This window comes from Legionella yabuuchiae, from assembly GCF_900640115.1.
Taxonomy (GTDB): Bacteria; Pseudomonadota; Gammaproteobacteria; order Legionellales; family Legionellaceae; genus Legionella_A; species Legionella_A yabuuchiae.
Map to the genome: position 1 here is coordinate 1 of NZ_CAAAIW010000020.1, position 56,598 is coordinate 56,598.

The window sequence follows — 56,598 nt, forward strand, 5'->3', positions numbered from 1 at the left end:
AAGCCATAACTACTTTCTTCAAACAAATTGGGCGTAAAAAGAAATTATTGAGAGCTAGGCTCACTGATAAATTTCAAATTGTCAGTGAACCTAATTTCGGATTTTGAAGTGTAATGGCTATATACCCGTAATTTTTAAAAATACTAGTTTTTGGGCGATTCGATTTTTTTGGCAGAACTGTTTTTAAAGATGAAGTAATGGCGAGTTCTATTGCGAATCTTTAAAAACAGTTCTGACGGAAAAAGCGATAGAACAAATCTAGGGTCTGTTGACATTTCACTTGCCGCCTACGTGCCGCGGCTTGTCCGCGGCATCCAGTCAATCTAAATCATCGGCAAATTTCTTCATACAGATCACGCCATTCTGGATTAAGTTTCTCGATTAAATTTATTTTCCATTGTCTTGGCCAATTTTTGAAACGTTTTTCACGACGAGCTGCGTCAATATATAATTCGTGTATTTCGTAATAGACAAGCATATGTACGTTATACTTGGCAGTGAAGCCTGGAATAACTTTANTCTATTGCGAATCTTTAAAAACAGTTCTGACGGAAAAAGCGATAGAACAAATCTAGGGTCTGTTGACATTTCACTTGCCGCCTACGTGCCGCGGCTTGCCCGCGCCATCCAGTCAATCTAAATCATCGGCAAATTTCTTCATACAGATCACGCCATTCTGGATTAAGTTTCTCGATTAAATTTATTTTCCATTGTCTTGGCCAATTTTTGAAACGTTTTTCACGACGAGCTGCGTCAATATATAATTCGTGTATTTCGTAATAGACAAGCATATGTACGTTATACTTGGCAGTGAAGCCTGGAATAACTTTATTTTTGTGTTCCCACGTTCGTTTAATGATGTTTGACGTAGAACCTATGTAAAGAGTACCATTACGCTGACTTGCAAGAATATAAACATAAGATGGATGCATCATACATTCCCTGAATGTTGGACAAACATCCAGATAATATCGCAAGAAGTGCTACATAGGTAGCCATAAAAATGCACAGGCCATAGCAACAACAGAGGCATAATTCCGCTTTAATTTATCAAATCTTGTGGCAATTGCACGAAAATGCTTTATCCTGGCGAATAAATTTTCAACTAAATGCCTATATTTATAAAGACACCAATCCATATCTAAATTGCCAATCTTAGAATTATTCTTTCTTGGAATAACTGGAATGGATGATTTTTTACGAATAGTGTCTCTTATTTCTTCACTGTCATAGCCTTTATCAGCAATAATATGACCTGCGGCGGGCAGTTGTTCGATAAACTCTGGGGCAACTTTACAATCGTGTACTTCCCCACCCGTTATTTCAAAATCGATGGGTAAACCATGAGCATCAACAGCCATATGAATTTTTGTCGTATTGCCCCCTCTGGATTTTCCTATCGCTTTATTTTCTTCAGAAGCTGCACCAGAACTGTGTTGATGCACTTTTACGATGCTGCCATCAATAAACTCCCATTCAAGATCTGGTTCTTGAACAAGTGCTTTGAATATGCTCATCAATTTGCTTTTGATGACCATCGATTAAATTTTTGATAGATTGAGTTCCAGAATCCAAACTCTGTTGGTAGGTCGCGCCAAGGGCAGCCAACCCGCATGCGATATAACATTGCCTCTACTATCATACGAAGATTAGACTTGTCATAAATCCCATGCTGTAGCATGATCTCCCTAAGCTTCGACCAAAGCTCGTCATTGAGCATAAGTCTAAGCATTGCAAACTCGTTTTATACTTGGTGTCAGAACCGTTATATTATGAGTTTGCTTTCATTATTCAATGGATTAGATAGTGCGGCTTTTGATTTGACCATCTATTGGATGCCGCGGACAAGCCGCGGCACGTAGGCGGCAAGTGAAATGTCAACAGACCCTAGTATTTTGAAAGATTACGGGTATATATCAATCTACCAACTTACTTGTGCTGCATCCAGAATATTTTGCCTAGTGCAAATTTCTGAAACCGCTCCGTTATTACAAATGACCAGCCCTGTTTCATCTTTTTTTAATACCCCACCTTGCCACAAACAACACCCCATTATTTTATGTAAATCCATGACTGCATGGCGATCGCAATAACAGGTTGAATAATCCCCGTTTCGACAAACAAATCGCCCAGCGGATGAGTCGCAATAATGCACGCCACCCATGCCCTCACAACACTCAGGGCAGGGTTTATACGCTGGTTTTTCTGGAGGAGGGCAGGGATTCACACAAGGCTGATTACCAGTACAGGTATTACAACCGAAGCCAAGCGCGTAGACGTTGGTTAACAAGAGAGTCATTAGAAGGGTTAGAAGCAATCGTAATGCGTTCATTACTTAATCCGTTGTTTTTTATACTATTAGGATAGCATATAACCTCATTGAATCAATGACGCTAATAAACCCAGGGTAAACACATCTAAATTTTGAACACTAAAAAGTTTGTTTTTGTCTACGTGCCGTGCTTTATGCACGGCATCCAGTCGATCTTGAACAATGTACGAGGCTAGATTCCGCGCATAAAGCGCGGAACGTAGGCATTTTGATTTCATAGTATCCGTTTAGATGCGGTTGCCCTGCTAATAAACCTAAAGTGCGAGTATCAGAGTTCATTCTTCAACCAATGGTGTTTCTTTTAGCTCAAACTCAACGGCTTCAATTTTTTGGAAGCGTTGGGTAATTTTTTTGGCGGAGGTATTGACTTCGCTGACATCTTGATGCGCCATATCGATGTGTTTCGTTAATTTATCCATACGTTTTTCAAAACGCTGAAAATCTAGAGCGAGCGATTGTAAGTGCTTTTGGATAATGTGAACCTGTTTCCTGGTGGCATCGTCTTTTAATACAGCTCTGGCGGTGGTTAACACAGCCATTAAGGTACTTGGGGAAACCAACCATACTTTTAATCGCTGTGAAAGGGCAATGACTTCAGGGTAATTGGCATGGACTTCTGCAAAAATAGCCTCGGCTGGGATAAACATGATGGCGCTATCGGTGGTTTCGTTGGCAACGATGTATTTTTCAGCAATGTCTTTAATATGTTTTTGTAAATCTTGACGAAACTGCTGCTGTAGGGATTTTCGTTCTACAGAGCCGTTGTCTGTATTCATCAATTTTTGATACGTTTCTAAAGGAAATTTAGCATCAATTACAATATTTCCTGTGGGTTCTGGCAAAAATAGGATGCAATCGGCCCGCTTTTGATTGCTCAGAGTATATTGCATGCTGTAATGATGGCTTGGAATCATATTGGCAATCAGACTCGACAACTGTACTTCGCCAAAGGCGCCGCGAGAACGTTTATCCACTAATACATCTTGTAAACTCACCACGTGAGTTGATAATTCTGTAATTTTTTTTTGAGCCTCATCGATAATGGTTAGTCGTTTTACAATATCGGTGAACGTGGAGGACGTTTTTTCAAACCCTTCGGTTAGGCGGGTATTGACCTGCAAGGTCATGTTGTGAAGATGGCTTCGGACTTCTTCGGTTAGTGATTTTAAATTGGCGCTTAATGAATCCGCATGTTGCTTAAAACTGTGATTGATTTGCTCACGTACGTCTTTCATATGGCTTTGAACGGTTTCAGTGACTAACTTTTGGCTGGTGAGCTGACCTTCTGCGATTTTTTCATAAATTGAATGTTGGGCAGTCTGATTATGAAGTTGTAAATCGGTTTGGAGTTGTTGAAGTTTATTTTCTAATGTGAATTGAAGGCTATTATTCCGCTTCATCAATAGCGCCATTAAAATAATTTGTAGGGCAATGCCGATGCCAAAGACTATTGAAAGGTTGGTTAACGTTATAAATGCCATCTGATACTCTACCGATTTAATGAATTAGATAGTATAACGAATGATGAAGTTGATAGTGAATCCTAAACGTGTAAATATTCATTTAATTTTGAAGATTGAGTTTTTATAGTCATGAACAATTCCGACATAGCGAAGGAGATAGAACGTCTTCGCGAAAAAATTCGACACTACGATTATCAATATTATGTCTTGGATGAACCCAGCATACCCGATGCCGAGTATGATCGCTGTTTTAAACAATTGCAGGCGTTGGAAGAGAAATACCCACAATACAAAAGCAAGGACTCTCCAACAGAACGAGTAGGCGTGGCGCCGGTCTCTTCTCTGGAAGCCATCGCTCATCAACAGCCTATGCTTTCATTGTCGAATGTGTTTGATGAAGAGGAGTTAAAGGCGTTTATTAAACGGGTGGCTGATAAATTGAAGGTTAACCGTGATGACTTAGTCTTTACCTGTGAACCTAAGTTGGATGGACTCGCAGTTAATCTGACTTATGAACGGGGGGTCCTTGTTTCGGCAGCCACACGCGGTGATGGACGTGTGGGAGAAAATATTACAGGCAATATTAAAACCATCGCTGCCGTTCCCTTAAAGTTATTAGGCGATGATATCCCTTCGATGATTGAAGTCCGCGGTGAAGTGTATATGCCGATAGCGGGCTTTGAAGCTTTAAATGAAACGGCACGAAATGCTGGGGAAAAAACCTTTGCTAACCCGCGAAATGCTGCGGCTGGCAGCCTCCGGCAACTAAATCCATCGGTGACCGCCACAAGGCCGCTTGCCATTTATTGTTACGGTATAGGAGCCAATGAAGGCATTCTTCTCCCCGACAGCCACTTTGCCCAACTGAGTATGCTTAAGCATTTAGGATTTCGAGTGGCGCCAGAAATAGAAGTGCAACGAGGTCTAACAGGATGCCTTCGTTATTATGAAGCGATGCTTCAACGACGTGCTGAACTGCCTTATGAAATTGATGGGGTGGTCTATAAAGTGGATAGCACAGCCCAGCAAAATCAACTGGGCTATGTCGCCCGGGCGCCAAGGTTTGCTTGTGCCCATAAATTTCCAGCCAGTGAAGAAATGACAACGCTTCTCGAGGTTGATTTTCAGGTTGGACGAACGGGTGCATTAACGCCAGTAGCGCGCTTAAAGCCGGTGCGTGTGGCGGGCGTGACTGTGAGTAATGCTACCCTTCATAATATGGATGAAATTGAGCGCAAAGACATTCGTATTGGCGATGAAGTGATTGTACGTCGTGCGGGTGATGTTATCCCAGAAGTGGTTTCGGTTATTCTTGAAAAAAGACCATCGGAAACTAAAACCATCTCGCTACCCAAAGAATGCCCAGTATGCGGTGCGGATGTGATTCGTGAAGAAGGCGAAGCGGTCGCGCGTTGCACTGGCGGTTTATTTTGCAAGGCGCAACGTAAACGAATGATTTGGCATTTTGCTTCACGTAAAGCCATGGCCATTGATGGCTTGGGTGACGTGTTAATCGAGCAGCTTGTGGATAAAGAACGACTAGACGATGTGGCAGATTTATATACCCTAACGCAAGAAGAGTTGGCCGAATACCCACGCATGGGGCCTAAATCGGCTGCAAATCTGGTAGAGGCAATGGAACGCAGTAAAAAAACAACATTTCAGCGCTTCATCTATGCGTTGGGAATACGTGAAATCGGGGAAGCAAGTGCTGAAATATTAGCCAATCATTATAAAGACATTGAAGCGCTAAAAAACGCAAGCGTTGAAGATTTAATGGCATTGAAGGACATTGGTCCGGTCGCTGCCGATCATGTTGTTCATTTTTTTGCACAAGATCATAATCTTGAAGTGATTGATAAACTCATGAAATTTGGCGTGAGCTGGCCAACACCCGAGGTTAAACTAGCGGATGAAACGCATCCATTTTATGGGAAAACAGTCGTTTTAACAGGATCATTATCTAGGATGAGCCGAGATGAAGCCAAAGCCAAGCTGACCGCACGAGGAGCTAAGGTGACTGGGAGCGTTTCAGCGAACACTGATTATCTTATCGCTGGCGCTGATCCAGGGTCAAAATTTACCAAAGCGACAGAGTTGGACGTTACGATATTAAATGAAGATGAGTTTTTGGAGCGATTATCCTAGAAAAAGCAGTTAAGCCCTGCAGCAAGCAAGTTAAGAGTGCTGAAGACATTGGCTTGGGTAGCGAGGCTTTAACTTCTTTTTCTAAGATTATAAATCTAGAGGGGTTTTTCTTTGTTAAGGATTAAACATTGGATAGGGATTGTTGTCCTATTGCTCACGCCTTGTGCTAAAGCGAGTGATTGGGTGCTCAATAACCCATACCCAGAAAGCCAGCATGATCAAAAAATTTACTATACCTCATTTAGTGAACAACCCAAAACGTTAGATCCTGCTAAATCGTATTCTTCTAATGAATATCAATTTATCGGACAAATTTATGAACCGGTTTTACAATATGATTATCTTGCCAGGCCCTATAAATTAGTACCCTTAACCGCGGTGAAAATGCCTACCGTTCGTTATTTTGATGCTCAGGGAAATGAGCTCATCAATCCGGAAGGTAAGGTTATCGCAAAAACCGTTTACACCATTCAAATAAAGCCAGGAATTTATTATCAGCCGCATCCAGCCTTTGCCAGAAACGAGTCAGGAAAATTAATTTATAGAGATCTTTCAGAAGATTATCTTGATGAACATGATATTAATGATATCTCTGATTTTAAACATTCCGGTACAAGAGAACTTAAAGCAGAGGATTATATTTATGAAATTAAGCGATTAGCCAATCCAAGACTGAGTTCTTCCATTTATGGACTCATGAGTCAATATATTGAAGGGTTTCAGGATTTTGGTAAAACATTGCCTCCAGCATTGCTGCAAAAGCCATTTCTCGATTTACGCGAATATTCGCTCTCTGGTGTGCGTAAGATTGATGATTATAGCTATGAGATAACCATCAAAGGACTCTATCCACAGTTTATATTCTGGCTGGCGATGCCGTTTTTCGCGCCAATCCCATGGGAGGCGGAGTATTTTTATTCTCAGCCAGATATGGAAGACCGAAACTTAGGTTTAGGCTGGTATCCAGTTGGGTCCGGGCCGTTTATGTTAACGGAAAATAATCCAAACAGCGCCATGATTTTAGAAAAAAATCCGAATTATCATGAAGAATATTTTCCATTCGTTGGTAGTGAGCACGATATTGAACAGGGGTATCTTCATCATAAAGGAGAGCGACTACCTTTAATCAATAAAGCCATTTATACCTTAGAAAAAGAAAACATTCCTCGCTGGAATAAGTTTTTGCAGGGGTATTATGATTTATCAGGCGTAAGCGCGGATAGTTTTGACCAAGCAATCCATATATCACGGACGGGTAAGCCAACCCTAACAGCACAGATGGAACAAAAGGGGATGCGACTGACTCAGATGACTGACCCAAGTGTTTTTTATATTGGCTTTAACATGCTTGATCCAGTCGTTGGCGGAAACAGTGAGCGTGCGCGTAAGTTACGCCTAGCGATTTCCATCGCCATTAATTATCAAGAGTACATCGCCATTTTCTTAAATGGGCGAGGAACACCAGCTCAAGGTCCAATTCCGCCTGGAATCTTTGGACATCGAACAAGCAAATCAGGAATCAATCCTTATGTGTATACATGGGATCAAGGATTAAAGCGAAAACCTATTGAAGAGGCTAAGGCCTTAATGAAAGAAGCCGGTTATCCCAATGGTCGCGATCCTCAAACAGGCCTCCCTCTCATTTTAAATTACGATGTTCCTGCAGCAGGAGGTCCGGATGATAAAGCACAACTGAACTGGATGCGAAAACAGTTTGCAAAAATAGGCATTTCATTAAATATTCGTGCCACCCAGTACAATCGCTTTCAAGAAAAAATGCGGACTGGTAATGCGCAAATATTCACTTGGGGATGGAATGCCGACTATCCTGACCCTGAAAATTTTTTATTTTTGCTTTATGGGCCAAACAGCAAAGTCAACTACGGAGGAGCAAATGCGGCAAATTATCAAAATCCCGAATACGATCGTTTATTTGATTTAATGAAAAATCGGCCAAATGACGAGATAAGAATGGAGTTGATTGATAACATGCTGGAAATTGTACGAAGAGATGCTCCATGGGTCTTTGGAGTTAATACCAAAAGTTTAATTTTAAGCCAGCTTTGGACCGCACCTTTTAAACCCAACACCATATCCCAGAGCACCTTAAAATACATTGCTATTGACGTTCCCTTGCGCAATGAGTTAAGAAAAAAATGGAATCAGCCAGTGCTTTGGCCAATAGGTTTGTTTTTATGCATGATGGCGTTACTGTTATTGCCATTTTTCTTTGCCTATCGCCGCAAACAACAGCATCAAGCGCCCAGGGCCGAGCTATGACCACTTATTTATTTAGACGTATTTTATACATGATTCCCATATTACTTGGGATTAACATTTTAACCTTCGCGTTATTTTTTATGGTGAATTCTCCAGACGACATGGCCCGGATGCAATTAGGTGAAAAGCATGTGTCAGAAGCCGTTATCGAAAATTGGAAAGCGGTGCGGGGATATGATTTACCCTTGTTTTATAACGAAAAAAAATCAGGCCTTGAGTCGCTGACTCAAACGTTATTTTATCAAAAATCGTTTCGGCTGTTTTTGTTTGACTTTGGGATGTCTGATGCCGGTCGTGACATTAGTTATGATGTTTCACAACGTATGTGGCCAAGTCTTGCCATCGCAATACCGGTTTTTATTTTAGGGCTTTTCGTGAATATTGTGTTTGCCATGCTGATGGCTTTTTTTCGCTCCAGCTATCTAGATTTAAGCGGGGTAGTGTTTTGCATTATTTTAATGTCAATTTCCACCATGTTTTATATTATCGGCGGCCAATATTTATTTGGCAAAGTGCTACGTCTTGTGCCGATTTCAGGCTATGACGATGGGTTAAATAGCGTTAAATTTGTGGCGCTTCCGATTTTAGTGGCTGTGATTAGTGGTATTGGTGGGGGCAGTCGCTGGTATCGAACGTTATTTTTAGAAGAAATGCATCGGGATTACGTTAAAACGGCACGGGCGAAAGGGCTTTCTGAATTAAGCGTTTTGTTTCGTCATGTGTTAAAAAATACCATGCTGCCGATTTTAACAGGAATTGTGGTGATTATTCCTTCACTGTTTATGGGAAGCCTAGTTTTAGAATCGTTTTTTGGTATACCGGGATTGGGCAGTTACATTATTGATGCCATTCAGCAACAAGACTTCGCCATTGTGCGGGCTATGGTGTTTTTGGGTTCAATTTTATACATTATTGGACTGATATTAACGGATATATCGTATACCTTGGTTGATCCTAGAGTGAGATTACAATGACGCTGGATTTGTTATGGACTGATCAATGTTTTTTAGTGCTGATGCTGCTAGCGACGGTTTTAATTCTTCGCAGTTTAAAAAGAGAGCCGGTGAGACGTGCGTTCAAACAAATCTTAAGCAAACCGATTCCGGTGAGTGCTGGTATTGTTCTGTTATTGTTTCTACTCATAGGAGTATTAGATTCTATTCAATTTAAAACAACAAAGAGTAGTCGAACGGCATCGGTATTGGATAGGGTGCTCTCGCCCTTAGATACTGAGTATGAAAAAACCTATTCCGCACCATTGTCATTGCATCTTTACGGTAAGGAAACGATCTTTGAAGAAGGAAAAGCCAGGCAAGTCTACCCTAGATTACATTATCCGCCATCCTTTTTAGAACATTCGCAAGATGTACATCAACTTATGCTTAACATTGTATCGGGCTCTTTATTACTCGCTTTTTTAAGTGTGATGGTTGTATGGCTCATACTGCTTTTGTCTCGCGCAATACGACATCATCCTAAACCCATTTACTTTAGTTCGGCGTTACTAAGCGCGTTGATTACTTTATTCGTTTGCTTAACCATTGTGATTAGCACCTATTGGTTATCGCGCTATCTGCATGTTCTTGGCACGGGAAAAATTGGTCAAGATGTTTATTACTACGCTATAAAAAGTATTCGTACTGGGCTTGTGATAGGCACCTTAACGACCTTATTTATGATGCCCTTGGCCTTAATGTTAGGCATATCGGCTGGCTACTTTGGAGGGATTATCGATGACATCATTCAATACATCTATACCACATTAAGTTCCATTCCTGGCGTACTGTTAATCACTGCTTCGGTGTTATCGATGCAAACCTTTATTGCTAATCATCCTGAACAATTTACAACCCTTGCTCAAAGTGCGGATGCAAGGCTTTTAGCGTTGTGTTTTATTTTAGGCGTTACGAGTTGGACGAGCCTTTGCCGATTGCTGCGTGCAGAAGCGTTAAAGTTACGGGAAATCGATTATGTCTTAGCCGCTCAGGCTTTAGGAAGTAGCTCGCTTAAAATCTTGTTCAAACATCTTTTACCAAACGTGATGCATATTGTCGTTATCACCTTAGTGTTGGATTTTAGTTTTTTAGTGCTTGCTGAAGCCGTATTGTCTTATGTGGGAGTGGGGGTTTCACCTCTGACCATCAGTTGGGGGAATATGATTAACGCGGCTCGTTTGGAATTAGCCCGAGAACCCATTGTTTGGTGGCCTATGCTTGCTGCGTTTGTTTTTATGTTTATCTTGGTTCTCGCCAGTAATCTTTTTGCAGACGCTGTAAGAGACGCCTTTGATCCTAGACAATCCGGGATAGAATAATCCATAGAATAGGAATGTGAGTTGATTAAGGAATTCCTGCTTGCTTCGTGACATTGAGTTCGATAAAGTTCAATCATTATCTTGTAAGAGAACCTGCTGAATGCAAAGCCCTTTTGTACATCTTCGCGTCCATTCTGAATATTCTTTAATTGATGGGCTTGTTCGTATTAAGCCTTTAATGAAGATGTTGCCTGAACAAGGGATGAATGCGGTTGCCGTGACGGATTATTGCAATCTTTTTGCCGCGGTAAAAGTCTTTCAATCGGCTTTAAGTTCTGGGGTTAAGCCTATTATTGGCAGTGAAATCCCATATCTAGATCCCGATAAACCAGAATCTGTTTATTCGTTGGTGTTGCTCTGCCAAAATCAAACGGGTTACAAAAACCTGACGCGATTGGTCTCTAAAGCTTATCTTGAAGGTCAACATCAGGGGCAGCCTCGCATCCATCGTCAATGGATAAAAGACTATAGTGACGGCTTAATCGCTTTGTCCGGTGGGTGCTTGGGCGATATTGGGCGCGCACTTGCGACGGGCGATGAGAAGACCGCTAACGCCCTGGCGATAGAGTGGGCAAGTTTATTTCCTAATCGCTTTTATTTAGAAATCCAGCGAACGGATAGACCGGATGAAGCCGCTTATAATGAAAAACTGGTTCAATTGGCTGAATCTTTACAACTTCCCCTGGTTGCGACCAACGATGTTCGTTTCCTTCATGAAGAAGATTTTGAAGCGCATGAAGCACGAGTTTGTATTCATGATGGCTATACGCTGGCAGATCCGCGCCGAGTAAAACGCTACAGTCCGAAACAATATTTGCGTTCGGCAGAAGAAATGGTGACTTTGTTTGCGGATATCCCACAAGCGATTCAAAATACGGTTGAAATCAGCAAACGATGTAATTTAAAGCTTGAGCTAGGCAAAAACTATCTCCCTAATTTCCCCACGCCGAATGATTTGAGTGTTGAAAAATATTTATCTGAATTATCCAAACAAGGCTTAGACAAGCGCCTTAAGCAGCTTTTTCGCGGGAGAGAAGGCTTACTCACTACCGCAAGAAAAACGTATGAAGCACGACTTAACATAGAGCTAGATGTCATCAACAGCATGGGATTTCCAGGCTACTTCCTTATTGTGGCGGACTTTATTCAATGGGCAAAACATAATGACGTGCCGGTTGGCCCAGGTCGTGGTTCAGGGGCCGGGTCTTTAGTGGCTTATGCGCTTGAGATTACCGATCTAGATCCCCTTGAGTATGATTTGCTCTTTGAGCGATTTTTAAACCCAGAGCGCGTATCCATGCCGGATTTCGATATTGATTTTTGCATGGAAGGGCGCGACAGAGTCATTGATTATGTGGCTGATAAATACGGTCGCAAGAGCGTTTCTCAAATTATTACCTTTGGTTCAATGGCTGCCAAGGCCGTTGTCCGTGATGTGGGGCGTGTCCTTGGGCATCCTTATGGCTTTGTGGATAAATTAGCGAAGTTAATTCCTTTTGAGATTGGAATCACGTTAAGTAAAGCGCTGGAACAAGAAGAAGAGCTTAAAAGACGCTACGAGAATGAAGAGGAAGTCAAAGAATTAATTGATTTGGCGTTAAAACTGGAAGGCATCACCCGAAATGCAGGAAAGCATGCGGGTGGTGTGGTTATCGCTCCCTCTGAGCTAACTGATTTTACCGGCATCTATTGCGAAGAAGGCTCGACGCAATTGGTATCTCAATTTGATAAAGATGACGTTGAGGCCGCAGGATTAGTCAAGTTTGATTTTTTAGGATTAAGAACGTTAACCATCATTCATTGGGCGTTATTAACCATCAATAAAGAGCGTGCCAAGCAAGGATTAGATCCCATCAACATCAATGAAATACCGATGAATGATGATGCCTCTTTTAATTTATTAAAATCTTGCCAAACCACCGCGGTATTTCAGTTGGAATCTCGCGGCATGAAAGAATTAATCCATCGTTTACAACCCGATTGTTTCGAAGAAATTATCGCGTTAGTCGCTTTATTTCGCCCAGGACCACTGCAATCGGGCATGGTGGATGATTTTATCGATCGCAAACATGGCCGTGCAACAGTGGAATATCCGCACCCTGATTTGGAACCGATTTTAAAACCCACGTACGGTGTTATTTTATACCAAGAGCAAGTGATGCAAATTGCTCAGGTTTTAGCAAATTATACATTGGGTGCAGCCGATTTGCTGCGCCGTGCTATGGGAAAGAAAAAACCTGAAGAAATGGCCAAGCAACGTGAAATTTTCACAGAAGGCGCGAAAGCTCGTGGCGTGGACGTTGATAAAGCCAATTACATATTCGATTTAATGGAAAAATTTGCCGGCTACGGGTTTAACAAGTCTCACTCTGCAGCTTATGCCTTGGTGGCCTATCAAACGGCTTGGCTTAAAGCGCATTATCCCGCGGCATTTATGGCGGCCGTCTTGTCTTCTGATATGGACAACACCGATAAGGTTGTGAATTTCATACTGGAATGCAAGCAGATGAATATAAAAGTTTTGCCGCCTTCAATTAATCGCTCAGCTTATGAATTTACCGTACAGGATGAACACACCATCATTTATGGCTTAGGGGCTATTAAAGGTGTGGGTGAGGCGGCGATTCACGGGATTGTGCACGATAGGCAGGAGGAAGGTCCGTATGAAGGTCTGTTTAGCTTTTGTCAACGGCAGGATTTACGAAAAGTTAACCGCCGAGTATTAGAAGCGTTAATCAAAAGCGGAGCGATGGATGATTTTCAAGTCGAGCGGGCTGTGTTATTTGAATCGTTAGAAAAAGCGTTGCAAGCCGGTGCCAGATACCATCAAAACCAGTCTAGCGGACAAACGGATTTGTTTAATCTATTCGACGAAAACAAGAATACTGAGGATTACATTGTCTGTAAGGAATGGGATGATAAAAGGCGTTTGGAGGGTGAAAAGGAAACATTGGGATTTTATTTGTCCGGGCACCCTGCAGAAGGGTATCTTCAAGAGTTAGCGGGTATTGTTACTCCTGTAATTCATTTAGACCCATCCGCCGCAAAAAAAGCTTATGTTTGTGGAATGGTCAAAAGCATAAGAAAGATTTTGACGAAGCGCGGTAAGAAATTAGCCATTATAAGCCTTGAAGATTCTACTGGTGGTATCGATATCGTGGCTTTCTCGGAATTATTTGAAGAAAAACAAGCCACACTTCAAGCGGGAACGATCATGGTCATTGAAGGAGAAATCAGTCACGATGACTATTCGGGTGGGGTGAAAATGCTCGCTAACGCTCTCTTGCTCATCGATGAAGCAAGAGAACGATTTGCAAAATCCCTTGGATTAAAATTAACGCCACAAGATATAAAGCTCTTACCCACCTTGCAATCGGTTTTAAAAGAGAATAAAGGTAGCTGTGTGGTGCGAATAGACTATTCCAACTCAACAGCAGCAGGCATATTGAACTTAGGCACGGAATGGCGAATTAACCCAAGCGATGAATTGCTTACCATTCTTTGTGATTTATTAGATAAATCACGCGTTTACTTGAATTATTAACATCTCTTTTCCGATGCGCTACTATGGTAAGTACTGTGCGGCAATTTTTTGGAGTGTCATTATCTAAGGACAAGCAACGTTGCCAGATCCCTCGAGCTTGAAGGGAGGCGAAGCCATAATCCAAGATGATTGTGCTGAACAAAACTATATTTTTCGTTTTGAATAAAAGGACTGTTTATGAGCCTCATTCGTGGTGCCATTGTTGCGGGAGCCATTTTTTTTGCGCTTGCGACACAAGCCAATGCCAAAGAAACTAAAGATGATTACTATCGTAACTTTTGGAATCCTAAGTATCACGCCGAACTGTTAGATTATTGCTCCTTTGATAAAACACAGTGCGGAATAGAGATCGCTAATCGTTATTGCCAAATGATGGGGTACAAAAAAGCAACTCAAGAAATTATTGCTAATAATGTTGGTTTAACTCATTTTTTAGGTGCAAAAGGTGGGTGCAAAGGATGGGAGTGCGATGGATTTAAGTTAATTCGTTGTGAAGGAACGCTTTCAGATGATCCTCCGAAATTGTATTCCTATCGTTATCGGCGCTTTGTTTATCCGCGTTTTGACCATTATCGCATTGATTGGTGTTATGAAACAGACACAAAGTGTGGACGACGTGCTGCTTATTCTTATTGTCGTCGTTTAGGGTATTTGGATGTAAAAGAATTTAAAAAAGAAGCGCATGTAGCGGCAACAAAAGCCTTAGGGAACCAAAAACTTTGCTTTGGTCAACACTGCTCCGGCTTTAAGTACATTACGTGTTACCGCTAAAGAATGTTTTACCTAACATACATCCGTGATCGTTCAAAATGCGTGATTTATGCTTTTTCTTTTTCACCCTGCCGCATTTTGAACGATCACGGATATAAACAACTGGTTACCTTAGTCCAGTGGCTCAATATTTGACACCAAACTTGGCCCGGTTTATTCGGGTCCATTTGGCATCTCAGGACACGCCTAAACTAGCCTTCCAAGTTGGTAGAGCCTTCTAGAATCATATCGCATCTCAGTTACATTCTAATGCCCATCAATCCAGGAGAAGATAACGCATTAACCCTAGCTGCCCCAAATATAATGCCAATCCAAAGCCAAAATTTCACAACAAGCCTAGATCCCAGTAGATGCATCACTTGAAATCGAATATTTGGGTAGCGTTTGGGTAGCGCACGGCCTTGTTGCCAAAAATGGTGTATCAAAAATGGTGTATAATGAACATTAACAGCACACCTGTTGCGAGAAAAGACCATGCGGATTTTATTGACCGAACCCACGTCGTCTAGATACCTTTACATCACCCCAGAAAATCAAGTGCATCTGCTGGTCCCTTTCATTGCAGGCCAGGATATCAGTACAGACAATACTTGTAAGTCAAATGTGGAGTTAAAAGCGTTTTTTGAAGATGGCGCGGCCTTCAAGGAGCTAGACGCTTATAAAAGCGCACTTGAATTTGACCTGTCATTGCTGGAAGAAGGAAACCCTCTGCGTCAAGCGAAAGAAGAACGCTTGGCTCAAATCAACATCTACCTAGAAGCCGTAACAGCGATGAGAGATAGCTATGGGGGCTCTGTCCGACACTTTCTCGCCAACCCCTCGAACTTATACAGCATTCAATTGCGACCACGTATACAAGACCCATACTCCGCGGTGGTGAATCCGGTATTTAATGTCAATCGGGGCAATGATGAGGCAGGGAGTCCATTATCTTCTTTATATAACAGCATGCATCGTATTTTCCCTGAAGTGACGATAGCACGCCCCGACCCACGCGCGCAGTTAATTAACTCGGTGTTGAACGCCTTACCAGAGGGTGGTGCATTTCAAGACATACAAACGGTTTTAAAAGAGCAGTGCCAAACACTCTTTGGGATTGACATTGATGTTCAGAACTATTTTAACCGCACCCATGATGGGAGTGTCAAACAAGAAATCAATCAAGCGCACATCGATGCGTTAATGGGATTTGGTGAAGATGCTANCAGGGGTCACCATTTTACCTTGGCACTTTTGCTAACCAAGAAGAGAAAGCCGAGCGCTTGTCCATCCTGACGCAATTTTACTTAGGTGTTATGAATGTGTATTGCCAAGCCCAAGGCATCAGTAATCAAAATTTTGGGGTGATTCTGGATGACTCTCCAGAGTTAAGCCAAGCGTTGGTCGAAACGATGTCGCAAGCCTTAAGTGCGGGCGATGATGTGGAAAGTGCACTTTGTGCTTTTTGCAATGTTCATGCAAGTGAATTTGGATTATCTCGTTCTTTAAGTGCAAACGATAAAGAGGCCATTCAACAAAAATTTGAAACAGCCTTTCGTACGGTCACAGCCACCAAAGAAAATCCACACATGGATGATTTCATGATATTAGACACCAAAGCCCATGGAGAAAACGCTAAATTTGTATCCCATCAAGGTTTAATTTGCACGGATTTTGCGAACATCGTGGACCCCACATGCCCGCATCAAAAATACTTTGAGCAAATTCGCAAAGATGCGGCCACTCGTCCTGAAATCATCACAGCCAAAAATGAACCCGTAATGACGGTTGATATTGAACCAGAAGCGCTGCTGGATAAACTGAGCGACGTCCAATGGGAACGTCTCCCCAAAGAAATCCAGGAAGCGTGTCGTGCATCACCCGCCTTCCAAAACAGGCAATTCTTGGAGGATGTGGCGAAAGGCAAACAAAAGGAAGCGGATGCTATGTTGCAAGCATCATCCGACAAACAGAGCACTCTCAGAACCCCTGGCAAGTTTACCGATTACTCAGGCCGAACCTTTCATTGCACAGCGTTCGAATATGCCTACTGGGCTAAAGACACCCATATGTGCCGTATGTTAGAAACTCATATGGATGAGGAAACCAAAGCCCACTTGTTAGTCCGTATAGATGCCATTGAGGAGGTAGGGCTACCTTATCAACAAAATAGTACGGAACATCGCAGCGCTCATTTTGATTTAACCCCACTTAAAACGGCATTACAAGCACACGTTGATGGCTATGATGCTTGGGAGGGTGCAAGGAACTGGGCCGCAATGGAGGCATCCTGGAAGAATGTGGGTCTTGCACAGCGCGATGTACCTGCGCATGTGGCGCAAGAATATTGCCGGGGGGGCCGATCATTTGATCCATGCCCGTCCTTTAATGAGCCCACATTACCGCGTTGTTTAACTTTTTTTAACCGAGATACTTTTCGTCACGAGTCCTGGTTTCCTTTTGCATCTTCTAATTCTGGTCTTGGTTTTGATTTTGGATTAGCGCGCGGCGCGTCGTGGGAAGCGGAAGCAAGGCGTAGGATACCGCGCGCGTGGGTTAGTGATAATCCGTGGGGGTGGAACGCTCGGTTGGTGTTGGCATGGTCAACTGATTTGGCGGCCATTACCCGCCTAGATGAAGTGAGAACAGCCGAACTCACTTCGCTACGTGAGAACCTAAGTCAGCCTGGTAGATCCACAGGGATGTCTTTGTAATATCGTATAACAATTCAACCGCATAGCCTGATATGTTACGATTTCAACAAGCGTTTAAAATCCACCCCAAAAAATTCTTCGTATCTTAAGCCTTGAGCCGACCTCACTCACTACGCACACCACAGGCGCAAGTAACGTTTGATTCTTTGATGCGAGACCTCAGAGTCAACTATTTGTTTAACTTGCTCACGGGGCTTATGGATTTAATGCCTGTTATTATAGTGCAGCGAGGCAGGCATTTCCATGCAAAAGAGGTGCCCGAAATTGCCTCAAAAATGGGTACTGCGCCACCAAAAAGCTACATTATTATGGTGTAAAGTTACATGCCATCACCAGCAGACAAAAAGGCTTTTTACCTTTTCCAGTGGTTTAGATCTGATAGATGCGGGCATAATTGATCGGAAAACATTTGATCAGATTCTTCCGGCGTTACCTTACTCGGGTTTAGCCGCTTAGAAAGCCCTTCGAGACGTGTGCTACGCACGCTCCTCAGGGCGAACAGTCCTGGGAAAAATGGCTAAACTCGAGACCTTAATGGAAATTACTCCGACTTGCTTTCTTTTTTTGTTTCCGGCTGTACGTCTGGGGTTGATTTTGATTCAACTTCAGTTTTTTCAGGGGTAGGTTCAACAGGTGCTGGCTTAACTTCAGGTTCAGGTTTTGGCTTTGCCTGAGGTGTTTCAGATGTGGATTCTTTCGCCTTCGGTGGTTCTTTTGAAGCAGGCTGTTCTGGCTTTGTTTCTTGTTCTTTGGCTTCCGTTTCTCGTTTTTCTTTATAGTCTTGAATAATTTCAGACACACTGGTCTTTAAATCTTTAAACAATTTGCCAGTCATGGATCCCAGTTCTTTTAGATCAGGCAATTTAGATTTAAAATCACTCATGTTTTGCTCCACCCTAAAATTGATATATTAGTATTAAGTATATACCCAATCAACTTCAAAATGCGACTTTTATGCTATCCATTTTTTTGCACTTGCGTTGTTGTTTAAAAACTCGTTTATTGCTTATTCCTTCTCAAGCCATCGACTACCCCGGTCGTTTCTATCAACGTTTTAAGCCATTTCAGGTGGCCTTGCTCTCTCATGATGTCACCTACCTTATTCTCCTAATTCACATCCCTTTCTGCATGCTTTACCGTGTCTGCAAAAAATCCTGCGGAACTTGGTCGACAAAATCCTCATCCCTTTCTGCATGCCTTATCGAGTTTGCAAAAAATCCTGCGGAACTTAGGCGCGAGGAAGCCTCTTTGGTGAGCAATTCATGAATACCAAAGTGGTCAAAATTCAGGATATGGGCATCTTCTTCTTTTTTCAATTGAAAAGCAGCTCTTATTTGCTGAATAAATGCGGGCTCTTTCGTAAATTGCGGACCATATTTTTGAGCCAGTGCGTCGATAAAGGCTTGTTGTTTTTCGGGGGTAATGTCTAGCGTTTTTAAGACGGGTAGTACGCTTTTATCCAGTTCAGTCACCCATTGACTCCAGGCTTCTTGAAGCGCCTTTCTATTTTCATCACAAATGGCTTTTTCAAAATGATGATAGACAAGCTCACGAAGCTCTCCATCAAGGACTTCCTTCGTTAACATCTTAAACAGAGGATGGCCTTGAACCGATTGAAACAGTCGTCGTTTCACACCAGAGAAACAACTGGGTTTATCCCCTTGCAAGTCGTCGTATTCTTCGGTAATTGGGTTTCCCTCTGCATCAAGAAGAGGATTTCCACGAGCGTCGGTTTTAATGCGGGATTTATCCCAATTATGAGCGCGTCCAATGTAGGCAAGTTCACGGATGAAATGCTCCAATCGAGTGTCTAGAGTATACCCATCGATTGGGCTTGTTTCTTTATCCGCAGCCCCCACATAAAGCAACGCGATAAGCGGTTGATATTCTTCAAACGTAGACCACCGTTCAGAACGGTCGTTTGAGATATAGACATAGCCCGCCCTCTCATCCATCCAATGATTGGGTTTAGATAGATAACGCAACGCCGTGTGGTCTTTATGTTGGTAATACGCTGTCAAGGCACGTTCTTTTTCAACGCTGTTGAGGTTGAGTTGTAGGAAGTCTTTCCAGTTCAGCGGTAAACAAAGCTCAGAGCCATTGTCGCGGTTTATTTTTGCAGGATTGGTTTCGTAACGCCTCTCGAGTGTTTGTCGTAAATCCTGCATCATATGCGGCACCCCGGCTTCTTTGACCGAAGGCTCATAGCGCTCTAATGCCGCTTGCAGTCTTTGTTGTTCTCCAGTGGTCAAAGCATGCATGGACGATTCGCGGTCTCGTGCCAAGGCCGCTAAATCCAGGCCGCCTCGCATTTCGTCTCGATAGTAGTTGTTTTCTTCAGCTAATGCACGAACGGCAGAAATGGTGAGCAACAACTCAGCCGCACTTTGATTGTCGGTACTAAGTGCTAAACGTAAGAGTTCATTGTGTTCTTGAGGTGTGACTGCTGTGTGGACTAAGGCTTTGACAGACGGGATTTCCAACAGAAAGAGAATGTCATCGCGCAGCAGAGGAAGATTTCGGCGAATCAGATTGCGCAGCATATAAAAATAAAGCTTAGCTTCTTCTGGATTAGTGATATCAAACACAGCATCTGGGTTGGCTTGTTCCACCTGCGCTTTTTGGGCGCGAAGTGTTGTGAGTGTGGTGCTCACGAAAGGATGAATATATTTTTCGCCATACTCTCGGTCATGCAGTTCGGCGTAAGCAAACTGGGCAGGAAAGGTCAGTAGACGATTGACTACCGGCAGGTGGCCGTTTTCTGCGGCCTTGTCGAATGCGTGATAGTTAGCGGCAATCATGAATCGCACCTTATTTGGAGCCAACTTCATCAAACCCTCCATGGCCGGAAGGTTACCGTTTGCTACAGCATGGTAAAATGGGCCATAATTACCAGCGGCAATCATGCTTTGCTTCTTTTCTTCTGGCACCAACTCTACCAAACGCTCCATGACCGGCAGTTGACATTTTTCTGCAGCCTCGTGAAATGCGCCATCGTTATAAGCGGCAATCATGGTTTGCACCTTATCTGGAGCCAACTTAATCAAAAGCTCCATGGCAGGCAGTTGACCGTTTCTTGCAGCCGCGCGAAACGCAACATACTCATCGGCGGCAATCATGGTTTGCACCTTATCTGGAGCCAACTTAATCAAATAATCCATGAGCAGCAGGTGACCGTTTGCTGCAGCCGAGCCAAATGCCGCATAGTCATTGACGGCAATCATGGTTTGCTTCTGTTCTTCTGGCACCAATTCCACCAAAAGCTTAATGACCGGCAGGTGACCGTTTGCTGCAGCCGCGCGAAACGCACTATAGTTACCAGCGGCAATTATGGTTTGCTTCTTTTCTTCTGGCACCAACTCCATCAAACGCTCTATGAGCGACAGGTGACCGTTTAATGCAGCATAGTGAAATGCGCGATAGTTATTGGCGGCAATCATGGTTTGCACCTTATCTGGAGCCAATTGCATCAAACGCTCCATGACCGGCAGGTGACCGCAGTCTGCAGCCTGGCGAAATGCGGCATAGTCATCGGCGGCAATCATGGCTTGCACGTTATCTGGAGCCAACTGCATCAAATGCTCCATGATCGGCAAGTGACCGCAGTCTGCAGCCTGGCGGAATGCGGCATAATCATTAGCAGCAATCATACGGTCTAATTCGCCGACCTGATTGAATTCCTTAACCAAAGATTCAAAAAAATCAACATTCCCCCAAGCGACAGCTATTTTAAACAGGCGTTCATCATCTATCCTGAATGACCGGCTGATTTCCCGCAGTGAATCGCAGCTAAGCTCAGGATGGCTTAATGCCAGCGCAAGCCAAGCGCATTCTTGTTCCTGGTTAAGCTCAAACTCCGGAGCCGTTGCCAATATTTGGGCAGTTAGGTCTTCTTTACTCGCTTGCATCAGGATGGCAATTGAGTCGGGGAGTTCTTCATTGAATAGAAAGTAATCTTTCCAAAGCGACGGGGGAATGAGTTTTGCCTGTGGATGTTGCATTCTTTCGGCGTGTGATTTGAATTTCATAGCATTCTCGGGTTTTTGCAAGCCCAATTATAGCACATTTTGAGATTTTTTTATCTTCTCCGACATTCTCCTTTTCTTGCTATGGTTTACCTTCAAGGCCTGGATGAGGATTATCAACGAAATCCTCTTCACAGCTTATAGGCCCTGCTGCAAAAATTTCCGCTGAGCTTGGGCGCGGGGAAGCCACCTTGGTGAGCAATTTATGGACACCAAAGTGGTCAAAATTCAGGATATGGGCGTCACAGTAAAATTTTGCTCACCTAGAGTGTTTTACTTGCAATGGGGGCAACATCCTTTGAAACATCGGTTGTTTCTTACTTCTTCGTTCATGACGTTCCACAATTGTTCTATCGGGTTGAGACTGGAGCTATCAGGCGATAGAAAGTGTAGTTTTATACCCAAAATATTTAACCCCAAGGGTGCAAAATACTCATCGCAGGTTTTAGGATTTTTGCGGCTAAGCTTTGCTTTCCATGCATTTTAACCGAATAAACATTAAATGATTCAAGCTTATCAAGAATGTATTCATCACTGGTTTTTAGCACATCTACCAGGCGGAGTTCGAACGCATCTTGGGCAAGCCAGTGCTCTCCGGTAGCCACTTTTTCCATATCAAGCTGTTGACGATTAGCCAGCACATAATCACGGAACGACTGATGAATGACTTCTAATTCCTGCTGAAATTTTTTACGGCCCTTGTCAGTATTTTCAGCAAAAAGAGTTAATGTGCGCTTATATTCACCAGCAGTCATCAATTCAATATCAATATCATTTTTTTTGAGCCAGCGATAAAAATTTGGAATTTGCGCAACCACCCCAATTGAACCAATTATGGCAAAAGGAGCGGCAACAATGCGATTCGCAACACAGGCCATTAAATACCCACCGCTCGCAGCAACTTTATCAATGCAAACGGTAAGTGGGATGTTGCGATCGCGAATCCGGTGTAATTGCGAAGCAGCAAGCCCATAGCCATTTACCGCACCACCAGGGCTTTCCAAGCGAACAATGACTTCATCACCCTGTTGAGCAATGGATAAAACCGCTGAAATCTCATCACGAAATTGATCCACTTGGGAAGCTTTAATGTCGCCTGAAAAATCAAGGACATAAAGTGCTGGCTGTGTTTTCTTCTCTTTCTTGTTTTTTGATTTATTTTTTTTAGGCTTTTCCTGAAGAACTTCTCGGCGCATGGTGTCGCTAATGTCTCGCCAGTGCTGATTTAGAGACTTAATTTCCAATTTAGGTCGAGGTTTACGTCCCATAGATAAAATACCCGCAATCAACAATAATATTGCGATCACCACGGTGAACAGCTCTAATGCAAATAAGCCGTATTGAGCAAGAAATTCCATCATTAGCCTTTGTCTGTTTAAAACCACCATTATCGCCAGCAATATATCGCCATGCAAGTCTTACGAAAAAATGATAAACTCGCTACACCGTTAAAAGGTACTCTCTGACTCTAATCATGCTTGAAGTGCATAACCTTGATTTTGATTATCCTGACAAATCCGTTTTGAAGAACATTCAACTCTCTACTGGCGCCGGTACTTTATTGCATTTGCGCGGTGAAAATGGCAGTGGAAAATCAACTTTATTAAAAATACTCGCAGGGTTATTAGTCCCGGATCATGGTCAAGTTCTTTTTTATGGTAAAAATATTTATGAAGATAGGCCCACTTACCAACAACAGTTATGTTATGTAGGGCATAAACCTGGAATTAGTCCATGGCTTACGGTCGCCGAACATTGTCGCTTTGATTTGTATTGCTCTTCTTTAGATAAGCCGCTTATTGATGAAGTGATTGCTAATGTTGGCTTACAGGGTATGGAAAATAGACTATGTGGTTTACTATCCGCAGGCCAACGTCGTCGGGTTGGGCTTTTAAAACTCCATTGTTCCGAACACCCGTTATGGTTGTTGGACGAACCATTGGTATCTCTTGATCAAACGGCAATTGCCATGCTGACCGATTGCATGGCGCGCCACCTGAACAGGGGCGGGGCCATTATTATGACTTCACATCAAGCGATTACTCTATCCGACATTCCTTACGAAGAGTATATCTTGCAATGACGCTATCCACCTTATTTTTCCGCCAGTTTAAACGTGAGTCACTTATCTTAAGTAGACAACTACGCCATGTGGTCAATTCCAGCATGATTTTTCTAATGATTTTAATTTTTTTCCCTTTAACAATGCCGCCTAATGCGGGATTGTTACGACAAATTGCACCGGGGTTAGTTTGGATTGCACTACTGATGGTGATGCTCATTTCGGCCGATAGGTTGTTTCAACAAGAGTATGAAGACGGTGTTATTGAGCAGTGGTTAATTTCAGGACAACCAGTTAGTGTGCTGGTATTCGCTAAAACGTTGGTGAACTGGCTTTTTATTCTTGTGCCCATCCTCGCATTAACGCCGCTACTTTCGCTCTTATTTAGATTAAATGCATACGAAACGATAACCTTGATGCTTAGCTTATTCTTTGGTTCACCGGCAATATTATTTCTTTGTGCGTTGGCTGCTGTGTTTAGCGGTGGGTTAAAGCAAAAAGGCATCCTTATGGCGCTTATCTTACTGCCCTTAACGATTCCTGTGATGATTTTTGGTAGCGGTGCGGTGACGATTGCTATGCAAGGTATGCCCATAGCCGGTTATCTCGCTTTATTATTGGCAATGTCTTTGATGGCAGCGGGGTTTCTACCCTTTGCCATTGCCGCTATGATGCGAATTAGTTTAATTGACTAGTTAAACCTTAAGAAACAACGACTTCAAGGAGTGGCGTTCCCCGTCATTGCGAACCAGCAAAGCTGGTGCGGCAGTCCAGAGATCGCGGCAAGAATCCCTGGGTTGCTTCAGCCGCAAGTAGCTTCGCAAAGACGAGTTGTTTTTTTTATTGGATTAGGTAAAAACTTTTCATACATAGGCCCTGACATCCGAATAAATGCGTGTTAAAATTTTCGTCTTTTTGGGTTAAATTGCTTCCTATGTGGAAATTATTGTATCAGTTGGCTTCGCCAAAATTATTTTATAACTTGTCTGGTCGATTGATTCCTTGGTTTGCAAGCGGTGCGTTCCTATGTTTAAGTGTGGGACTCATTTGGGGATTAGCGTTTGCCCCGGCTGATTATCAGCAAGGGGATGCGTTTCGTATTATCTATATTCATGTTCCCAGCGCATTTTTGTCCATGGCGTTGTATGGCTGGATGGGATTTTTAGCGATATTGCTGTTAGTATGGCGCATTAAACTCGCCGGAATTATGTTGAAATCGATCGCCGAGATAGGCGCCTGCATGGCTTTTTTAGCCTTAGTTACGGGTAGTATCTGGGGGAAACCGATGTGGGGCACTTGGTGGGTATGGGATGCAAGACTCACTTCTGAATTAATTTTGCTCTTCATTTACGGTGCGATTCTTGCCACAGGACATGCGTTTCAAAATAAAGATCAAGGCGATAAGGTCGTTGCCATTTTAACGTTAGTCGGCTTGGTTGATTTACCCATTATTCACTATTCTGTTTATTGGTGGAATACACTGCATCAAGGGGCCACCTTAACCGTTTTTGCAAAGCCTAAAATTCATGTGAGTATGCTTTATCCCTTGTTATTGACGTTGCTTGGTTTTTTTCTCTATGCGGGTTTAATTATTTTCTCCAAAGCGCGCAATGAATTGTTATTTCGAGAGCGCCGTCAAAGCTGGGTTCAGGGCGTTGTGGAAGGAGGTAACGCATGAGCGCGCTAATGCAATGGTTTTCTATGGGGGGATATGGGGCTTATGTATGGCCTGCTTATGGACTTGCTGCAGCGGTGTTTCTTGGCAATCTCCTTCTTTGTAAGCGACAACAGATCTCCGTGCAGAAGGCGTTGAAGCAATGGTTTAAAGGGCGCCATAAATGAATGCAGTTAGGAGACGAAAGTTAATAGGGTTGTTGTTCATACTAATAACGCTGCTGCTCGTTAGCCTACTAGTATTGTATGCATTAAGGCAAAACATTAGCTTATTTTACTCTCCAACTCAAATCTCTGAAGGCCAAGCCCCACTTAATCAAGCGATTCGAGTCGGAGGAATGGTTGTGAAAAACAGCGTTAAGCGAAATCAGGACGACTTATCAGTTCGGTTTCAAGTCACGGATTTTAAACATACCTTAGAAATTGAATATACCGGTATTTTACCGGACTTATTTCGTGAAGGGCAGGGCATTGTGGCTGAAGGCATACTCGAGAATAACAAGCATTTTAAAGCCCTTGAAGTGCTGGCAAAACATGATGAAAATTACATGCCACCTGAGGTGAGAGATTCTCTAGCCAAACAATAGATCCCATCCTATATCCAAACAATAGATATAGAATTCGGGTTGTAAATAGAATTCGGAACGTTGTATAAAATATGATTGCAGAACTTGGTTTATTTTCTTTAATTCTTGCCTGTATGTTTGCCATACTCCTGGCCACAATCCCGGCTATAGGCGTTTGGAAAGAGAAGCTTGAATGGCAGAAAGCCGCAACAGTATATGTTTGCGGTCAGTTTTTATTTGTTGCCATTGCTTATCTTTGCTTAACGGTCTGTTTTTTGCAAAACGATTTCTCGGTAACGTATGTTCTTGCAAACTCCAGCGTTCTTCTTCCCTGGTTTTATAAATTGTGTGCGGTCTGGGGAGGGCATGAAGGCTCTATGCTCTTGTGGGTTGCTATTTTAAGCCTCTGGATGATGGCCGTTGCATTGTTTAGCACTAGCCTTGATTCAACGATGCGAGCACGAGTATTGGTAGTCCTTGGATGGTTAAGCATTGGTTTTATACTATTTTTGCTAATCGCTTCTAACCCCTTTACTCGACAATTTCAGTTACTCACCACGCAAGGGCGTGATCTCAATCCTTTGTTACAAGATTTAGGATTTTTATTTCATCCCCCTATGTTGTATATGGGGTATGTTGGATTTTCCGTAGCGTTTGCGTTTGCAATAGCAGCACTTTGGGCTGGACGCGTTGAGTCAAACTGGTCGAAATGGACCAGACCCTGGACGTTGGCAGCGTGGTGTTGCTTGACGACTGGCATTACATTGGGCAGTTGGTGGGCGTATCGAGAGCTAGGGTGGGGAGGCTGGTGGTTTTGGGATCCGGTCGAGAATGCATCGTTTATGCCTTGGTTAGTAGGTACAGCGTTATTGCACTCACTGGCTGTCAGCGAAAAGCGGAAACAGTTTAAAGCTTGGACTATTTTATTGGCGATTACCGCCTTTTCCTTAAGCCTCATCGGTACGTTCTTGGTGCGTTCTGGAGTATTAACGTCGGTGCACGCTTTTGCTGTGGATCCTCAACGTGGCTTGTATATTTTGTGTTTTTTACTGCTGGTTATTGGCGGTTCATTGCTGCTGTTCTCGTTTCGTGCTCAAACATTGCAAAGCGCTACAGAACCTTCCCCAGTCTCGCGAGAAAGTGCATTGCTGCTAAATAATGTGTTTCTGGCTGTCATCATGCTAACGGTGCTTATGGGAACGATCTATCCGTTATTAATTGATGGGTTAGGTCTGGGTAAGTTATCTGTGGGGGCGCCTTACTTCAATGCTGTGTTTATCCCACTGATGGTTCCGGTGCTAATCCTCATGGGGATTGGGATTCATTTACGCTGGCAGAAGGATAGCCTTTCTCGGGTCGCCAAAATCCTAAAAATCCCTCTCTTACTTAGTTTCGGATCATCTTTATTAATGATTTGGCTGACGAATTCTTCATTACAATTACCAGTGCTTTTAGGACTTATCTTAGCGACGTGGATCGTATTTAGCACCTTGAAGTCTTGTAGGTTGAAAATTCAGGAACGTGGCTTCACAGGCGTTAATCAATCCTACTGGGGGATGGTCGTTGCCCATATTGGAGTGGCGGTTACGGTGATTGGAATTGTAGTTTCAAATGGCTATGGAATTCAGGATGATGTAAAAATGTCGCCAGGGGAAAAAATCAAACTCTCAAAGTATACGATTCGATTCATCGATGAATCTTCCCTAACAGGCCCGAATTATCACGGCGCTCGGGCGCATTTTCAGGTGGAATCTCGTGGCCGTATTGCCAATGTTTATCCAGAAAAAAGAATTTATGACATTGCGAATATGCCAATGACGGATTCGGCCATTGATGTTACACCGTTTCGCGACATTTATATTGCGCTTGGTGAACCCTTAGATCATAACGCTTGGTCAGTTCGATTATATTTTAAGCCATTTGTTCGCTGGATTTGGGGAGGAGGCTTTTTAATATTAATAGGAGGGCTATTGGCTATGACTGACCGCAGGTATTATAAGTTGCGGCAGAAAAAGACAATGCAGCTAAAGGAGCTTAACGCATGAAGTTTCGAGTCATAAAGCTCCTGCCCTTTTTGTTGTTTGCACTCTTGGTGTTATTTTTCTGGCGCGGGTTGTCGCTTGATCCTCACCACCTGCCTTCCGTTAAAATTGATAGACCGGTCCCTCCTTTTTCATTACCTCAACTTGGTCATCCTGAGCGATCGTTTACTCCCGATGCGTTTAATCATGAAGTTGTATTATTAAATGTTTGGGCAAGTTGGTGTGATGCTTGTGCACAAGAGCAGGTCGTTTTGATGCAATTGGCGAGTGAAGGCGTGCCCATCTACGGTTTAAATTATAAAGATAATCGAATTGAAGCAGAGCATTGGCTCTCAGAATGGGGAAATCCATATAAAATAATCGGTGCGGATCAAGATGGTCGCACAGCGATTGACTTAGGCGTTTACGGAACTCCTGAGACCTTTCTCATTGATAAACAAGGATTGATTCGATATCGTCATACAGGTCCTATGACAACTGAAGTCTGGGAGCAGATATTTGTTCCACGCTGGAGGAGCTTGGAGAAATCGGCATGAATTATTTTCGATCGATCGTGGCAATAAGTATGAGCCTTTTTGTTTTTGTGGCCTTGGGAGCCTCCCTATATTCCTTTGATTCTCCAAAACAAGAAGCCCAGTTTAATCATCTTTTGCGAGAGTTGCGTTGTCTTGTTTGCCAAAATCAAGATTTATCCGATTCTAATGCTCCGTTAGCCAAGGATTTACGAAAAGAGGTTTATGAATTAGTGCAATCCGGGAAAGGTGATTATGAAATCACAAATTACCTTTCAGAGCGTTACGGAGATTTTATTTTATTTAAGCCCCCAGTGAAGGGGATTACGCTATTATTATGGTTTGGGCCAGTGCTATTTCTGGGTATTGGATTTGGAATTTTTTGGAAAACCTGTTTTAAACGACGAACTCATGAGTAATTGGTTATTTATCCTTATTGGCATAGTATTGTTAACCATCGCGTTCTGCATGGTTTTCTATCCATTGCGACTCAAAAAATCGTGGATTTTAGGGTCAATACCGGTGCTTATTCTGCTCATTACAAGCGCCTATTGGCAGTGGGGAGGCTGGGTTGATTGGCAAGCTTATTTGACGGAACAGAATAAGCAACAACAAGTTCAAGAGGTTCTCAAATCAATTAAAAGCCCACAAGAATTAATATTAAAACTTAAAGCCCGGGTGGACAATAATCCCAATGATCCCCGAGGGTGGTATTTATTAGGGCGATTATACACCACTCAAGAATCTTGGGTTGAAGCCAATCAAGCCTTCAAAAGAGCTTACGCGCTAAATCCAGACGATATTCCCATCACAATTAATTATGCCCAAAGCCAATGGCAAATGAACCATCACCAGTTCAACGAGCCGATTCGAGCATTATTTTCAGCAGTTTTAACAAAACAACCGAATCAGCCGGATGCGTTAGCCATGCTTGCTATGGATTCATTCATGAGCCATGATTATGAACAGGCAATCCACTATTGGCAGCGCTTATTAAGCCAAGCGCATCCCGATTCAGAAGATGCCCAAGCGATTCGCAAAGCAATCGTCAAAGCTCAAAACCTTAACCAGAAAACAAATGGAGATAAAGAATAATGGATAAAGTCTATCAAGTTATTGAATTAGTCGGAACATCCCAAAAAGGAATAGAAGACGCTATTAATGCCGCAATTTTGAAAGCGTCTAATGATTATGGCAAATTAAATTGGTTTGAAGTTGTTGAAACTCGTGGGTTTATTGAAGAGGATAAAACGAAGTATTATCAAGTAAAAGTCAAAATCGGCTATTAGGTTTAAATCTTTACCTATCAAACCATTGGTACAGACCTTTCTCGCGCCTACTTGCTGTGCTTTAAGCACAGCATCCATGCTAGGAAGGCAACGTTAGTTAGGATATTCTGGTCAACGTCATCATTTTGCTCTAAGGGACGTTGTTTTAGGGTTTTCTTGGGGTGTTGCTTAAACCTAGAAAAGGCAGTTAAGCCCTACTACGCAAAGCTAAGAGCTTAACTGCTTTTTCTAGCTTAAACAGTCGTTTCTTCAGATGCGGCGATAATTGTCTGAATAAACATCTCACCATACAACTCTAGCTTATATTTCCCGACCCCTGAGATCGTAATAAACTCATCCAACGTTTGAGGCTTACGATCGGCCATCTCATATAACGTTGCGTCACTAAAGATCATAAACGGGGGTTTGCCTTCTTCATTTGCGATTTTTCTTCTTAGTGTACTTAGTGCATTAAACAAAGGACTTTTGACGCGACTAAAATTCTCGCGTTCTTTCTTCTGTTTGGAGGGATTGGGCTTAGGCGGTACGCTCAATTGAATTTGTTCTTCGCCTTTAAGAAGGGGTATGGCTTTTTGGGTTAGGCGAAGCACATTAAAGTGATCCAAGTCCTGGTAACAGTAATCACGATGAATCAACTGCCAAAGCAAATGCTTCCAAAAGGAGGCTGGTTTATCTTGACCAATACCATAGGTGGATAAGCGCTGATGACCAAATTGTTTAATTTTTTCTGCACTGCTTCCACGTAGAACATCAATCACATGCAAGATGCCATAATTTTGCTTTAAGCGATAAATGCAGGAAAGCGCTTTTTGGGCATCAATGGTAGCATCCACCATTTCCGGGGGGTGATCACACACATCGCAATAGTTACATTCATTCGGATAAGTTTCATCGAAGTATCGAAGTAGAATTTGACGACGGCAGTGAGTGGCTTCAGCAAACGCCAGCATATGATTTAATTTATTGTTTTCTATGCGTTTCTGCGCTTCTTGGCTCAAAGCGGCAATATGTCCTCTTAAGCGGCCGCTATCGGCTGGATCATAGAGTAATAACGCCTGAGCAGGAAGCCCATCTCGGCCTGCTCTTCCCGTTTCTTGATAATAACTTTCAATGGTTTTGGGTAAATCAAAGTGCACTACATAACGTACATCAGGCTTATCAATGCCCATACCAAACGCAATGGTGGCTACCACAATATCGATGTGATCATGCCGAAACAAAGATTGGACTTCGCGCCGTTCCTGATAAGGAAGACCGGCATGATAAGCTCTGGCCCGATATCCCTTATCCTTTAATTTTGAAGCAAGGCTTTCTACTCGATCCCTCGTTCCACAATAAATAATGCCCGACTCATTTGGAAAGGTTTCTAGAAAATCGGTCATTTGCTTTATCGGGTTACTTTTCGGCAGCACGCGATAATGGATATTGGGGCGATTGAACGATGCAAGATACTCTTTGGGCTTATAATTCAATCGCTGAATGATGTCTTTTTGAGTTTGACGATCAGCGGTGGCCGTCAACGCAATAATTGGGACGTGAGGAAATTGCTGTTTTAGTACGCCCAATGCCGCATATTCTGGACGAAAATCATGACCCCATTGCGATATGCAATGGGCCTCATCAATAGCAAAAAGCGCAAGTTGACAATCTTCGAGACGTTCTAGAAACGAGACGCTAATGAGACGCTCAGGAGCAATATAAAGTAAATCAAGTTCTTGATTATGTAAGTCTTGGAGTACTTTTCGTGATTCGCTGCTGGATAATGAAGAATTATAATAAGCGGCTCTGATGCCTAACGATTTTAACGCAGCGACTTGATCCTCCATCAGTGCAATCAAAGGCGAAACAATAATGCCAACACCGTTTCGGACCAAGGACGGGATTTGATAACATAATGACTTACCTCCGCCAGTGGGCATGAGCACTAATAAATCGATGCCGGCACATAAGTCATTGACGATTTCTTCTTGTGGATGACGAAAGCGCTCAAAGCCGTAATATTGTTTTAATATTTGATTAGCGGACAGTTGGGGTTGCGCAAATGATTCCATGTGATTATTCTTTTTTCCTTTCACAGGCGCTAAAAATTGGCAATAATATCATTTTTCATTCGGTCATCCTATCAGGATAATCTAAAAAATTTTTAATAAGCTACACTTGAATGCATTCAGTTGACTAGAAGGAGCTAGAGTATGCAATTTCAACTAAACGAAGAGCACCACGCTTTTCGAACTATGGCTGCTGACTTTGCTTTGCATAAACTCGCCCCAAATGCAGAGCGTTGGGATGAAGAACACCACTTTCCAGTCGATGTGTTACGAGAAGCCGCAGAGCTGGGCATGGCTGGTATGGTCGTTCGAGAAGAGATCGGGGGGGCTGGCTTATCTCGACTGGATGCTGCGATTATTTTCGAGCAGTTAGCTTCTGGTTGTATTAGCACAAGCGCTTATCTCTCTATTCACAACATGGTCTCATCCCTGATTGATCGCTATGCTGATGATTCTTTGAGAAAGCAATGGGGACCGAAACTGAGCTCCATGGAGGTATTATCCAGTTATTGCCTGACTGAGCCAGAATCTGGCTCAGATGCGGCCTCTTTAAGGACGCGGGCAGTTCGAGATGGAGAGCATTATATTCTTAATGGCGCTAAAGCATTTATTTCGGGTGGTGGGGTGAGTGATGTGTATCTTTGCATGGTGCGCACAGGCGATGAATCGCATCATGGAATCAGCTGTCTTCTGGTTGAAAAGGATAGGCCCGGTATCAGTTTTGGCCAGCAAGAGAAGAAAATGGGTTGGAGAAGCCAGCCGACTTCGATGGTGTTTTTTGAGGATTGCCAAGTACCAGTAAGTAACCGTGTCGGAGATGAAGGCGCTGGGTTTAAAATTGCGCTAAATGCGCTTAATGGAGGACGGGTAAACATCGCAGCGTGTTCGCTAGGAGGCGCGCTAGCGTGCTTACGATTAACTCAACAATACATGAAAGAGAGGAAGCAATTTGGCCAGCCTTTAACTCAAATACAGGCTTTAAGATTCTACTTTGCGGATATGATGTCTGATTTTGAATCGGCTCGCTTAATGGTTTATCGTGCAGCAGAGGCTTTAGATAACGAAAATCCAAAAGCGCCTTTCTATTGTGCTATGGCAAAGCGCATCGCTACCGATGTCGCATTTAACATCGCAGATAAAGCAATGCAATTGCACGGTGGTTATGGTTATTTGCGCGACTATCAGATCGAACGTATATTCAGGGATTTAAGAGTGCATCAAATTCTTGAGGGAACGAATGAAATCATGCGCGAAATCATCGCTAAAACGGTTTTAGACGATGAGTATTTGTTTGAATAAAAAAGGAGTTAATAATGACTTATATTGATGAACAACTGGATGAAGATGGAATTTTAACATTAACGCTAAATCGTCCCGATAAATTAAATGCCTTGAGCACTGAAATTCTTCATAATTTGTGGGAAAGGTTTCGGTCTGCGCGTGAAGAAAATAAAGTCAAAGCCGTGCTATTAACTGGTACCGGCAAAGCCTTTTGTGCTGGAGCAGATATTAATCGTCTTGCTGAATGTAACGCGAAAACCGGCTATCAATTTGCCGAATGCGGCCAAGCTTGTTTTCGCGAGCTTGAAACCCTTGGAAAACCCTCTCTTGCTGCAATCAATGGGTTTGCATTTGGAGGTGGGTGTGAATTAGCCATGTCAGCAACCTTACGCATCGCGTCAAACAACGCTCAATTTGGGCAGCCAGAAGTGAAACTTGGTGTGATTCCAGGCTATGGCGGTACACAACGTCTAGCTCGTTTAGTGGGCAAAGGACGCGCGCTGGATTTATGTTTAACAGGACGCTTTATTAATGCTGAAACTGCATTGCATTGGGGCTTGGTAAGCCACGTCGTTTCACCTGAAAAACTGTTAGAAGAAAGCAAACAAGTATTAAAAGGGATTTTATCCATGGCTCCTTTAGCGATTGCAAGCACCATGGAAGTGATTGATCGCGGCTATGACATGGCGTTGAGTGATGCTTTGCATCTCGAAGCGGTTCATTTTGCAAAAGTATGCGCCAGTAAAGATAAAAATGAAGGCGTGAATGCCTTTCTTGAAAAGCGAACGCCTAACTTTACGGGAGAATAAGAATGACAGATGGGGTAGTTTTTTCCCGTGAACACCATATCGGTCTTATCACCTTAACTCGTCCAAAAGCGCTCAATGCGTTGACCTTAACTATGATTTTAGCCATGCAGGAACAGTTACTTGCTTGGCAAGACGATTCTGATATTCATGCGGTCGTCGTTCGCGCAGAGCCAGGCAAGGCTTTTTGTGCGGGGGGAGACGTTCGCTGGCTGTATGAAACAGGTAAACAGGATGATCCTGAACAGATGGCGTTTTTTTGGCATGAATATCGGTTAAATCATTTTATTCATCACTTCAAAAAGCCATATATTGCGTTAATGGATGGTATTACCATGGGGGGCGGTGTCGGTATCTCACTTCATGGCTCTCATCCAGTCGCCTCAACCTCATTTTCATTTGCTATGCCTGAAACTGGAATTGGTTTTTTTCCTGATATTGGAGCCAGTCATTTATTATCGCGTTGCCCGAATCAATTTGGAACTTATCTCGCTTTAACGGGCAATCGTTTAAATGCCGCTGAAGCTTACGAACTTGGTTTGGTTCGATATGTGGTACCCGCCGAGGCAATGAAAGACTTGCTCGATGATTTAATGAAACAGGATTTATCTCAAGATACACTAGCTAAGATTGAGTCTTGTTTAAATCGCTACACTAGACCGTATTCTAGCGACATGAGTACTCTTTGCGAGTACGTTAACTCTGCATTTAATTTTAACGAAGTCGAAGACATTGTGGACTATTTAAAAAGCAAACAAGAAGATTGGTATCATGAAACATTAGCGACCTTGCAAGCCAAAGCTCCCTTGAGTTTGAAAGTGACGTTAAGACAAATGAAAAAAGCGTCCATGATGAATTTGGCTCAGTGCTTAACAATGGATTTTAATCTCGTCAATCATTTTATGCGTGGAAATGACTTTTATGAAGGCGTTCGTGCATTGCTCGTGGATAAAGATAAACAACCAAAATGGCAACCCAGTCATCTTGAGGAAGTCACAGAGCAGATGGTTTCCTCCTATTTTGAGCCCGTAGAAACATCGTTGAGTTTTGAAAAGGATGAAACATATTCACCCTAACCGCCCTATCAACGATTTTTTCTCAAAGTTTGGGCGAAAAATGTAAATGAATTTATTTGAACCTCTATGGAGAATAATGTTGTGAGTGGACAAAAGCCTAAGAAAAAACGATCATTTTCAACGACTCATAAACTGGCAGCTATCATGGTTATTGTTTTGATTTCTATAGCATTAGCTTTTTTTAATTAAAAATTAAAGACAAATTCTATTTATCTCTGCATCGTCATACTTCTGTGTAAAGATAAATGCTTAGTAATTTAAATCTTACTTGGGCTAATCTTTCTTTTTAAAGTATAATTATACCCAAGATACTACAAAATCCGACTTTTATCCGAATATCGCCTAAAATATCGCATTTTACAGTATCTTGGGTAGTATGCCTTATTCAGAATAATTTGCTTTTTGCAAGCTCAGTCCTACAGGTTATCCATGTCTGATTTTTATCACGATTATTCAAAGCGACGTACATTCGCTATTATTTCACATCCTGATGCTGGTAAAACCACCGTCACTGAAAAGCTGTTGCTATTTGGAGGGGCGATTCAATTAGCTGGCACAGTTAAGGGCCGCAAAGCATCACGGCATGCGACCTCCGATTGGATGAAAATGGAGCAAGAGCGAGGGATTTCAGTTACAACCTCAGTAATGCAGTTTGTTCATAATCATCACGTTATGAACTTACTGGATACACCAGGGCACGAAGACTTTTCTGAAGATACTTATCGTACGTTAACGGCGGTAGATTCAGCGTTGATGGTAATCGATGTGGCGAAGGGGGTTGAAGATCGAACCGTTAAGTTAATGGAAGTGTGTCGTCTTCGTGATACGCCTATCATGACCTTTATTAATAAGCTTGACCGTGAAGGGCGAGAGCCAATCGAGCTGTTAGATGAAGTCGAAACCGTATTAGGGATTCAATGCGCACCAGTGACTTGGCCTGTAGGAATGGGTAAGCGTTTTAAAGGGATTTATCACCTGTATTCCGACACCGTATTTTTATATCAGCCAGGAAAAAATGCTGAAACTCAAGAAGCATTACAAGTAAAAGGCCTTGATAATCCAGAGCTTGATCACCTATTAGGTGACGTGGCTCAAGAGTTACGTGATGAAATTGAATTGGTTAAAGGGGCATCGCATGCGTTTGATGTAGAGGCTTATTTAAGCGGCAAACTGACTCCAGTGTATTTCGGCTCGGCGATTAATAATTTTGGAATTAAAGAATTACTTGATGATTTTGCAGAGTATGCACCAGGTCCGAAAAAGCGCGAAGCTCATGAACGTGATGTTCATCCTGAAGAAACTGAATTTAGCGGTTTTGTGTTTAAAATTCAGGCTAATATGGATCCTAAACATCGAGACCGCATTGCGTTCTTACGAATTTGTTCCGGTGAATATAAAAAAGGAATGAAATTAAAGCATCTTCGCCTCGGCAAGGATGTTCAAATAGCCAATGCTTTAACGTTTATGGCTGGAGATAGAAGTCATACGGAATTTGCGTTAGCTGGCGATATTATTGGTTTGCACAATCATGGCACTATTCGTATCGGTGATACGTTCACCCAAGGAGAATCCCTGAAGTTTACAGGAATTCCAAATTTCGCGCCTGAATTATATCGTTTAGTGCGATTAAGAGATCCTTTAAAAAGCAAAGCCTTACTTAAGGGCTTGATTGAATTGTCAGAAGAGGGCGCAACGCAGATATTTAGGCCATTAAATAGCAACCAATTGATCTTGGGAGCCGTAGGGATTTTACAATTTGATGTGGTCGCTCATCGCTTAAAAGATGAGTACAAAGTGGAATGCATTTATGAACCCGTTAATATTTCCTGCGCACGATGGGTTCACTCAGATGATGAGAAAGCCATGGTCGAGTTTCGTACTAAAGCCTATGATCATCTGGCCTTAGATGGGAGTGACACGTTAACGTATTTGGCGCCGACTAGGGTTAATTTAACGATGGCCGAAGAGCGTTTCCCCAAAATACAGTTTTCAGCGACTCGTGAACATTGATGAAACTGACCCGAACCAGTCGGGTCAGTTAGACTTTTTCAGGATCTAATTTTAGCCAAGAGATGAACCAGCCGGCATGCAGCGGGCTTTTACAACTTTTTCACCTAAATTAATAAGCTCAGCTTGGGCGCCGGAGTCTGCCAAAATTGTAAATACGTCCTTATCTTTGAAGTCCATAACAATTTTTTGATTTGGTGCTAATTTTTGGCCATTAATTGAAACTGATTTTTTATTGTTTAAGATACTGATTTTTGTTGAGTCTTCCTCAGTACTTACTGTACATTCAGCAGAAATTGACCACCAGGAAATATTTGTAATGAGCTCTGGCATATTGGGTTTTAATTCATAGTTAAAGCTCATGGCGGGGGTTAAATACGTTTCGTGAGCAGACAAGGCAGGATTGCTACTCAGTAACGAAGTCATTAATAGGGCTGTTAATCCTATTTTACGAATCATAATTATCTCCTTGTAGAAAATAGCACATAAAGATACTCTTTAATTAATCTTTAAGCAATAGAAATAATTCAAGAGCACCTCAAACCCGCAGACTCTAGTTGTAGCAGAGCTTGAAATTTTAGTATATACCTGTGATCTTTCAAAATGCGAGTTTTTGGGCGCCTTTATTTTTTGACCTGTCGCACTTTAAAAGGCGAGTCATGGCTCATTCTCTTAAAATGCGGCAGGGCGAAAAAAAAGTATAAATCACGCATTTTGAACGACCACGGGTATATCCATGTTTTTTAGTATCTTTGGATAAAACGAATATTTTTTTTTATCAGGCATAAGCAGGTTCTGTAGGAGAGCTGACTTCATCCCGTGAGTGACTAACGGTTTGGTTTTGCATGTATTGATTATAATCGGATTTCATTTCTGCAAATTTAACTTCTTCTTTATAAAATCCGTGCATGCTACGTCCGGTATACACAAGCGCCGCTGTTGAAGCTACCGCAACCGATGGTGCGATTGGTAAAAGAGCGATCGTTGCCGCAAGTAACAGTAAGCCCAGAAGCATATGAAATAAATAAGCGCTTTTTATTGCTCGAAAGACAAAGGAGTATTTAACTTTATCTGGGTTCAAGCACAAAGTGGCTACATTTAGAATTGTTTCAGCTTTTAGACGTTTTGCTAGTAAACATTCAAAATTGCTGTTTTGAAAGCCATTATTAAATTCCAAAGCGATTAACCGTAATCGTCGCAATTGATCTTTAAAGAGTAAACGCTCTTGTTGATGCCCACTTTTTTTTTCTAATTCATCAATTTTATTGATGATAGCCGCTTCCATTTGACGAACGCGATTTAAAAGAGTTTTTAAAATACGATGAATTTCTTTGATGGCATTAAAATTAGGGGTGAAAGACGGCTTAGAGTCCATTATTGCGATAGGAGTCGCCCAATATAGTTGATTTTTTTCCCATTCACTATAACAATAAAGTTTTCCAGTTCGCGCTGATCGATGGGTTAATAAGTCTCCTGTGCTTACCAGACGAATGGGAGCGAGAGAAAAGCGACTATAACGAGGAAAGGCTTGTTTGGCTCTTGTTGAGGCTAATATACCACGAACTTCGGAAGAAAAAACACCATTATCCTGCAATATATCTAAAGCACGGTCTTTGCATGTATAAGAATGACTAGTGTCAGGGCCATGTTTGGTGAGGTCCATAGTAACATGGAATTTCTTTAATCTTGGCGCTCTATTTTCTTCGGCGGCTTTTGCTCTTTCTAAAATATATCGGGTATAGGCATTTTTTTTCATACCTAATTTATCTAATTCCGTATCCAGTTCTTTAATCGCCTGTTCCTCATCCGCAATGCTTTGCTCGCAAGAGGTGATGGTGTTTTGAAATACTTCTTCAGACACCGCAAAGCTAATCCCCTTTAAACCATTCTCATCTAGATATCGCATTGATTCTTTCCGTAAAACACCATGTCCATCTTGAAGATCAATACTAAACCCAGCGATACGTTTCGCTGCGCGAATTAAAGGGTTTGTTGTTGAAGAGGGTAAGCTATAATGACCAAAACAGTTCACCACTTCTATAGGACCTTTTTCGAAGGCCTGTTTCGAAAAGATCAAGCAGGCATGTCCAAAAGGATTAGCTCCCGCCTCAGTGTCCATGACACAATAAGTGATGTAGAATGAATGGCCCATTTGATTTAAATCCCGAAAAAAGAGATCTGGTACGAAAAAAGCTTCGGCGATTTTGGATTATATTTTATATTTTGGTTAAGGTCTAAAAAATATTAACCTAGTTCATCCAACGCTTTAACGACATCTTCAAGCATGTCTTTTGCGTCACCAAACAACATGTAGGTGTTATCTTTATGAAACAGTGCATTCTCCACCCCAGCATATCCCGGTGAAAGGCTGCGTTTAATAAAGAGTACATTTTTAGCGTGCTCAACATCCAACACGGGCATGCCATAAATTGGTGAGTTTGGATCCGTTTTTGCCGCTGGATTCGTAATGTCATTAGCTCCAACCACCAACGCGACATCCGTCGTCTGAAAATCGCGATTAATCTCGCTTTGTTCAAAGACTCGATCGTAAGGAATATTTGCTTCCGCTAATAATACATTCATATGTCCAGGCATACGTCCAGCAACTGGGTGAATGGCAAATCGTACCCGCTTACCTTGTGACTCCAATTCATCCACCAGTTCTTTAACCGCATGTTGAGCATGGGCAACGGCCATGCCGTATCCAGGAACAATGATCACATCTTTGGCATTACTAAGTAAAAAAGCGGCATCCTCACCATTGGCTTGTTGCACTTTTCCGCGCTCGTTGTCGATATATTCATCTTCAGCGTTTGAGCTTTTGATTCCGCCAAAAATCACGTTTAAAATTGAGCGATTCATGCCAACGCACATGATATAACTTAAAATAGCACCACTGGCCCCAACCAAGGCACCGGTAATCACCAGCAAATGATTACTTAACGTAAATCCAATACCTGCCGCGGCCCAACCTGAGTATGAGTTAAGCATTGAGATCACCACAGGCATGTCTGCACCACCAATTGGAACAATGAGCAGTACACCGATTAAAAAAGAAAGTGCGGTCATCAATACCAATATATTGAATGGCTGGTAAAGCATAAAATAAACGAGCGAACCTACTATAGCTAAAGCCAATATTAAATTGACTAGCGCTTGTCCAATATAACGTAACGGCTTACCAGACATAATGCCTTGAAGTTTTAAAAACGCGATGACAGAACCTGAGAAGGTAATCGCACCAATGATTAATCCTAAACTCATTTCGAAGAGACTTGTTTTGGCAATATTTCCAGGCTCGCCAATCCCAAATGACTCTGGCGTGAGGTAAGCACAAAACGCAACCAAAACCGCAGCCATCCCAACTAATGAATGAAATCCAGCTACCAATTGTGGAATCGCTGTCATATTAATGGTTAAGGCAATGATTGTGCCGATGACACCTCCTGCTGCAATTAAGCTGATGAGCAATACATGATGATGAATGAAAGGCATTAATAACGTTGCCGTGACGGCAAGAATCATCCCAACAATACCAAGCCAATTGCCTCTTCTAGCGGTTGCTGGACTGGCTAACCCCTTCAACGCCAGAATAAAGCATAAAGCCGCAATCAAATATAAAAACGAGATGAGGGTCATCATTTTGGTATATTCCTTTATTTTTTATACATGTTCAGCATTCGATGAGTGACCACAAAGCCACCAAATATATTTACAGCGGTAATAAAAATTCCTAATCCACCAAGGATGGTAATATGACCGAACGCTTGGCTTCCAGCGGCAATCAATGCGCCAAGAATGATAATGCTTGAGATGGCATTCGTAACGGACATTAAAGGCGTATGCAACGCAGGCGTTACCTTCCACACCACGTAGTAACCCACAAAGCAGGCCAGAACAAAAATAGTAACGATGGCGATATAGGGATTGGATAACGTGTTGATGGATTGCATTATGCAGACTCCTTAGTATAGAGGAAGGGTTCAAATTGACCATCATGGCAGAGCATACCTTGTTGAATAATCTCATCTTGAGGATTAAACGTGAGTGTATCTTGTGATAAATCAACAAGTTTTAAAAAATTAGCGACGTTGTGCGCGTATAAATCACTTGCTGTTGCTGGAATTAAACCTGCCATATTGCTATAACCAATAATGGTAACTTGATTATGTTTTATGATCTGATCGCACTCGCTGAGCTCGCAATTTCCACCACGCACTGTGGCTAAATCAACAATAACCGAACCTGATTTCATCTGTTCGACAGTGTTTGATTTAAGCAATACAGGGGCTTTTTTGTTGGGAATAAGCGCCGTACAGATGATAATGTCAGCAAGACAAGCGTAGTTGCTAATCAATTCCGCTTGTTTTAAACGATAATCATCGCTGACTTCACCGGCATAGCCTGAAGCCGTTTCCGCATCATATTCTTCGCTCACTTCAATAAATTCAGCCCCTAGACTTTCGACTTGCTCTTTGGCTGCTCGGCGAACATCAAAGGCATATACGACCGCCCCCAAGCGTTTGGCCGTAGCAATAGCCTGAAGGCCTGCCACACCGGCCCCTAAAATTAAAACTTTAGCTGGATGAATCATTCCTGCCGCAGTCATCATCATCGGGATCGCACGATGGTAGTGAGCGACCCCTTCAATGACGGCGCGATATCCTGCTAAGTTCGCCTGTGAAGAGAGGGTGTCCATGCTTTGCGCTCGTGAGATACGAGGAATTAAATTCATTGAAAAAACACTGATTCGATGCTTAAGACACCATTTGACTATACTATTTTCAGAGTTTTTATCAATTTGGCTAATTAAAAGCGATTCGGGGGGGAGATCTTTGATATCATCCACCAGCGGCTCGTCCACGGTGGCTAGAATGTTCGTATAGGACAGAATCGTTTTTCGATCAGCCATAACCTCTGCGCCAGCTAACTTATAATCATTATCATTAAAACCAGCGCGCATTCCTGCATTGCTCTCAATTAAGACTTTTAAATCTAATTTTAAAAACTGCTTAACCGAAGCAGGGGAGATGGCCACCCGTGTTTCAGAACCACCTTCATTTAATGCAGTAATATACATCTGATAAAGTCCTTTTTATCAATAGAAATTTATATCCTAGGGTAAACATAGAGTTTTTGCCAGAGATATTAATTGTCAACAAGACCTAATCTCAGGTAAAGTCACGTTTCACACAGTCCAACGTCAAGAATATGGAAATTCTCTGCTTTTATGCCGGAATGGCCGCTGCGTATTTTAAAACGATCTATCCTTTCGCGTTATTGTTCGGTTTGGTTTACTTCAGACCAACGCTAAGATATGTGTCATGGTTTGCTGCAGCTTTTTTCATTGCCCAAATTCATCAATGGCAGCAGCGGGAAATCAATATGGGAGCCACTCCCATTATACAATCCGCAGTCCTTGAAGGAGCGATTGCGTCCATTCCAGTGCATAAAAATGGCAATATTCATTTTGAAGTCTCGGTCAAGCGTTTGAATCATCAAAACGCTAGAGCAAACGTTCTTCTAAGCTGTAATAGAAAGTGTCCTGAGGTTCATGCCGGAGAATATTGGCGGTTTCATGTTAAATTAAAGCGACCAAGAAATTTAGAAAATCCGGGTGGATTTGACTATGTTCGTTTTTTAAAAGCTCGACACATCGGATGGACTGGGGTATTACTCAACGGTCATCAACGGTTGAATCAGCATCAAGATTTCTATCCGCTTCTTCATTTACGAGAGCAACTTGCCGAGCTTCTCTACAAAATTGATCCAAATGAACAGTCCGCAGGAATCACCCAAGCCCTAGCGCTGGGAGTTACTCAGCACATCCAAAGCAGTGAATGGGATTTGTTCAGGCGAACGGGAACTATTCATTTAATGGTAATCTCAGGCGCGCATATAGGGCTTATGGCCGGAATCGGATATGGGCTGGTTAAATGGATTTGGTGTCGATGTTCTAGATTATGCTTACTCATGCCCGCTCAAAAAATTGCGAGTTTGGCTGCATTGCTTACGGCCTTTATCTATTCGCTTTTAGCGGGATTTGGAGTTCCTGCCCAAAGGGCTCTGATTGTTTGTTTTTTTATGTTGCTAAGAAATTTTTGCCGGCAAAAATTCAGTGTATGGCAGGCTTGGCGATACTCATTATTGACGGTATTGTTATTTGAGCCTCATTCTGTGTTGATGCCGGGATTTTATTTATCATTCCTCGCTGTTGCCATATTACTGCTTGCAAACCAACGGTTTCATGAAACAGGGATAAAAAAAGCCATTATTCTCCAAGTAGCGTGCATGATTGGGCTGATGCCATTTACACTTTATTTGTTTTCGTATGGATCAGTCAACGGCTTAGCCGCCAACTTATTAGCGGTGCCTTGGGTTGGATTTATTATTATTCCCTTAGCATTAGGATCTATGATTTTAGGTCAGTGGATAGCTTTGCCTTGGCTGACGTCGTTGCTTAAGCTCGCTATATCAATCCTAATGATTTATCTCAATTGGATAGACTCTTTTTCCTTCTTCAATTTTAAAGCCAGTCTTACTAATCTTATCTATCCGCTTGCCTTAATCATTGGTATTGCAACGTGCGTTTTTCTTCCGGCAAAAAAACTATTGCCATTAGCCTTGCTATTAGTTCTTTTTGCCATGTTTCCTAGGTATGAATCGGTTCGACGTGGGGAGGTAAAAATTAATGTTCTGGATGTCGGACAAGGCTTATCCGTACTCATTCGCACAGCAAATCATACTGTGCTTTATGATACTGGTGTTAAACTATTTCATGGCAGCGATATGGGAAAACTGGCTATTATTCCTTATCTTGAAACCCTTGGAATTCATCGACTTGATGCGGTCATCATTAGCCATACTGATCTAGATCATCGTGGAGGATTGCCTTCATTAGAAGAAAAATACCCGATTAAACGATTAATTGTGGATGATCCAGGGCATTACCATCGCGGAATTTCCTGTGAGGATTACCCCTCCTGGACTTGGGATGGCATCGTTTTTCGTTTTTTCCCTATATCCAAGCGCTTGAAAGGTAAGAATAATCATTCGTGTGTCTTGCAGGTAAAATCAAGTAGCGGCGCTGTTTTATTAACCGGGGATATTGAAAAACCAGCTGAAGATTACTTAGTAAATCATTACGGAGCAGAACTTCGCTCTTCGGTATTATTGATACCACATCACAGCAGCAAAACCTCATCCTCAGAACCTTTTTTACGCCAAGTTTCTCCAAAATATGCTGTCTCGTCCTATGGCTTTGACAATCGGTACCATTTCCCGCATCAACAAACTGTAGAGCGCTATAAACAATTAAATATTACAGTCTTTAACACTGTGGACTGCGGTAAGATAGGAATTCATTTGAGTCATCGAGGTTTATCCAAGCCTACCTGCTATCACACCTAAATTATCGAGGGAGCGCGGCCGCAATGTTTGGGTTGCTACAGCTGTAAGTGGCCTTGCAAAGACGAACAATTTTTCTTATTGTGGGAATAATATTCTTTTATGCGTAAGCGGTTAGTTTAACTGGTTATCTGTTTGTATCGTTCTAAAGCTAGTTCTCTAGCATTACTGTGATCGACCATCGGCTCTGGATAATCCTTAATTTTTTTATCAGATTTCCAAGGGGCATGGATGATTTTAGTAGAAACATCGCGAAGCTCAGGAATCCACTGTTTGATGTATTCTCCATTTGGATCAAACTTCTCGCTCTGTAAAACCGGATTGAAAATTCTAAAAAAAGGAGCAGCATCTGCTCCTGAGCCAGCCACCCATTGCCATCCGGCAGAATTGTTTGCTAAGTCCGCATCGAGCAAGGTGTGTAAAAACCAGTCGGCTCCTTTTCGCCAATCAATCAGCAAATCCTTAGTAAGAAAAGAAGCAACAATCATACGAGCACGATTATGCATATAACCTGTTTCCCAAAGTTCACGCATTGCGGCATCAACAATGGGGTATCCGGTTTGCCCAGTTTGCCAACGGTTTAACGCTTCTTCATCTTCTTCCCATGGAAAATCATCAAATTTCGATTGGACATTTTCTTTTGGAAGTTTGGGAAAATGGTAGAGCAAATAGTATGAAAATTCTCGCCAGCCCACTTCCGCTAAAAATTTATCCACTGCTTTGTCACTTATATCCGCACTATCTTCGGCGGCTACCATTGCGCGCCAAACTTGGCGAGGCCCCAGCTCTCCAAAATGAAGGTGGGGAGATAATCTTGACGTAGCCTGTTCAGCGAGCATATCGCGCTTATCAGCGTATTGAGCCAAAGATCTCTCTATAAAATTCTCTAATTGTTGCTGAGCCCCATCTTCACCGGGTATCCAAAAATCATGAAATTTATTAGCCCAATTGGGGCTTGAAGGCAATAAATTCCATTCTGATAAATCTTCGGACTCCAAGTCAGGTGAACTTGGATGTTTTGAAATGGTTGTGACTTTGGGAACTTGAATTTCCCTGAGACATTGCTTCCAAAAAGGTGTAAATACTTTGTAAAACGTGTTCTCTTGGGTTTTGATGTTCTCAGGTTCTATTAACAAACTAGAATTATAGGATTTAACGGATACTCCTTCGTCCTTAAAAAACGCTTTAATCATCGCATCACGTTGCAACTGTAAAGGTTCATAAACTGTATTCCAATATATTTGCGTCACATGATGGGCTTTTGTCATTTCCCGCAGAATGGCTAATGAATCGCCACGCTTTAAGCAGAGTTTTAATGAATGTTGCTCTAATTTTTGTTGGAACGAACTCAGCGATTGATGCAACCACCATGTTTGCGCTTCACCTAAAATCAAAGGCGAGTTTGGATCTTGAATATAGAGCAAAATCAAACAGTCTTGTTCCTCACAAGCGTGGGATAACGCCAGGTTATCCTCAAGTCGCAAATCGTTACGAAACCAAACAATTCCAGTCATGACTCATACTCAATGGATGATGAAAAAACATAAATCAAATGCCTAAAACGAGTCTATCCTATTGCCTCATAAATAAATGTTACCGAAGCCCTGATTCATTGCGTCATAAAGAATGTTACCGAACAGGGACTGTTTTTAACTTTAAATACCTTCTACAAATATCCTAGCGGGGTAAAGGGGCCGGCAATGAGGCCCCTTTGGTTTTATACCTTCACAGCCATCGCCGTCCACCGGCTGTTCCGTATGTTATTTATAGCATATTTTTCGAGCATTTTTTTTGATATAGCACGCTGAAAATTCTATCCACCTTTTTCCTTATAGTTGCTCTTAGCTCAAAAGGGTTCAGCGCATTATACTGTTTCGTTAGCGTCTTTTTGATATCTTCTGAAATATACTCAGATCCCATTAAACGTTGATAAGGAGTTGCAGGGATGTCATGTTTTTTGATGATTTTTGCGACCACACGCTGCTTATCTATGAGTTTGGTGCTTGGTATGAAATAGATATTCATAAGGGACAGCTCGTTTTTATACAGTTCATTCATTAAATCTACCAAGTAGGGGCTACTGAAACGTTCATAGCCGAATAGCTGGCGCACATGAGTCCAGTTTTTTTGCTCTACATGGGCATTATCATCACTGTGGTATGGTCGAGAACGAGTAAATTGTACCCGTGGCTCTCCTGTTTCGGTAGAAAAATAGCGCACCAAGTGCCAGTTTAAAAACTCAGAGCCGTAGTACATTATTGAACCCTAATATATCAAATGGTAGCGCCTGTTCAATGTCTTCAATTTGCGCTACAACACCTGTGGAGCCCTTATTCCAAACAGCCCTAAGTTCAAGTCCATGTGGAGCAAATATCCGTCATTGTAAGGCTCCAGACAAAGTTGCCTGCCAAGCTTGTGCCACAATGTGCAACGGTATCAGCCTCTAAGAAACCGGGTCTATCTTCATCCCACTGCTCAGTTTTTACAGGAATTTGCTTCTTAAGTAGCTTCCCAGGCTTTGTACCACTTCGACCTTTCCCTATTTTAACTCGTATATCCGCAAGAAGTCTGTCTATGGTTGAGGTGCTCATGGACAGCAACCCAGCATAAACCTTTGGATCCAACTCACCGTAGGAACTAGCATAGTGCGGTAACCATAGTGGTAGAGCTAGTTTCAGCCGTTTCCCGCATAACTGATCGGTGTCTAGCCAAATTTGTTTAAGTGGTTTTTGATAGACACTTAAAAGATATTTCTTTGGTCTTCCACGCTTTTCTTTTACTGCGCGCCTACGTGGTTTTGATGAATTTAAAACACGTATCGCGTGGTTTTTGTGGTACCCACTAGCTTCGCAAAACTCGTCTAATATACTGCTTTTTTCTTTGCGACTGGCTTTCTTGTACCGCTTCTTAACATTATCAAGATACAGCTCCATACAGAGTTTCCCCATAATAATGCCCCTGAATTGCTTCGGTAACATTATTTATGAGGCAATGAATCAAAAATTGCCGACTTTCGGTAACATTTTTTTTGAGGCAACTCGCTATAGCATGTCTATTTGATATTAGATTTTTATATGTTATAATTTATTGCTAGTTGTGTGATTTGTTCGCATATTATAATATTGCTTACATATTATAAATTATGTTCTATCCGGAGATTTTATGTTTAGATCGTATGACAAGGTAACTCAAGAAATTAAAGAAATGTATCATCCTGAATTAATTGAAATTATAGATAGTCATAAGGTTCCCCCGAGTATATATCTAAGGTCATCGGGATTTTGGGAGCGGATAGAGCCGGTGTTTTATGCTTTGTCTAATAATGGTTTGGCTATTTATAGTTGTGACGGAAATAAAGTAGGACCATATAAAGCGGCATTGCGATTAATGCAATCATGTACAAGATACATTGATAGATCTGGTGCTCCAACTGCACTCGGCCTAGCTATACATAAATATATCAATCGACGACTTGAAGAAATGAAAAGCGAAGATTTGTCTGAAAGCGAAGCTTCGCTACGTGGGGCGCTTTTAGGAATTCCCTCCGATTCTGTTAGTTCCTCTTCAATACAACCAAAATAGTCGAGGGTAGGCTTTTGTTTGGCGATTAGTAATCAATTCAGGGCGATCGCGCTTAATTAATTCCTAACATTTTCAATAGATATTTATTATCCCATCCTGCTTTAAGTCGTTTAGTTTTTACGCCAACTTTGGATGACTTCTCAGGGCAAGATCATCTAAATCATGGTGACGCCATGATTTAGATGATCTTGCCCTGCTATCGCCTCGAGAGTTTGACACAAATATAGTCATAATGTATGCTCTCTGCAACGAATACATTGGATCTTTAATATATGTCTCGAATGTTTTTGTTGTTGATTTGTATCGGTTCATTTATCGGCAACATCCAAGCGTCTACTCCAAATTTGGAAACGTGCTACCCTGATTCTTGTGTTGCAGTGGTTGATGCTGGAAGTACAGGAACTAGACTACACGTCTATTCATTTGAGCGCAATCAAAGTCAATTACCAATCAATATTAAAGAAGTCTGGTCTAAACAGATTAGACCAGGCTTTGCGACCTTAGAGCCTAGCCAAGATACTGTTAATGCTTATTTGAACATTTTATTTTCCGATGCTTTAGCCACGAATATCCCCGTTTATTTTTATGCTACAGCCGGCATGCGTTTGCTTTCCGGTCCTAAACAAGCCAGTTATTACAACGCGCTAAGACAATGGTTTAAACATCATTCCCAGTGGAAATTAATCGATTCAAAAACAATAAGTGGGCGAGAGGAAGGTTTATTTGGCTGGCTATCGGTTAATTATCAGCTCAAGGTACTCGATCAGGATAAACCAGAAAATTATGCTGGCGTGATGGACATGGGCGGGGCATCCGTTCAGATTGTGTTCCCAGTAAAGCATACGGAAAACATTAATCCAGAAGATATTGTTGAAGTGGATGTGTACGGAAAGAAAATTAAGCTCTACGCTCATAGTTTCTTAGGCCTAGGCCAAACTGTTTTCGCTTATCAATTCCTAGACGAAAGAAGCTGTTTTGCCAACAATTACCAACTTCCAAGTGGAGTAACCGGTCAAGGTGATAGCCAAACGTGTCAGGCGGGTGTTTCTAAGTTGATTAATCTCGTTCATGAAGTCAATGGAAAAGTTCAACCCGTTCTCGCTGAGAAACAATCCGAAAAATGGTATGTATTAGGCGGAATAAAATATCTCTTAGAAGACAAACCCTTCCATTTTGAAGAAGATCATTTCACCAGTGAACAATTACTGGAGCAAGGTAATAATGAGGTGTGTAATAAATCCTGGGAAGAATTAACAACCGAAAACCCAAATCACGAGACGCTCTACAATTACTGCTTACTGCCGTCTTATTATTACGCATTAATCGTTAATGGCTATGGACTTAACGCGGAACAACCCATATATATGCTTCCCGGGCAAAACAGCGCTGATTGGACCCTGGGCGTAGTCTTGCATCAACACTAAACATAAGTATATACTTCACCCACCGCTGCCGTTGTAGCTCAGTTGGTAGAGCAATTGATTCGTAATCAATAGGTCGGAGGTTCGACTCCTCTCAACGGCACCAGTAGAATCATGGGCTGTAGCGCTTTCTAATAAATTCTGACACTATATAAAAAAGGTTTGATGGGTACTTTAGTGGGTACTTTTTACAATTCCATGTTTTTGATTTTGTCTGATATTGATTGATACTTAATGATAAATGCAATGGATAAACAATATTGGCAGCAACGATGGCAATGTAATGAAATTGGATTTAACCAATCACAACCTAATCCTTTAATGCAGCGCTATTTTCCTAAGTTGGATCTCAAACCCGGTGATCGGGTTTTTGTGCCGTTATGTGGTAAAAGTATTGATATGCTCTGGCTTGCAGGACAAGGTTATAAGGTTATTGGCATTGAGCTTAGCTCTGTCGCTTGTAAAGCATTTTTTAAAGAAAACAAAATCCGGGCTAAAATCACACACTCTGATGATTTTGTTATTTACTCAAGTGATGTGATAACGCTTATCTCAGGCGATTTTTTTAAACTTGATCAATCTATGCTTGGCAAAATTGATGCGGTTTATGATAGAGCGGCTCTTATTGCTTTGCCGGCAGAATTTCGACGCTTGTATTCGGCGCATTTAGCGCAGTTACTTGAGACAGAAACAAAGTTATTGTTAATAACAACCTCTTACGATCAAGCAGAAATGCAAGGCCCTCCATTTTCAATAGACGAGCATGAGGTAAAAGCACTTTTTAGCCAGCACTTTAATATCGAACAGCTATACAGCAAACCGTTTAGTGAAATTCCCGCTCATTTGCATGCTAAAGGTTTATTACAGGCAACAGAGCAAGTTTATTCCTTAGTAAAAAAAAGCCCCAATGAAGGGGCTTAATAACATGCAAAGACATGAACACTTCCATCCACATGCACCGAACAATACTCGCGTTATAAGATGCAAGATACAAATCAAAATGGAATCACCCAACAAGTCCTATTTATTACCGATCTGGAAAAAATTATTGGCCGTAATCGACTAACATTAAGACGCTGGTGGCTGGAGGGTAAATTTCCTCTACCTGTAAAGTTGAATGGTACAACGCTGGTTTGGCATACAGTCATAATAAGTGGTTGGATTGATCAAAATATTAAATGATTAAAAAAATTGAGTAACCATTGTGTTTTAAAGGGCGATGCTTATACAGCGTGCCTCCGGCACGTTTATCACGCCAGACAAATTGGTAGATGGTTTCATGGCTTATCGCCTTGCCTTCAAGCTTTAATCGGCCTGAAATTTGATCGGGACTCCAGTCTTTAAGGAGATTTTTCCTGATGGTGTTCAGCATCTCTTCCGTTAGCTTTTTGGGTGCCTTGCTGGCGTCACTGCGGCGTGACTTTGCTTTCTCATCAGCTTGTTTAAAGCGATAACCACGCCCGCCTGTACTACGGGAGATTTCCCGACTAATTGTTGATTTATCGCGACCAACTGCCAAGGCAATTTTTCCCAGTGATTGCCCCATTGATTTTAGCGCATAAATCTGACACCTTATGTCTCGAGTCACGTGATGGTAACCTGTTGCCATGATAATCTCCTTTGGTTTGCACCTTCGAGACTATCAACTTCACGTGGCTCACTCTAGTTCATGTTCATTCTATAACCGCTGTTGCACTTCGCGGTTTAAAGGGCGAAAATAAAAAGCTACACTTTCATTTTAAACAGGATATATTCATGAAACGGAACTTCAAGTCACTCATACCGGCATTGTTGGCTTTGTCTGCAACAACTACGCATGCGATTCACCTACCTCCGGGGCAATTTAACCTCTCGTTGGGTGGTGCTTATGCCAATCAAGGGCAAGAGCAGCTCATCAACATTCGAAATACGTTTGGTAATGTTCATACCGTCAATCAACAAAATGACACTGTAGTTCTTGCGGGCGCGGGTTATTTGTTTGATGCATTGGCCAAACAATTCATTGATGTATCCTTAGGAGCTAGCGTATATTATTTAAGTCCTGCCAAAGTTCAAGGCGTTATTTTTCTTGAAAGGACATTTCCCAATTTAGCCTATCAATATAAAACCACCAATGTACCAGTTTATGTACATGCCAAAGGCGTTTGGAAAGGACAAGAAGAGCATGTTTCTTTGGTGGTTGATGCCGGCGTGGGGCCTAATTTTATCAAAACACATGATTATCATGAACGCTCCATCGACGGTGGGGTAACCCTCCCGAATCAAGCTTTTCGGGGCGAGACAGAAGTTAAATTAAGCGCTATGGCAGGCATAGGGTTTCGGCTTAATCAGGTGTGGAAAGATAAGTCTCTTGAAGTGGGATATAAATATTTTTATTTAAATGAAGGCAAGCTTAATCCAAGACCGCAGGTTTTAAATCATTTAAAAACTTCAAATACTTATGCACATGCGCTTACTCTAACCCTCATTGCCTAGTAAGGATAAAAGGACATGAAAAAAAACCTATTTTTGAGTTTGTTACTTCTCTCTTCTGTAAGTTTTGCGGCAAATACAGCCGGATTGCTTTTTGATGTCACAGCGACTAAGCCGAACTTAACCATCCGACCGAATGTTAATTTCTATTATCCCAGTGCCGGCATTCAAATTACCTCCCCAGGTTTTATTCTACAAAACCCAGGCCAACAAACCTGCACCCCATCATCCAGTGGGTTTTGTCTTTTTGCAGTTAGCCCCTCGCAACCAAAAACATTTAACGTGACAGGTGATGGACAATTAACCTATAGGCTTTGCACTAATGGTGATGCGCCTCTTAATTGTCAGAATTATGCAGCGGATTTTTCAGGTGGGCCGACACCACCTACACCACCTCCTTTAAGGAAATCGTACGTAATAGATCCTGCTAGAGACACGCTATATACCTGTGACATCAATGCCAGTGGGGTGGCGACAAGTTGTAGTAATGCGGGCTTTACGGGAGCAACGCCTGCTTTTGTAGCACCTGAGGATATCGCTTTTAATGCCGGCAACAATAAAATTTATGTAACAGATCGTGGTAATGACACGCTATATACCTGCGACATCAATGCCAGTGGAGTGGCGACAAATTGTAGTAATGCGGGCTTTACGGGGGGAGCAACGCCTGCTTTTTCTTTTCCCGCTGGTGTCGCTTTTAATGCTGTCAACAATAAAGCTTATGTAACAGATATTGACAACGACACACTATATACCTGTGACATCAATGCCAGTGGGGTGGCGACAAGTTGTAGTAATGCGGGCTTTACAGGTGGAGCAACACCTGCTTTTGTAGATCCCTTTGATATCGCTTTTAATGCCGTCAACAATAAAGTTTATGTAACAGATCGTGGTAATGACACGCTATATACCTGCGACATCAATGCCAGTGGGGTGGCGACAAGTTGTAGTAATGTAGGCTTTACAGGTGGAGCAACGCCTGCTTTTGTAGAGCCCTTTGGTGTCGCTTTTAATGCCGTCAACAATAAAGTTTATGTAACAGATCGTATCAGAGGCACGCTATATACCTGCGAAATTAATGCCGGTGGGGTGGCGACAAGTTGTAGTAATGCGGGCTTTACGGGTGGAGCAACGCCTGCTTTTGGAGAGCCCCATGATATCGCTTTTAATGCCGTCAACAATAAAATTTATATAACTGATAGTACCATAGATACGCTATATACCTGCGATATCAATGCCAGTGGGGTGGCGACAAGTTGTAGTAATGTGGGATTTACGGGAGCAATGCCTGCTTTTATTTTTCCCCTTGGTGTCGCTTTTTCTGGCTAGAAGATGTAGACTTGGAAAAAATGGGTCATTAACCTATTATTAAAACAAATAGATTGCTTTATGCGCACTATAAACGTTAGGAAAATAGTGCGCTAAAAATTTACCCCAAATGGAATAAGCTCCAATGCTTCATCAACAAATGTTAAATAAATGGGGTAGAGCCCAAAAATAGGGCATTTAATTTCTAGGATACCCTCATAATTGAGCAATATTTATATTTAAAATAAAAAAGCCCCAAGAAGGGGGCTTAGTAACAAACAAAAACATGAACACTTCCATCCACATACACCGAACAATACTCGCTAATAAATAAATCGCGGGCAAAGGCCTGATAATTAAAATAACAGGCTAAATTCTCGGGCAGTAGGTTACTGTAGCATTCATCAATAATGTGTTCGGCAAAATCAATTTCAGAATCATAAGCGCCATGATATTCATCTTCTATCATTTTTTGAGCTTCATCAAAGCCAAAATCTGCAATGAGTTCCTGACCCAGCTCACCATGCTCTTTGATAAATTCAGCGTATGTGACGACGGTTTCAATGTCTTCATATTCACTGAGGTTTATTTTACCAAAGCCTTCATAATCGTGTATTGCCCATTCTTCAGCGTCTTCAATGGAACCATCAGATAGCATTTCCTGGATTTCAGCATAGAGTTCACTAACACTAAGCTCAGCTGAAATCCAGCGTCCATGAAGAATGCCATTGTTATAAGATGCTAAACAAGCAACGTAGATTTGAGGGGTATCCATAGGGTTTCTCCTTAAATTGATGGAGCAAACCCCGATGGGAGCATGCTCCCTTGATGGGTATGATTAAAACGGTACGTCTTCTGATTCATCCTGCAAAACCTCCCGCATCTTAGTCAGTTGGCTTTCAGCGGTGTTACAGGAAGTCTCATCAGCTGATTTTGAATGGCCTATAAGCTGAATATTATTAACCACAATACTGAGGCTTTGGCGGGTATTGCCATCACCATCCGTCCATTGGTTGGAACGCAGTTTACCTTCAACATAAACTTGCGAGCCTTTCTTTAAATAGTCAGCAATTTTGGTTAACTTGCCAAACATCACCAACTGATGCCACTCAACTCTGCTTTTCCATTCCTCATTTTGTTTAAATGACTCATTGGTAGCCAGAGTAGCTGTGACAAAATACTGACCGTCTTTGCCGGCAATGGTTTTTGGATCAGCACCTAAGTTGCCAATTAAAGTCACGCGATTTAAAGATGCAGTCATTTAAAGTTCTCCTGTTATTGATTAGTAAGCCGTATAACAGAAAAACATCCGCATAAGGCAGGTAGTTTTCTGTTATGCGGAAATGGCTGGCGCTTAATTACTTTTTAAGCAACTTTTCATTGAGAGCAAAGCTTTACAAACGATATAAGGGCTTTCAGCTTTTGCAAACTTAATTCTGCTTGTTGAATATCATGTGGTGATATTTGCAATCGGTAATCTTGCAGATTATTCACAGAACAACTCAATTCAAACAGAATATGATCAATCTCATTTTGTATAGATGTTGATGTTTGCATGGTAGATTCCTTATAAAATAAAGAGGATTGGCCCCAGGAGGGACGATTAATCTCCCATTGGGTTATGCAATAAAAACAATCACCGACACATCGATTGATTTGCCAGATTATTAAAGATGATATGCTTAAGCATTCCGTCGGCGTAAAGCCGTAAGACGTGTCCTGAATTCCCGACTAAACGTTCCGCCACAAATTAGGGAAGGGAGATGGCGTTATCACAAGACCTTAAGGTTTCGTCAGAGTTTCACTGACTCATCAGTTGTGTTCTTTACTATGTAACCATAATAAAGCAAAAAATCAATGACTTAAATGATGGAGTAACTAAATGAACCTGATTGATATCAAAAAATATTTTCCTGTTTGAAATCATTTTTATGAATACGGTATAAAACGTGACGAGATAGAGGGTGATCCTCAGCTAATTTAGGATGAAGAAAATCATTTTTTGCATCTCTCATCATTCCAATTCGTTTCATAACGCGCTGTGAGCGAATGTTTTCGGGAACGGTGAAAGAAACAATTTCGTTTAAATGAATTTGATTAAAGCCAAAATTAAGAGCTGCAATTGCGGCTTCCGTAGCATAACCTTTTCCCCAATATTTTGATCCTAATCGCCAGCCTATTTCTACAGCAGGAGCAAAGGGAAACGGGTGATCGGTAAAGTTCAACCCAACAAAACCAATTAACTCAGAACTTTCTTTAATTTCAACAGCCCAAAGCATGAAGCCACGTTCTTGAAACTGTTTATTTTGCTTTTCCATGAATGATTTGACAGCATCATGGCTCATTGCTCCTGGCAGAAACTCGAGTACTTTCGGCTCTTGATTGATTTGATAAAAAACTTCGATATCAGAGTGTTTCCATGAGCGAAGGTTTAATCTTGCGGTCGTGATGTTATTCATTGGAAATAAAGAGTTTAAAAAAATCTGAGTTTATTCCTATGTGATAAAATGCTCAAGTTACTTATTCTGCCCAAGCAAATCCTGCCAGGCTTCAACAATCATCACCATGGCGAGGGTATCCAGTTCACAATATTTTAGAAGTGCTTTTCTTAGTTCGGCTCGCTCAACATCACTCATATAGGTGCACTGCAGTTTGGCATAGGCAATGGCTGCAGCGCCTCCTTCTTTAAGTTCGTCATCGTCAAATAACCATTCGACTTCTTCATTGGATGCTTCTTTATTAATGGGATCAAGCAGCGATTAAGGATCTTTGATGCTCCCTTTCTCAAATAAGAGATTTATTGTCCATGGTATTGATTGCTAAGCATGAGATCAGTATGTTAGCCACCTAATAAATCAAACCTTTTTGAAGGATCGAATTATGAAATCCAGAATATTATTTTTACTTTTTTGTTTACCAAATTATACTTTTGCATCATGCAATGGTAATCCCCCCATTTTTAACTGGCGTCAAAAGTAGAAACCTAGGCCACTAGAGCCAATTTTCTTTTGGGTGGAATTCCTCCTAAAATTTAACATCAATGAACATGTGGCGAGACCAATAGTGTCAGTGGGAGCGAGGACGATGGTTATTATTGCAGCAACTATAGCGAGCATACCGCAGGCTGCGGCCACTGCAGCCAATACCTCAGACTTCTTCCTAATGGTTTCTTCGGAAAATTTTTCAAGCTCACAAATTGAATCAAATTGAGCGACTTGATCTCCTTTTGGATCTATAGTGGTGATCGCATGCGTTACTATTTTGTCTAAAATCTGGCAATCTTTTAAGGCGCCGATTCAAAAGTGAACTGCAACAAAGTTGCTAAAGTGATAGCGGTCTAAAATTGATCCCAAGGTTAATTTTCAAAGTATATACCCATCGGAAATCAAAATCCGAAAAAAAATATTGAAATCATGGATCTAGTATGATCAAATGCGCACATGAAGAGAAAATTAGAAGCAACTGAGCGCGAAAA

General features: G+C 42.0%; 48 protein-coding genes, 1 tRNA gene and 3 pseudogenes. 29 read left to right on the forward strand and 23 right to left on the reverse strand.

The genetic code is table 11. The features are described from left to right. Positions 1 to 328: 328 nt before the first annotated feature. From E1O47_RS12525 to E1O47_RS08300, 5 genes and pseudogenes are all read right to left on the reverse strand, one after another. Positions 329 to 517 (reverse strand): annotated as a pseudogene (locus E1O47_RS12525) (GIY-YIG nuclease family protein); the annotation flags it as partial. Between the two features lie 124 nt (positions 518 to 641). Next, a complete protein-coding gene (locus E1O47_RS08285; RefSeq protein WP_133130837.1) occupies positions 642 to 932 on the reverse strand; it encodes a GIY-YIG nuclease family protein in 291 nt (96 codons plus the stop codon). A 51-nt stretch (positions 933 to 983) separates the two neighbouring features. After that, a protein-coding gene (locus E1O47_RS08290) for an IS5 family transposase (protein ID WP_242602072.1) occupies positions 984 to 1,732 on the reverse strand; the annotation gives its coding sequence in 2 pieces (ribosomal slippage) (positions 984 to 1,528 and positions 1,528 to 1,732; 750 coding nt in all). Between the two features lie 189 nt (positions 1,733 to 1,921). Next, positions 1,922 to 2,332, reverse strand: coding sequence for a hypothetical protein (locus tag E1O47_RS08295; protein ID WP_242602074.1), 411 nt, complete (start codon positions 2,330 to 2,332; stop codon positions 1,922 to 1,924). A 275-nt stretch (positions 2,333 to 2,607) separates the two neighbouring features. Then, positions 2,608 to 3,813 (reverse strand): DNA recombination protein RmuC, encoded by a 1,206-nt coding sequence (locus E1O47_RS08300; protein WP_133130796.1) that lies wholly within the window; start codon positions 3,811 to 3,813, stop codon positions 2,608 to 2,610. A 111-nt stretch (positions 3,814 to 3,924) separates the two neighbouring features. Here E1O47_RS08300 and ligA point away from each other — a divergent pair, with 111 nt between their 5' ends. The 7 genes and pseudogenes from ligA to E1O47_RS08335 all read left to right on the forward strand — a co-directional run bounded on the left by ligA (position 3,925) and on the right by E1O47_RS08335 (position 17,545). Further along, positions 3,925 to 5,943 carry an NAD-dependent DNA ligase LigA gene (gene ligA, locus E1O47_RS08305; protein WP_133130797.1) on the forward strand — a complete coding sequence of 673 codons (2,019 nt, stop codon included), beginning with the start codon at positions 3,925 to 3,927 and terminating at the stop codon, positions 5,941 to 5,943. 384 nt (positions 5,944 to 6,327) lie between these two features. Further along, positions 6,328 to 8,223, forward strand: a complete 1,896-nt coding sequence (locus tag E1O47_RS08310; protein ID WP_423202761.1) for an ABC transporter substrate-binding protein — start codon at positions 6,328 to 6,330, stop codon at positions 8,221 to 8,223. Further along, a complete protein-coding gene (locus E1O47_RS08315) occupies positions 8,220 to 9,197 on the forward strand; it encodes an ABC transporter permease (protein ID WP_133130798.1) in 978 nt (325 codons plus the stop codon). Before E1O47_RS08310 ends, E1O47_RS08315 begins: the two co-directional genes overlap by 4 nt. Continuing rightward, complete coding sequence (locus E1O47_RS08320) at positions 9,194 to 10,537, forward strand: ABC transporter permease (RefSeq protein WP_133130799.1); 1,344 nt, start codon at positions 9,194 to 9,196, stop codon at positions 10,535 to 10,537. Before E1O47_RS08315 ends, E1O47_RS08320 begins: the two co-directional genes overlap by 4 nt. Before the next feature lie 100 nt (positions 10,538 to 10,637). Then, complete coding sequence (dnaE, locus tag E1O47_RS08325) at positions 10,638 to 14,081, forward strand: DNA polymerase III subunit alpha (protein ID WP_133130800.1); 3,444 nt, start codon at positions 10,638 to 10,640, stop codon at positions 14,079 to 14,081. 177 nt (positions 14,082 to 14,258) lie between these two features. Next, on the forward strand, positions 14,259 to 14,852 hold the full coding sequence (locus E1O47_RS08330) for a hypothetical protein (RefSeq protein ID WP_133130801.1): 594 nt from the start codon (positions 14,259 to 14,261) through the stop codon (positions 14,850 to 14,852). A 474-nt stretch (positions 14,853 to 15,326) separates the two neighbouring features. Further along, positions 15,327 to 17,545: pseudogene (locus E1O47_RS08335) on the forward strand (hypothetical protein). 541 nt (positions 17,546 to 18,086) lie between these two features. Here the strand turns inward: E1O47_RS08335 and E1O47_RS12530 are convergent. The 4 genes and pseudogenes from E1O47_RS12530 to sohB all read right to left on the reverse strand — a co-directional run bounded on the left by E1O47_RS12530 (position 18,087) and on the right by sohB (position 22,928). Then, on the reverse strand, positions 18,087 to 18,428 hold the full coding sequence (locus tag E1O47_RS12530; RefSeq protein ID WP_242602075.1) for a hypothetical protein: 342 nt from the start codon (positions 18,426 to 18,428) through the stop codon (positions 18,087 to 18,089). A 250-nt stretch (positions 18,429 to 18,678) separates the two neighbouring features. Beyond that, positions 18,679 to 21,546 (reverse strand): ankyrin repeat domain-containing protein, encoded by a 2,868-nt coding sequence (locus E1O47_RS08345; RefSeq protein ID WP_133130802.1) that lies wholly within the window; start codon positions 21,544 to 21,546, stop codon positions 18,679 to 18,681. Between the two features lie 324 nt (positions 21,547 to 21,870). Continuing rightward, a pseudogene (locus tag E1O47_RS08350) lies at positions 21,871 to 21,978 on the reverse strand (transposase); the annotation flags it as partial. A 2-nt stretch (positions 21,979 to 21,980) separates the two neighbouring features. Continuing rightward, entirely contained in the window at positions 21,981 to 22,928 is a 948-nt protein-coding gene (sohB, locus tag E1O47_RS08355) for a protease SohB (protein WP_133130839.1), read from the reverse strand. Positions 22,929 to 23,044: 116 nt separating this feature from the next. On the opposite strand from sohB, the gene ccmA reads away from it, so the two are divergent. From ccmA to E1O47_RS08405, 10 genes are all read left to right on the forward strand, one after another. After that, positions 23,045 to 23,653, forward strand: a complete 609-nt coding sequence (gene ccmA, locus E1O47_RS08360; RefSeq protein ID WP_133130803.1) for a cytochrome c biogenesis heme-transporting ATPase CcmA — start codon at positions 23,045 to 23,047, stop codon at positions 23,651 to 23,653. Further along, entirely contained in the window at positions 23,650 to 24,327 is a 678-nt protein-coding gene (ccmB, locus tag E1O47_RS08365) for a heme exporter protein CcmB (RefSeq protein WP_133130804.1), read from the forward strand. Before ccmA ends, ccmB begins: the two co-directional genes overlap by 4 nt. Positions 24,328 to 24,566: 239 nt before the next feature. Continuing rightward, positions 24,567 to 25,310 (forward strand): heme ABC transporter permease CcmC, encoded by a 744-nt coding sequence (gene ccmC, locus E1O47_RS08370; RefSeq protein ID WP_133130805.1) that lies wholly within the window; start codon positions 24,567 to 24,569, stop codon positions 25,308 to 25,310. Continuing rightward, the gene (ccmD, locus tag E1O47_RS08375; protein WP_133130806.1) at positions 25,307 to 25,474 is read left to right on the forward strand and encodes a heme exporter protein CcmD; all 168 of its coding nucleotides are present in this window, start codon (positions 25,307 to 25,309) and stop codon (positions 25,472 to 25,474) included. The genes ccmC and ccmD overlap by 4 nt, the downstream gene beginning before the upstream one ends. Further along, a complete protein-coding gene (gene ccmE / locus E1O47_RS08380) occupies positions 25,471 to 25,893 on the forward strand; it encodes a cytochrome c maturation protein CcmE (RefSeq protein ID WP_133130807.1) in 423 nt (140 codons plus the stop codon). The genes ccmD and ccmE overlap by 4 nt, the downstream gene beginning before the upstream one ends. A gap of 71 nt (positions 25,894 to 25,964) precedes the next feature. After that, entirely contained in the window at positions 25,965 to 27,917 is a 1,953-nt protein-coding gene (locus E1O47_RS08385; RefSeq protein ID WP_133130808.1) for a heme lyase CcmF/NrfE family subunit, read from the forward strand. Further along, the gene (locus E1O47_RS08390; RefSeq protein ID WP_133130809.1) at positions 27,914 to 28,450 is read left to right on the forward strand and encodes a DsbE family thiol:disulfide interchange protein; all 537 of its coding nucleotides are present in this window, start codon (positions 27,914 to 27,916) and stop codon (positions 28,448 to 28,450) included. The genes E1O47_RS08385 and E1O47_RS08390 overlap by 4 nt, the downstream gene beginning before the upstream one ends. 29 nt (positions 28,451 to 28,479) lie before the next feature. Further along, positions 28,480 to 28,845, forward strand: a complete 366-nt coding sequence (locus tag E1O47_RS08395) for a cytochrome c-type biogenesis protein (protein WP_242602081.1) — start codon at positions 28,480 to 28,482, stop codon at positions 28,843 to 28,845. Beyond that, a complete protein-coding gene (locus E1O47_RS08400) occupies positions 28,838 to 29,521 on the forward strand; it encodes a tetratricopeptide repeat protein (protein WP_133130811.1) in 684 nt (227 codons plus the stop codon). Before E1O47_RS08395 ends, E1O47_RS08400 begins: the two co-directional genes overlap by 8 nt. Then, positions 29,521 to 29,715, forward strand: a complete 195-nt coding sequence (locus E1O47_RS08405; protein ID WP_242602077.1) for a dodecin — start codon at positions 29,521 to 29,523, stop codon at positions 29,713 to 29,715. Before E1O47_RS08400 ends, E1O47_RS08405 begins: the two co-directional genes overlap by 1 nt. Before the next feature lie 233 nt (positions 29,716 to 29,948). Here the strand turns inward: E1O47_RS08405 and recQ are convergent, their stop codons facing one another. Beyond that, complete coding sequence (gene recQ, locus E1O47_RS08410; protein WP_133130813.1) at positions 29,949 to 31,766, reverse strand: DNA helicase RecQ; 1,818 nt, start codon at positions 31,764 to 31,766, stop codon at positions 29,949 to 29,951. 141 nt (positions 31,767 to 31,907) lie between these two features. Between recQ and E1O47_RS08415 the strand changes: the two genes are divergently transcribed. The 4 genes from E1O47_RS08415 (at position 31,908) to E1O47_RS08430 (ending at position 36,936) form a co-directional block, all read left to right on the forward strand. Beyond that, the gene (locus E1O47_RS08415) at positions 31,908 to 33,062 is read left to right on the forward strand and encodes an acyl-CoA dehydrogenase family protein (RefSeq protein WP_133130814.1); all 1,155 of its coding nucleotides are present in this window, start codon (positions 31,908 to 31,910) and stop codon (positions 33,060 to 33,062) included. Between the two features lie 14 nt (positions 33,063 to 33,076). Then, entirely contained in the window at positions 33,077 to 33,853 is a 777-nt protein-coding gene (locus E1O47_RS08420) for an enoyl-CoA hydratase/isomerase family protein (protein ID WP_133130815.1), read from the forward strand. 2 nt (positions 33,854 to 33,855) lie between these two features. Next, the gene (locus tag E1O47_RS08425; protein ID WP_133130816.1) at positions 33,856 to 34,926 is read left to right on the forward strand and encodes an enoyl-CoA hydratase/isomerase family protein; all 1,071 of its coding nucleotides are present in this window, start codon (positions 33,856 to 33,858) and stop codon (positions 34,924 to 34,926) included. A gap of 429 nt (positions 34,927 to 35,355) precedes the next feature. Next, positions 35,356 to 36,936: a peptide chain release factor 3 gene (locus E1O47_RS08430; RefSeq protein WP_133130817.1), complete on the forward strand. Its 1,581-nt coding sequence runs from the start codon at positions 35,356 to 35,358 to the stop codon at positions 36,934 to 36,936. Between the two features lie 51 nt (positions 36,937 to 36,987). Here the strand turns inward: E1O47_RS08430 and E1O47_RS08435 are convergent, their stop codons facing one another. From E1O47_RS08435 to E1O47_RS08455, 5 genes are all read right to left on the reverse strand, one after another. Next, a complete protein-coding gene (locus E1O47_RS08435) occupies positions 36,988 to 37,392 on the reverse strand; it encodes a hypothetical protein (RefSeq protein WP_133130818.1) in 405 nt (134 codons plus the stop codon). Between the two features lie 319 nt (positions 37,393 to 37,711). Then, positions 37,712 to 39,085 (reverse strand): hypothetical protein, encoded by a 1,374-nt coding sequence (locus E1O47_RS08440; RefSeq protein ID WP_133130819.1) that lies wholly within the window; start codon positions 39,083 to 39,085, stop codon positions 37,712 to 37,714. Between the two features lie 92 nt (positions 39,086 to 39,177). Continuing rightward, positions 39,178 to 40,575, reverse strand: a complete 1,398-nt coding sequence (locus E1O47_RS08445) for an NAD(P)(+) transhydrogenase (Re/Si-specific) subunit beta (protein WP_133130820.1) — start codon at positions 40,573 to 40,575, stop codon at positions 39,178 to 39,180. Positions 40,576 to 40,589: 14 nt separating this feature from the next. Next, a complete protein-coding gene (locus E1O47_RS08450; RefSeq protein ID WP_133130821.1) occupies positions 40,590 to 40,886 on the reverse strand; it encodes a proton-translocating transhydrogenase family protein in 297 nt (98 codons plus the stop codon). Continuing rightward, positions 40,886 to 42,013: a Re/Si-specific NAD(P)(+) transhydrogenase subunit alpha gene (locus tag E1O47_RS08455; protein WP_133130822.1), complete on the reverse strand. Its 1,128-nt coding sequence runs from the start codon at positions 42,011 to 42,013 to the stop codon at positions 40,886 to 40,888. Before E1O47_RS08455 ends, E1O47_RS08450 begins: the two co-directional genes overlap by 1 nt. A 131-nt stretch (positions 42,014 to 42,144) precedes the next feature. Between E1O47_RS08455 and E1O47_RS08460 the strand changes: the two genes are divergently transcribed. Next, a complete protein-coding gene (locus tag E1O47_RS08460; RefSeq protein WP_133130823.1) occupies positions 42,145 to 44,343 on the forward strand; it encodes a DNA internalization-related competence protein ComEC/Rec2 in 2,199 nt (732 codons plus the stop codon). Between the two features lie 116 nt (positions 44,344 to 44,459). Here E1O47_RS08460 and E1O47_RS08465 read toward each other — a convergent pair whose 3' ends face one another. From E1O47_RS08465 to E1O47_RS12430, 3 genes are all read right to left on the reverse strand, one after another. After that, positions 44,460 to 45,854, reverse strand: a complete 1,395-nt coding sequence (locus tag E1O47_RS08465) for a cryptochrome/photolyase family protein (protein WP_133130824.1) — start codon at positions 45,852 to 45,854, stop codon at positions 44,460 to 44,462. 250 nt (positions 45,855 to 46,104) lie between these two features. Continuing rightward, positions 46,105 to 46,596, reverse strand: coding sequence for a hypothetical protein (locus E1O47_RS12425; RefSeq protein WP_133130825.1), 492 nt, complete (start codon positions 46,594 to 46,596; stop codon positions 46,105 to 46,107). 95 nt (positions 46,597 to 46,691) lie between these two features. Further along, on the reverse strand, positions 46,692 to 47,288 hold the full coding sequence (locus E1O47_RS12430; RefSeq protein ID WP_207384310.1) for a hypothetical protein: 597 nt from the start codon (positions 47,286 to 47,288) through the stop codon (positions 46,692 to 46,694). A gap of 214 nt (positions 47,289 to 47,502) precedes the next feature. Here E1O47_RS12430 and E1O47_RS08480 point away from each other — a divergent pair, with 214 nt between their 5' ends. The 5 genes from E1O47_RS08480 to E1O47_RS08500 all read left to right on the forward strand — a co-directional run bounded on the left by E1O47_RS08480 (position 47,503) and on the right by E1O47_RS08500 (position 50,525). Beyond that, positions 47,503 to 47,922, forward strand: coding sequence for a hypothetical protein (locus tag E1O47_RS08480; protein WP_133130827.1), 420 nt, complete (start codon positions 47,503 to 47,505; stop codon positions 47,920 to 47,922). A gap of 272 nt (positions 47,923 to 48,194) precedes the next feature. After that, positions 48,195 to 49,346, forward strand: coding sequence for an acetate and sugar kinases/Hsc70/actin family protein (locus E1O47_RS08485; protein ID WP_242602079.1), 1,152 nt, complete (start codon positions 48,195 to 48,197; stop codon positions 49,344 to 49,346). A 27-nt stretch (positions 49,347 to 49,373) separates the two neighbouring features. Further along, a tRNA-Thr gene (locus E1O47_RS08490) sits at positions 49,374 to 49,449 on the forward strand. Between the two features lie 140 nt (positions 49,450 to 49,589). Next, positions 49,590 to 50,264, forward strand: coding sequence for a thiopurine S-methyltransferase (tmpT, locus tag E1O47_RS08495; RefSeq protein ID WP_165475085.1), 675 nt, complete (start codon positions 49,590 to 49,592; stop codon positions 50,262 to 50,264). A gap of 60 nt (positions 50,265 to 50,324) precedes the next feature. After that, positions 50,325 to 50,525, forward strand: a complete 201-nt coding sequence (locus tag E1O47_RS08500; protein ID WP_133130829.1) for a helix-turn-helix transcriptional regulator — start codon at positions 50,325 to 50,327, stop codon at positions 50,523 to 50,525. On the opposite strand, the gene E1O47_RS08505 is transcribed toward E1O47_RS08500, so the two are convergent. Beyond that, complete coding sequence (locus E1O47_RS08505; protein WP_133130830.1) at positions 50,518 to 50,952, reverse strand: helix-turn-helix domain-containing protein; 435 nt, start codon at positions 50,950 to 50,952, stop codon at positions 50,518 to 50,520. The two genes, E1O47_RS08500 and E1O47_RS08505, sit on opposite strands and share 8 nt — an antisense overlap. A 146-nt stretch (positions 50,953 to 51,098) precedes the next feature. Between E1O47_RS08505 and E1O47_RS08510 the strand changes: the two genes are divergently transcribed. Both E1O47_RS08510 and E1O47_RS08515 read left to right on the forward strand, forming a co-directional pair. Then, positions 51,099 to 51,818: a hypothetical protein gene (locus E1O47_RS08510; RefSeq protein WP_133130831.1), complete on the forward strand. Its 720-nt coding sequence runs from the start codon at positions 51,099 to 51,101 to the stop codon at positions 51,816 to 51,818. A gap of 15 nt (positions 51,819 to 51,833) precedes the next feature. Next, positions 51,834 to 53,144: an NHL repeat-containing protein gene (locus E1O47_RS08515; RefSeq protein WP_133130832.1), complete on the forward strand. Its 1,311-nt coding sequence runs from the start codon at positions 51,834 to 51,836 to the stop codon at positions 53,142 to 53,144. A 247-nt stretch (positions 53,145 to 53,391) separates the two neighbouring features. Here the strand turns inward: E1O47_RS08515 and E1O47_RS08520 are convergent, their stop codons facing one another. The 4 genes from E1O47_RS08520 to E1O47_RS08535 all read right to left on the reverse strand — a co-directional run bounded on the left by E1O47_RS08520 (position 53,392) and on the right by E1O47_RS08535 (position 55,582). Then, positions 53,392 to 53,898 (reverse strand): antirestriction protein ArdA, encoded by a 507-nt coding sequence (locus E1O47_RS08520; RefSeq protein WP_133130833.1) that lies wholly within the window; start codon positions 53,896 to 53,898, stop codon positions 53,392 to 53,394. A gap of 63 nt (positions 53,899 to 53,961) precedes the next feature. After that, complete coding sequence (locus E1O47_RS08525) at positions 53,962 to 54,384, reverse strand: single-stranded DNA-binding protein (protein ID WP_133130834.1); 423 nt, start codon at positions 54,382 to 54,384, stop codon at positions 53,962 to 53,964. A 116-nt stretch (positions 54,385 to 54,500) separates the two neighbouring features. Further along, positions 54,501 to 54,680 carry a hypothetical protein gene (locus E1O47_RS08530; RefSeq protein ID WP_133130835.1) on the reverse strand — a complete coding sequence of 60 codons (180 nt, stop codon included), beginning with the start codon at positions 54,678 to 54,680 and terminating at the stop codon, positions 54,501 to 54,503. Positions 54,681 to 55,021: 341 nt separating this feature from the next. Further along, the gene (locus E1O47_RS08535) at positions 55,022 to 55,582 is read right to left on the reverse strand and encodes a GNAT family N-acetyltransferase (protein WP_133130836.1); all 561 of its coding nucleotides are present in this window, start codon (positions 55,580 to 55,582) and stop codon (positions 55,022 to 55,024) included. Positions 55,583 to 56,598 lie beyond the last annotated feature (1,016 nt).

Bases quoted from the DNA above. Each gene is read 5' to 3' on its own strand.
- E1O47_RS08285 (WP_133130837.1), bottom strand. From the start codon at position 932: ATGCATCCATCTTATGTTTATATTCTTGCAAGTCAGCGTAATGGTACT.
- E1O47_RS08295 (WP_242602074.1), bottom strand. From the start codon at position 2,332: ATGAACGCATTACGATTGCTTCTAACCCTTCTAATGACTCTCTTGTTA.
- E1O47_RS08300 (WP_133130796.1), bottom strand. From the start codon at position 3,813: ATGGCATTTATAACGTTAACCAACCTTTCAATAGTCTTTGGCATCGGC.
- ligA (WP_133130797.1), top strand. From the start codon at position 3,925: ATGAACAATTCCGACATAGCGAAGGAGATAGAACGTCTTCGCGAAAAA.
- E1O47_RS08310 (WP_423202761.1), top strand. From the start codon at position 6,328: ATGCCTACCGTTCGTTATTTTGATGCTCAGGGAAATGAGCTCATCAAT.
- E1O47_RS08315 (WP_133130798.1), top strand. From the start codon at position 8,220: ATGACCACTTATTTATTTAGACGTATTTTATACATGATTCCCATATTA.
- E1O47_RS08320 (WP_133130799.1), top strand. From the start codon at position 9,194: ATGACGCTGGATTTGTTATGGACTGATCAATGTTTTTTAGTGCTGATG.
- dnaE (WP_133130800.1), top strand. From the start codon at position 10,638: ATGCAAAGCCCTTTTGTACATCTTCGCGTCCATTCTGAATATTCTTTA.
- E1O47_RS08330 (WP_133130801.1), top strand. From the start codon at position 14,259: ATGAGCCTCATTCGTGGTGCCATTGTTGCGGGAGCCATTTTTTTTGCG.
- E1O47_RS12530 (WP_242602075.1), bottom strand. From the start codon at position 18,428: ATGAGTGATTTTAAATCTAAATTGCCTGATCTAAAAGAACTGGGATCC.
- E1O47_RS08345 (WP_133130802.1), bottom strand. From the start codon at position 21,546: ATGCAACATCCACAGGCAAAACTCATTCCCCCGTCGCTTTGGAAAGAT.
- sohB (WP_133130839.1), bottom strand. From the start codon at position 22,928: ATGGAATTTCTTGCTCAATACGGCTTATTTGCATTAGAGCTGTTCACC.
- ccmA (WP_133130803.1), top strand. From the start codon at position 23,045: ATGCTTGAAGTGCATAACCTTGATTTTGATTATCCTGACAAATCCGTT.
- ccmB (WP_133130804.1), top strand. From the start codon at position 23,650: ATGACGCTATCCACCTTATTTTTCCGCCAGTTTAAACGTGAGTCACTT.
- ccmC (WP_133130805.1), top strand. From the start codon at position 24,567: ATGTGGAAATTATTGTATCAGTTGGCTTCGCCAAAATTATTTTATAAC.
- ccmD (WP_133130806.1), top strand. From the start codon at position 25,307: ATGAGCGCGCTAATGCAATGGTTTTCTATGGGGGGATATGGGGCTTAT.
- ccmE (WP_133130807.1), top strand. From the start codon at position 25,471: ATGAATGCAGTTAGGAGACGAAAGTTAATAGGGTTGTTGTTCATACTA.
- E1O47_RS08385 (WP_133130808.1), top strand. From the start codon at position 25,965: ATGATTGCAGAACTTGGTTTATTTTCTTTAATTCTTGCCTGTATGTTT.
- E1O47_RS08390 (WP_133130809.1), top strand. From the start codon at position 27,914: ATGAAGTTTCGAGTCATAAAGCTCCTGCCCTTTTTGTTGTTTGCACTC.
- E1O47_RS08395 (WP_242602081.1), top strand. From the start codon at position 28,480: ATGAGCCTTTTTGTTTTTGTGGCCTTGGGAGCCTCCCTATATTCCTTT.
- E1O47_RS08400 (WP_133130811.1), top strand. From the start codon at position 28,838: ATGAGTAATTGGTTATTTATCCTTATTGGCATAGTATTGTTAACCATC.
- E1O47_RS08405 (WP_242602077.1), top strand. From the start codon at position 29,521: ATGGATAAAGTCTATCAAGTTATTGAATTAGTCGGAACATCCCAAAAA.
- recQ (WP_133130813.1), bottom strand. From the start codon at position 31,766: ATGGAATCATTTGCGCAACCCCAACTGTCCGCTAATCAAATATTAAAA.
- E1O47_RS08415 (WP_133130814.1), top strand. From the start codon at position 31,908: ATGCAATTTCAACTAAACGAAGAGCACCACGCTTTTCGAACTATGGCT.
- E1O47_RS08420 (WP_133130815.1), top strand. From the start codon at position 33,077: ATGACTTATATTGATGAACAACTGGATGAAGATGGAATTTTAACATTA.
- E1O47_RS08425 (WP_133130816.1), top strand. From the start codon at position 33,856: ATGACAGATGGGGTAGTTTTTTCCCGTGAACACCATATCGGTCTTATC.
- E1O47_RS08430 (WP_133130817.1), top strand. From the start codon at position 35,356: ATGTCTGATTTTTATCACGATTATTCAAAGCGACGTACATTCGCTATT.
- E1O47_RS08435 (WP_133130818.1), bottom strand. From the start codon at position 37,392: ATGATTCGTAAAATAGGATTAACAGCCCTATTAATGACTTCGTTACTG.
- E1O47_RS08440 (WP_133130819.1), bottom strand. From the start codon at position 39,085: ATGGGCCATTCATTCTACATCACTTATTGTGTCATGGACACTGAGGCG.
- E1O47_RS08445 (WP_133130820.1), bottom strand. From the start codon at position 40,575: ATGATGACCCTCATCTCGTTTTTATATTTGATTGCGGCTTTATGCTTT.
- E1O47_RS08450 (WP_133130821.1), bottom strand. From the start codon at position 40,886: ATGCAATCCATCAACACGTTATCCAATCCCTATATCGCCATCGTTACT.
- E1O47_RS08455 (WP_133130822.1), bottom strand. From the start codon at position 42,013: ATGTATATTACTGCATTAAATGAAGGTGGTTCTGAAACACGGGTGGCC.
- E1O47_RS08460 (WP_133130823.1), top strand. From the start codon at position 42,145: ATGGAAATTCTCTGCTTTTATGCCGGAATGGCCGCTGCGTATTTTAAA.
- E1O47_RS08465 (WP_133130824.1), bottom strand. From the start codon at position 45,854: ATGACTGGAATTGTTTGGTTTCGTAACGATTTGCGACTTGAGGATAAC.
- E1O47_RS12425 (WP_133130825.1), bottom strand. From the start codon at position 46,596: ATGTACTACGGCTCTGAGTTTTTAAACTGGCACTTGGTGCGCTATTTT.
- E1O47_RS12430 (WP_207384310.1), bottom strand. From the start codon at position 47,288: ATGGGGAAACTCTGTATGGAGCTGTATCTTGATAATGTTAAGAAGCGG.
- E1O47_RS08480 (WP_133130827.1), top strand. From the start codon at position 47,503: ATGTTTAGATCGTATGACAAGGTAACTCAAGAAATTAAAGAAATGTAT.
- E1O47_RS08485 (WP_242602079.1), top strand. From the start codon at position 48,195: ATGTCTCGAATGTTTTTGTTGTTGATTTGTATCGGTTCATTTATCGGC.
- tmpT (WP_165475085.1), top strand. From the start codon at position 49,590: ATGGATAAACAATATTGGCAGCAACGATGGCAATGTAATGAAATTGGA.
- E1O47_RS08500 (WP_133130829.1), top strand. From the start codon at position 50,325: ATGCAAGATACAAATCAAAATGGAATCACCCAACAAGTCCTATTTATT.
- E1O47_RS08505 (WP_133130830.1), bottom strand. From the start codon at position 50,952: ATGGCAACAGGTTACCATCACGTGACTCGAGACATAAGGTGTCAGATT.
- E1O47_RS08510 (WP_133130831.1), top strand. From the start codon at position 51,099: ATGAAACGGAACTTCAAGTCACTCATACCGGCATTGTTGGCTTTGTCT.
- E1O47_RS08515 (WP_133130832.1), top strand. From the start codon at position 51,834: ATGAAAAAAAACCTATTTTTGAGTTTGTTACTTCTCTCTTCTGTAAGT.
- E1O47_RS08520 (WP_133130833.1), bottom strand. From the start codon at position 53,898: ATGGATACCCCTCAAATCTACGTTGCTTGTTTAGCATCTTATAACAAT.
- E1O47_RS08525 (WP_133130834.1), bottom strand. From the start codon at position 54,384: ATGACTGCATCTTTAAATCGCGTGACTTTAATTGGCAACTTAGGTGCT.
- E1O47_RS08530 (WP_133130835.1), bottom strand. From the start codon at position 54,680: ATGCAAACATCAACATCTATACAAAATGAGATTGATCATATTCTGTTT.
- E1O47_RS08535 (WP_133130836.1), bottom strand. From the start codon at position 55,582: ATGAATAACATCACGACCGCAAGATTAAACCTTCGCTCATGGAAACAC.